Genomic DNA, 44008 nt, shown 5'->3' on the forward strand with positions numbered 1-44008 from the left:
AATACATAAATATAATTGCACGGAAAAAATTAATTAGGATTGCTCTAGGTCTAGAAAATCATTTAGGATTGCTATAGTTCTGGTAAGATTGAGGAAACATAATTAACAGATGGGGCCACTTAATAATTTCGACCCCATATTTTTTTACCTCAAGTTGGGTAAATCTGCCACCAGTGGGGGTTTTGACGGGGTTGTCACCCCGTCAGGATGAACGCTTCGCTTTAACAGCTCCAAAAATTTATCGCCATGCTGAACAGGAACGAAATAATTAGTGGATTAGCACTGGCTTTTGCAGGTTTTACTTATGCTTTAGTCTTTTTTGTTCTTCTTCCCTTCAGACAGTACGATTATGCAGCACCAATTGGGGCAATAGCAATGGCGATCGCCCTCACTATAGCAATGAATTGGCTGCTGTCTGCATCGTTGCTAACTGGGTGGAGTTGGGTGGCTGCATTATTTGGTTTTCAGGTAGCCCTCGTGTTTTTTGGTAGCGTGTTTCTGGAAGATGGGCTGTACCTGCCAAATTTGTTGTTTGTTGGAACTATGAGCGTAGGATATGTGAGCGTTTATACCAGTTTTTCACAACAAAAAACACTGGTAATTGTGGGTTTATGTACAGTATTTTTCCTAGCTTCAATGTACTTCTCTTTGATTGGCGGCTATGTACTCAAAGGCAAAAATCCTTTTCATGGTTCTTCTACCCAGGTGCTGCCGCTGTTGAATCAAAGGGTAGAAATTTGCACCGACAATCCCAAACAATTGTATTTGAATGGTAAAACTGGCGAACTCACGCATATTGACCGTTATGAGGTGACTGTGAAACTAGATTCTGGAGGAGACGAGAGATTGATGTGGCCTTATGTCGATGTTTGGTGGCAGGATATTAAGGCTGCTAGCGAACAGAAATCGCAGTAATTTATATCGTTTCCGGTTGCACCGTCTGTGACAGTTGACTGTTGAGAGTCAACTGTAAACAATCATTTCGCTCGTGCAACCGGAATTGATATCATTCACTATTTAAAGCTGGTGCTGTTCCTTCTACAGGTCGAATAATGGCCGGTTTATTAGTAGATTGTTGCTGAAAAAGTGCCTTGAGTACCAATTCAAGATTTTCTGCCATGACGATGCGGTTTTCGTAGACAGCAATAACTCTGACTAAAGTTGGCAAACTATTGCGATCTGCTTCTAAATAAAGGGGTTCTACGTACAGCAAAGATTGTTCAATTGGAATGACTAATAAATTTCCTTGAATTGCTTTGGAACCCTGGCGGTTCCAGAGAGAAATTTGTTCGGAAATAACCGGATCTTGGTTAATTAAAGCTTCTATTTGTTCCGGACCGTAAACTAATCGCTGTTTGGGAAACAGATACAGCAGCAATTTTCCGTAATGGCCGCCATCCGATCGCCCTGCAATCCAAGCAATTAAATTGTTGCGACTTACTGGTGTAAATGGGAGCAGCAAAATAAATTCTTCTGCTGTTTCTGTTGGCAGTTTCGTAATCAAATAATACGGTTCTACTGGCTGCTGTTCGCTGCCATAAATTTCGTTGGGAACTCGCCACAAATCCTCCCGATTGTAAAATACTTGCGGGTCTTCCATATGATAAGTTAGCAAGCGTTCGGATTGAATGCTCAACAAATCTACTGGATACCTAATATGTTTGCGGATAGCCAGAGGCATTTGGTCAAGGGGTTTAAAGAGTCCAGGAAAGATACGAATCCAACTTTCGATCATCGGATCTGACGGGTTAGCAACGTAGAAGTCCACAGATCCGTTGTAGGCGTCAATGACGACTTTTACGGAGTTGCGGATGTAGTTGAATTCATTTTTGCCTGGATCGGAATATGGGTAGCGATCGCTCGCTGTATAGGCATCCATAATCCAGTAAAGATAGTTGGAAGAATTAGTTTGTGAGGAGGAAGGCTGCTTTTTAACACTAATTGTATCCCCATCTTTTTCTATATCATCTTTACTAAGATTGGCGTTAGCTACTACCAAATACGGGTCAGAATCGTATCTTAAAAAAGGAGCGATCGCCCGGACTCTTTTCTTAATATTTCTGCGGTACAGCAATTTAGTTTCTGGCGTAAAATTGCGGGTCAGTGCCATTTGCCAATTTTTGAGATAATTAGCAAACAGCAAGCGCCGCCACATAGAACCGATCGCAATTCCTCCCCTACCGCTGTAAGTATTGTAAACATTGTCTTCGCCGCTGGGATAGTCGAATTCTTTGACTTTTGTCTGTGTCATCGCGTCGGTATTGGTTACTTCGCCGTAGTAAATTCGCGGATACGCCAGGGGAATACTGACTCGAATTTGATCGCTGGTTATTTCCAAAGCAGTCTCTCCTTTCAGGGCTGCCACTCCAATATCTTTGACAAAATAATCGGGTAAACCGCCTACACCGACTGTATTTACGGGAGAAAGAGTAAAACCGTAACCGTGAGTGTAAACTAAGTGTTCGTTCACCCAAGTTTGAGCTTCGGGGGCAACTGCTGTGTAATCTAATTCCCGCGCTGCCAGAAGCACTTGTTGGCTTTCAGAATCTCTCTTTTTAGCTTTTTCGTTTTTGATGGTGTAGCGATCGATATCGGCATCAGGAAAGGTATAATAGGGTCTAATTTGCTGTAACTGCCGGTTGGTTTTCAGTAGCGGTCGCTTGTCCCAGAGGCGGATGTTGCTAATAGTCAGTTGATTTTTTTCTAAGTCTTTATATGTAAGTTTTCCGGCTGGATCGAAAGTTTTTATTTCTATTTTTGTGAGGTCAAAGGCTTCTTGAGTAAAAGCAATACTGCGCTGGATGTACGGCTGTTCTCGTGCTAGTTCGTTGGGTTTAACTATGAGTTGCTGCACAATTTTTGGCAGCAGTAAACTCCCCAAAAAAATCAAAGTTAGCCACCCTAAAAGAATTTTTTTTATGAGTTCATTCTTAATTTTCAATTGGCAAACCTGGTACAGCATCAAAAGTGCGATCGCCCCTGCCAAAATACTCAAAAATCCATAGCAGGGCAGCCGCACCGTCACGTCAGCATAGTTTGCCCCGTAACTAACGTCTCCCCGGGAATACAGCAATGCGTAGCGCCTTAGCCAGTAGCTGAATGCCGTGGCTAGCATTAAAGCTGCACCTAACCCGTACAAGTGCCGCTGCTGCGATCGAGAAAACCCCAAAAATATCCCTTGAATCAGGCTATTTCCAGACAGCAAATATGTTAAAGCACAAGATACTAAACCGTACAAAAATACAACTGTCAGCCAGAATCCTAGCAACTCTAAGATTGGCAAAATAAATACATAAAAGCTAATATTTTGATTAAAAAGAGGGTCGGTTATGTTAAAATTAGTAGGGTGGAAATATTGCAAAACTTTTGTCCAGCGACTGACGGCAATCACCCCGATCGCCAAACTGAGAAAAAGGGCGATCGCCCGCAGCCAAAAATCAGGCTTAATTGCCACAGCTAACATTGTTCCCAGCAGCAAGCCCAACTCCCACCAGCGAGAAAATAGCTGCACCCCTATTTGCTGGATTGACTCAATTCCCAACTGCAGGGGCGGTGCAGGCAAATTGTCAGCTATACCGAAATAGGTGAGGCTGTTTGCAGCTAACAGCCCGCAGTGAATTGCGGTCAAAGTTGCGATCGAACTCAATCCGAATACCGCCAACAGCAGCCAGGGAAAGGTAATTTGGGATTTAGCAACAGGTAATTCGTAATTCTTCCCCGTTTTGTTTGCCCTCAGTGAAGCGAATAGTGCCGCCCCGACCGGCGATTTGATTTCCTCGGCGGGATGTTGCAGGCGGCGGGCTAAAGCCAAATTTCCGAACAAAAAGGCAGAAGAAACAGTAATTGCGATCGTCCCCAGCAACCCTTGAGTTTTCAACTTTAACAGAAAAACCTGAAGATATCCAACTTCTTGAAACCAGAAAATTTCTGCCGCAATGCGACACGCAAACTCAAAAACCAGCCACAGCCCTACAATCCATACAATTAATTGATAAATTCGCCTTCTTAAAGTCATAAGAACGAGCTAAAAGTAGGGACATGACATTGCCCATAGGTGTCAACTTAACCCGAAATACCGCTATTAGACTTAAGTCCTTGGCTAATAGCTCGAGTCCTCGCTATGAAGACTAATTACTAATCAGTTCTTCAGTTCTCTGCAAGAGTAATTGAGCTTTGAGGCACGGCTTAAAACCCTGCCGCACTGAGAGTTTAAGGCTAAGTTGACAGCAATAGACAAATGCCTGAGTCCCTACAAATATAATGTACAGTCAAGGGAATCTGAATCGAAATTTGAATCGAAGAAACTCCAGTTAGCTGTACTGTTGATTGACATCCACATCCAAATTAAACAGCGTCTGCAAAGTTTGCATCGCTTGCCGCCGCGCCTCAATATCCTGCTGAGCGCGCAACTGTACCATCGGATCGTGCAAAATTTTATTCACAATCCCCCTTGTTAAAGATTCAATCACATCTTGATGTTTCTCCGAAAATTCAGAACCCAGACGCGATAAAGCTTTTTCTAACTCTTGTTCGCGAATCAATTCTATTTTATCCCGCAAGCAGCTAATAGTAGGAACAGTTTCCAGACTGCGCCACCAGACATCAAAAGCCTCTACTTCCTGTTCCAAGAGGCCCTGAGCTTCCATTGCCATTTTGCGGCGGCTTTCGTGATTTTGAGCTACCACTGCTTTCAAGTCGTCCACATTAAACGACTTCACATTAGCGAGTTCGTTCGCATCAGCATCGACGTTGCGCGGCACCGAAATATCCACCAACATCAAAGGGCGATTCGGGTCTAAAACTGTTTCCAATTTAGCTTTATTTAACAGCGGATCGGTAGCGGCCGTACTGGTAAAAACCAAGTCAGAATCGGCAATTACCTGCATCATTTCCGAGAGCGGATATAGGTGCAATTGAGCATCTTTAAAAAGGCTCGCCAATTCTTCAGCACCTCGGGTCGATCGATTTACGATCGAAATATGGCTAGCTCCTTTTGAGAGCAAATGCTGCACCAAAAGCCGCGACATTTTGCCAGCACCGATAATAGCAATCCTGCTGCTTGCTAAATGCTGACCTTTCATTTGAGCCAATTCTGCAGCCGCCGAAGAAATCGAAACCGCACCGGTACCGATGCTAGTTTCCGTGCGAACTCGCTTCCCTGCTGTGAGAGCTTGTTTGAACAAGCGTTCTAAAATTCTGCCTACACCTTTGTACTGCTGGGCGAGTTTGTGAGTTTGTTTCACCTGAGCCAAAATTTGTCCTTCTCCGAGCACCAAACTGTCGAGACCAGAAGCCACTCGCATCAAGTGCATCACCGCATCTTCGTGCAGCAAAATAAACAGGTGAGGGCGCAAAGACTGCACATAAACTTTACTGCATTCCGAAAGGAACTGAATAACCTCTCGCACACCAGGCTCAGACTCGCTGGTAACAATATAAATTTCTAAGCGGTTGCAAGTGCTGAGGATGGCAACCTCTTGAATGTGGGGATAGCCGCGCAATTGGGCGATCGCTGCTTCAACTTTCTGTTCTGGAATGCTCAGTTTTTCGCGAACTTCAACCGGCGCTGTTTTGTGGCTGAGACCTACGACTGCAATATTCATATCTGTGATTTGTCACTATTTCTTTCTTAGTTGTTAACAGTCACCTGTTATTAGTTCTTAGTTTATCGCTAATTGCTAATCACCGGCGACTGTTAACCGTTAACTGTTAATTGTTAACATTTAACTGTTAACCGCTAACTAATCACTAATTCAATTGCAGATTTTTCGGCTGGTCAAACATATGGATTGTATCGACAAACCGAGCAGTTTTCGACTGAGAAGAAATTACCAAACTTTCAGTTCGAGCGCCGCCGCCAAAGAAGCGAACTCCATCCATCAGCGTGCCGGGAGTAATCCCGCAAGCTGCAAACAGAACTGTTTCTCCAGATGCCAACTCTTCAGCATTGTAAATCTTGTCCGGGTCTGTGATCCCCATCTCTTTCAGGCGAGCGATATTGCTCTCTTTGCTTTCACCGATCAAACCAGTTTTGACAACTGCTGGATCGTAAATTAACTGTCCTTGGAAGTGACCGCCCAAGCAGCGCATTGCTGCTGCGGAAATCACGCCTTCGGGTGCAGCGCCAATACCCATAAGTGCGTGGATGTTGGAACCAGAAAACGCGCAAGAAATCGCTGCCGAAACGTCGCCGTCGCTGATCAGCCGAACTCTTGCACCCGCTTGCCGAATTTCATTAATTAAATCTTTGTGCCGGGGGCGATCCATCACCACCACCACCAAATCTTCAATACTGCGGCCGAGGCAATCAGAGATAATTTTGAGGTTTTGGGTTGGCGTTTTGCGAATATCTACATGATTCTTAGCAGCCGCAGGAGCAGCCAATTTGTTCATATAGAAATCCGGTGCAGCAAACAAACCTCCTTTTTCAGAGATTGCCAAAACTGCCATCGAACCGTTTTGACCGTAAGCAACTAGGTTAGTTCCTTCGCAGGGGTCAACAGCGATGTCAATTTCGATCAATTCATCTAGGTTGCAGATTTCTTTGGCATCTTCGCGAGTACAAATACCTACTTGTTCGCCGATGTAAAGCATGGGTGCGTCATCGCGTTCGCCTTCGCCGATCACGATGCGACCGCGCATATGAATTTTGTTCATGCGCTCCCGCATGGCTTCTACAGCCACTCTGTCGGCTTCGTCTTTCTCGCCTTTGCCCATCAAGCGAGCGGAGGCGATGGCTGCCTGCTCAACTACTTCGATAATCTCTAAACCGATTACATTATCCACGAACTATATACTCCCAACTAAGTCCTGCGTGCCTTGTGCTTTTTGCACTACCAGCCATCAAGCTTATCAGAAAATTGAGTTTAAAACCCCGTCATAAGCTTGACGGCTTTTGTAAAGTTTTGAGAACTAATCAAAAATCCTATGCTAGACAGTGTAGCATAAGATGGGAGGTAGAGTCATGCTAGTTTTTGAGTTCAAAGCCTACGGAAAACCCAGTCAATTTGTCGCAGTAAGTGAAGCGATTCGTACCGCTCAATTTGTCCGAAATAGCTGTATTCGGCTATGGATGGACAACCACAAAGTGAATAAATACGACTTAAATAAATACTGTGCTGTGTTGGCAAAAGAATTTCCCTTTGCTTCGGAACTTAACTCAATGGCTAGACAAGCCAGCGCAGAGCGAGCATGGTCTTCTATCTCCCGATTCTATGACAACTGCAAAAAAGGAATTTTTGGAAAAAAAGGATATCCACAATTCCAGAAAGACTGCCGTTCTGTTGACTACAAAACGACTGGATGGAAACTTGGCGATCGCAGGAAAACCATAACTTTTACGGACAAAAAAGGGATTGGGAAATTAAAACTGAAAGGAACACGGGATCTACAATTCTACCAAATTAATCAAATAAAACGGGTGAGATTGGTGAAACGTGCAGATGGTGTATACGTTCAGTTTTGCATTGATGTTGACAAACAGGAAAATATAGAACCCTCTGGCAATAGTATTGGGTTAGACGTTGGAGTAAAAGAATACTACACCGACTCTAATGGAATGACGGTTGAAAATCCTAAGTTCCTCCGCCAAGGTGAAAAAGTTCTTAAAAGTTGTCAACGTCGTATCTCTCGAAAAGTTAAAGGTTCAAAAAATAGAGGCAAAGCTAGACAGATTTTAGGTAAGCGCCACCTCAAAATAAGTAGGCAACGTAAAGACCATGCAGTGAAACTTGCAAGGTGCGTAGTTCGGTCAAACGACTTGATAGCTTACGAAGATTTGAGAATTAAAAATATGGTAAAAAATCATTGTCTGGCTAAGTCTATTAACGATGCTTCTTGGTATCAGTTCCGTATCTGGATTGAATACTTTGGCAAAGTATTTCAGAAGGTGACGATTGCGGTTAATCCGCAATATACAAGCCAAGAATGCTCTAGTTGCGGTGAAATTGTGAAGAAAACGCTATCCACCCGAACACACGTTTGTGAATGTGGTTGTGTGATAGATAGAGATGAAAATGCAGCTAGAAATATCCTAAGTCGGGGATTGGGTACGGTAGGGCATACCGGAACCTTTGGTCTTGAGCCAAGGAACTCTTTAGGAGATGAGACCTCTACTTTGGTTGGAGAAATCCTGCCTGAGCAAGTCATGTCGTAGATTAAAGAATCCCCGTGCGTGAACGCTGGGGAGTGTCAACAGAGGCGGGGATCTGCGAGAGCGTTGGGAGTTGGTTAGTTTGTATTAACTTTTGCTTCTTTGAGTCGGGGACTGGAAAATTGAGTGAAAGGAGAGGGGAGTGGGAGATGGGGAGAGTCGCCATCCTTGATTTATCGTAACAGTTGCCTCAGTCCTGAAGTGTCAAGATGATAGCAAATCAAATTTCCGGGCCAAAATCCGGACGCACTAGACTTTATAAGCGAGAAGCAATAAAAAATGATGATGAAAGCCCAAGATATTATGACCACAGAAGTTGTTACCATTCGCGGTTCGGCAACTGTAGCTGAAGCGGTGGCGATGATGAACGAACTGTGTTTGCGCGCGTTAATTGTGGAACGCCGCCACGAACAAGACGCCTACGGGATTGTCACGGAAACGGATATTGTTTACAAAGTAACAGCCTACGGAGTAGACCCGCAGAAAGTCCGCGTCTTCGAGATCATGACCAAACCGTGCATCACGGTGAATCCCGACTTGGGCGTGGAATACGTGGCGAGGTTGTTCGCCAATACCCGAATCCGCCGAGCTCCGGTGATTAAAGACAAACTGCTGGGCATTATTTCGGTAACGGATATTTTGACAAAAAGCGATTTTGTCGAGAAGCCGAAAAGTGTTTTATTTGAGGAAGAAATCGAACGGGCGATCGCGGATGCCAGAACTATCTGTGCCGAGAAAGGCGCTACTTCTACAGAATGCGCGGTAGCGTGGGATATTGTAGAGGAAATGCAGGCTGAGGCTTCTCACCAGCGATCGATAAAGCTTGAAAAAACGGCTTTTGACGAGTATTGCGAGGAAAATCCCGAGGCGGCTGAAGCGCGGATGTACGAGAGTTAATTTAGTCATTAGTCATTAGTCATTAGTTATTAGTTATCAACTCTTATTTAGGGATTGATAACTAATAGCTAACGAGCCGAATAGCTGGTTTTGGGCGAGCTTCACGAAAAACAAAAATCTTAAGTGTTTGGCCCAATCATACAAAACACGTTCAGCTTGTTCCCATCAAGATCCCGAAAATATCCCGCGTAAAACCCCGGCAACACGCCTCTTGGCCCTGCGGCTCCTTCATCCTTAGCCCCAAGTTCGATCGCTTTGTTATAAACTAAGTTAACTTTTTCTGGACTGTCAACTTGAAGAGCGATCATTACTCCATTGCCAACAGTTGCTCTGTTACCATCAAAGGGTTTTGTAATAGCAAGTGCTGGTCGCTCTGGAGAAACGCTCCATGCGATAAATCCGTCGAATTCCATGAATCGTCGAGCGCCAATTTCAGCAAGCAAAGCATCATAAAACTTTGCTGCACGTTCAATATCGTTGGTACCCAATGTAACGTATCCTATCATATTTTTTGTCTTCTAACTGATGTTAAGATAAAAAAAGGTTTGAGCAAATAACAACTGAGTTAAACTGCGACTTAGAAAACCTAAGCTACAACTCAAACATCATTTTAGATCGTAACTCAAACTATCTCGGTTTTGTCCGCGGCAATGATTTATTGTTGATCGCTAATGCACTCGGGACTGTCTCTACTTGGACTGTTGACGATCGCACTTACGGCCTTTGCTTTCATGGCTTCGGAAGCATAGGGTTTTAACAGCGGCAAAACTTCCTGAGCATTTTTAACTGAAGGATCGAGCCACTGTTCCCAATCGCTGTCGGGGAGAATCACCGGCATTCGATCGTGCATCGGCTGCACTGTTTCGTTAGCCGCGGTAGTAATTATACTGCAAGATACAATGTTTTCTTTTTCAGGAGATTCCCAATTTTCCCACAAACCGGCAAAAGCAAAAGGTTCTCCGTCTGCCTTTTGAAAATAGTAAGGCTGTTTGTTCTTTCCCTGCTGTTGCCATTCGTAGAAACCGTCAGCGACTATCAAACACCGCCTGTGCTTGATGGCGCTGCGAAAAGCAGGTTTTTCGGCTACAGTTTCCGATCGCGCATTGATCATCTTGCTGCCTATTTTCATGTCTTTTGCCCAACTTGGAATCAAACCCCAGCGCATAAATTGAAACTGTCGCTGCATTTTTTCTTTTTCAACTGTTACTGTGGCAACTGATTGAGTTGGGGCGATATTGTATCGCGGTTTGATGTCGGGAACTGCCGACAGTTTGAATAATTCGGCGATGATTTGACCTGAAGTAGTTAAAGTGAATCTTCCGCACATAATTTATAGTTGGTATTAACGCGGTTTTCTCTTATTCCGGCAGTCCAGTATTGGTCGGGTTATCGACAGTCCGGCAGGGGTTTAAACCCCTGCCTCAAAGCTCAAGTCGGTTAAAACCGACTAAAGAGTCTGATGGAAAGCTCTATTTATTTTAGTCCTCTTTTAGAGGACTGTAGCTATGAGACAGGGGTTTTTAACCCCTGTCGGATTGTCGGACTAAACCGGGCGGGCGGGACACCCCACAATAAAATTCATTCTTTGTGGAACAGGTCGGAAAGCCTGTTCTTACGATTTACCGTTAAAAACCCTCTCGGACTGTCACAATAAACCGGGCGGGCGAGACGCCCACCCCACAATAAAATTCATTCTTTGTGGAACAGGCCCGAAAGCCTGTTCTTGCGATTTACCGTTGGGTGGGGGTGAATTTTCGAGATGATTGGTTTTAGGCAATTATTGTAGGTAAAACCCACCCCTACGAGACACTGCTAAATTGTGGAACATTCGCAGACAACCATTCGGCGCGCAACTTTTGAATTGCTAATTCTTTAAATTTAGCTTCTACTTCAATCCAAGGAGCCTGATAATAGCAATTAGGCATTTCTGTAATTACATCGCTGTGGCGCGGATCGGCAAAAAATTCTCTGCCATTCGATATGTGCACTAATTGCCATTCAGGAACCGACCAAGTTGTGCGGGCTGCTGCTAGCATTTCGGCTACACTGGGATCGTCATAAGTTTCTAAATGTTCGTGAATGACGTGGTGGTGGGCGTCAAAAACCATTGCTACGCCGGTATCGAGACACACTTCTAAAAGTTCTGAGGAACTGTAAGCGTATTCGTCATTTTCAAAGGTAAGGCGCGATCGAATTGATTCGGGTAAATCGCGGATGACAGACTTGAGTTGCGAAGTACGATCGCCCTTGCCGCCGTGAATGTTCATCAGTGCCCAGGGCGATCGGGGTTGTCCCAACATATCTAAAATTAAAGCATGAGTCGCGAGAATTTTAATGCTGTTTTCAACTACAGAAAGCTTGTCGGAACTGAGGACGACAAATTGATCCGGGTGGAGTACCAAGCGGATGCCCAAAGACAAAGCGCGATCGCCCGTCTTCCGCAATTCCTCAGTCATGGAGTGTAGCACTGCTTCCCCCAAATCTGTATCTGCAAAAGGGAACAGTGCAGAAGTCATGCGGTAGAGCTTAATCTGATTAGCTGAACAGAAGTCGATCGCTTTGTCAAGTCGTTTTAAGTTGTCTGCATAAAGCTCGCGCAATACTTTTTCTTGTTCAGTTTCCGAAAGCTGTAAAAGTCGCTTCCGCGTGACAGTGCGAAAGCGAACTGCATCGGATGTTGTAATGCAGACTAATCCTAATTCTGGCAATTTGTCCTTTTCCAATACTTGGTTAATATTGCTCATTCAAAATAACACCTAGCTCTATTTCGATCGCAAAATAGGTTTGTAATAAGGACTGAAGTCCTTAGTTATCAAGTTTTGAGAGACTTTAGTCCCTCAAAACTCGATCTAACTATAATTTCTAGCTTAGACTTAGCTGCTGCGGGCGATCGCCTATCTTAAGTCAGAGATCGGCTTAAGTACATCGCACAGCAGAAAGTTTGTATTACTCTGCCATAGATTCGAGCAGACGACCAACTACAGGGTCAATCTGCCAGTAATCCTTACCGTCTTGCTTCTGATTTCCTAAATGCGAGACAAGACTGAGGAGCTCCGCCCATCTGAGAGTCTGCTTGACAATTTCAGGCGATACATCATCAAGAACCTCAATTAATTCCTCAACCGCTGCTGCTTCTCGCCATTCGGCCAAAGTTCTCATCACCAGCTTTATTTGAGGTTCGCAACCGTCAAAGCCCATTGAATTAATTAATTTGTCAGAGTTATTAAATTGATTCTTCAGTTCTGCCAAGGAATCTTGCCAGCAATGCGGATTAGCTTGAGAAAATTGATAGAATTCTTGCAGCAGGTTTGACCAATTTCCTGTAACTGCCGCAATCTTTTTTCTCACTTCTAGTTCGCTGGGCAAATTAGTATCTTCCAACCAATGTCGCAGGGCGGCATCGTGCCACGGTTTGAGGCTGAAAAATCTCAGATCCTTAAATAAATCAAAACCTGTCCAATTATGAATAACTAACTGCCAAGCCTTCTGAGGGTTGGCGACAAAAACAAGCTGAATAAATGCTTCTTTCTTCAATCTTTTGATTTTCTGAATTGCCTCATCAACCCAATCCTTACTCCAAAGGGTGCTGGCAGACACAACAATAAGTGTCGTAGTATCTTTCTTGCGACGGTTACTAATTTCTGTCAAACGCTGGCTGAAATCCGATCGATCTGAGAGATTTTCTAAATAGTGAATTTTGCAATCCTTCTTACTAAATGCTGCTTCCATAAAAACTCTCAAATCGTCAATTCCTGCGGCTTGGCAGCCAAATATAATAGAGACACCATACTCCCGGCGCAGCAAATCTGATTCCTGTTGAACAGTTAAAGGACTGCGCCGGGAATCAGCTTTATTTTTGACAAGAGGAGACCGAAAAGTAGCAGGTTCGTATTCAGGTTGAGGTTCGCGGTGTCTCAGAAGTTCTGCTTCAATCTCTCGCTGCGTACCCATAAGCAAGGCTAAATTAGAACTTCTCAGAGTGAAGTAACCAGCATCGGTTTCTCGTAAAACTCCTAATCCGACCATTTCTTCTAGTAAAGCAAGAATTTCATCTTCCGATGACCTTCCCGCGAATCCCTCAGACCACCAATACAAGACTTGCTCGCGAATCCAAGATACAGAAAACCCATCCTCCATACCTGTTTCATTCTGCTGAGAACCATCAGCAATCGAGTAGGCAATTACTTCGTAGCGCGGATCGAGTCCGAGTGTCAACTTAAAGCGATCGCGAATATTATTGCGAAGGTCTTGACTTTGATAAGCTTCTTCTACATGGCGAGAAGCGATCGCGTAAGGCGGGCTAATTTTAGGATCGAAAGTAGGGACATCTGGGTTAGTGATGTGCTTGAGTAACTGCTCGCAATAAAGTTGAATCAAGCTCGGATAATAGTTAGTCTGCCACAGAATGCGCTGGATTAAATCTGGCGATTCAAAATGATAGCCAAGACTAGCCAGAGGACGTTTTACCAAAGCTGTTGCCGATCGCATTTCACCATTATTCAGCAGAGGTCCAATGCAGATCGGCGCGCCAAAGTGAGCCAGCGGATGGTTGGGTTGTCTAGTGGTTCTCAGAACGTTGTGCAATCCGGCAAAGACCACCTTAAAACGTCGGTTAGTTTCCGCCATTAATTTTCTGAACTCATCACAGCGCGGGAAATCCTCCTTACCATCAGCTTCCAGGAAATTATCGGCCTCATCCAACAACAGCAAAAAGCGCCGCTGCGTGTCGAATTCCAGCCAACTTTTAATCCGCTGCAAGCTGCTTTCGCGGACGGAATTGCGCCGGTTAGTATCGGGAACTTGCAATTTATCCAATTCTTCATTTAGTAGATGCCAAATTTTATCTAACAGTTGCTTGCGCCCAATTTCTTTAATATCTAAAAATAGGGCGTTCCTTCCTGCGTCGGTTGCATGAAAAGTCCGGTGTACATACTTAAGCAAAACCGTTTTACCTAACTGGCGGCCTCCATAAATTAAACAAGAACCTTTGGGATCGATTATAGATTCCCGTTCTCGTACTCGCCCGTAAAACATTTCAGGCGGAACTTCTCCTGCTGCGGTTTTATAAGGTTCTAGGAAAGTAAAGGGTAAGGTACAATCAAACAATACAGGTAAGCGTGTTTTTTGTTCTCCGCAAAGGTAGAGCATCAGCACATCATCTATCACAATGAAAGTGCTCCGACGCTGCCGGCACAAATCAGCCAAATCTCGACGTTTCTTGACGGTCATTCGCCCAAAATGAAAGACGAAGACCGGCCCTCCAAGAGCAGTTTCTCCAACGGCATTGAGGAGATCCTGTTCGTTCGGTCTATCCCATACGCAAAGAATGCGGTAATGACCCTTTGCCGCTGAACCATAGGCAGACACAGGACAGCGATTTTGGTCAAATATCGGCTCGGCATTAACGTCAATCCAGGTATTTTGTCCTGATTTTTTAAATGTCAGAGATGTTATGTTAAAACCGAGGTTGCTGAGAATTTGATGAGCATCTTTCTCTGTGGCTTGATTCCTTCCCTTAGCAGCAAACCAAGCGTCGAGCATTTCAGCGGCTTTTTTGGCTTGAGATCCTTGCGGTATCTGGATTTTGGCGATACTTTTCCCTTTGGAAATGTTGGGAATTAGCTCTTGCTTTTTTTGTCGATCGCGATCGCACTCCTCAAGCACTTTTTCGATCGCAGCATACTTATCCTCAAAGAAGTCTTTAAAAGCACCTCCCTTTTTTTCTTGTTCAGGAAGCGATCGCCGGTCTTGCAGCATAGATATATATTCCTTAGCCGTCAGGATATCGCCTTGCTCCAATACACTGCAAATTCTGGTACGATCGGCATCTGCTATACCTGTTTGCTTAAGACTCTCTAATTGCTCGGATACTCGATCGATCTTTTCCTGGCGCTTGGCGCTAATTCCTTGACCGATCGCGCGAAGCTGCTCAATTTTTTCGGAAAACCGCCTGGTTGTTACCAGAGCATTTTTAATGCTTTCAATCTGTGCTGCATAAGCAATGCTATCTGTTTCTATTAGTAAACCAAAAGCTACGGCACTTTCGAGCTGTTTGCTAGTAGTCTCGACCTGCTCCTGCAAAATTCCTTGACACTCTTCAATCCGATTATTTCGTAAGTTCTTTAGCTGAGCGATATCTATTTTTGGTTCGGGGTAGAGTTCGAGATATTCGATGATTTGCGCCGTAGCCTGGTGATTTCCCACAGCTTTTGAACTACAGAGATAACTGTGCCGATCGAATGCTTGTTGCCAATCCCAAATATCATTTTTGACTAACTCCAAAATTCCATCTATACCCGCTTCTGCATTAGCTATATCCAGTTCCCAGGAATCGTTAATAGGGATAGACGGCATTCTTAACAGATCCGCGTGCAGGATATGTTTTAGGTAAGGTTCTGCGGTTGGCAATTCGGTATCTGGATCGAAGATATTGCCGATGTCTTCCACAGCTTTTCGGCAACAGGCAATACCAGCTAAAATAAACACCGGAGGTTTTGTTTCCTCAAAGGCATCCAATTCTTTAATAACAGTATTTTGAAGCTTCTCAATATCTTCTTTTAACTGTTTGGCTTCTTTCTGAAGATAATTGTCTCTTTGATCTAAACGGGATTCCTGAATTTCAATCCAGTTTTCCACCAAATCAACAGGTTCACGAACGCGATCGCGCAACTGAATCACGGCTTTCCCCATCATGGAGTCACGGCGACTGCTGCGAATTTTACGATCGGTCTTCTCAATTTCAAAGTCGATCTGGGATTCCTCAGACAACCGATTGACTTTCTGCTTGAGTGCTGAAAGTTTACTCAAATCGTTTTCAAGTACAGGAAATAGTAAAGAGTGAATCAGTTGGTCAGGCTTCAACCAATCCTGCCACACCTTCTTCGCCGGCGGGTAAATCATATCTTTTTTCTGTGCTTGAAACCACCAAGCTTCGATGTTTTGATGCAGAGCGTCTAAAGATTTTTGTACGTCTGCTTGGTCTTTGGCTTTCTTGATGGCTTTGAGATCCAGCGCCCGCTGACCATCGCCGTGTTTGGCGATAATTTGGCAATAATCGTACAGTTTTGCAAGTCCAGCTTTACCGAAGTGAAGTTGCTGGAGAAGGTGCTTCGCACCAGTATTTGGCGCTAGTAAAGACGGTCGCAGTGTTGCTGCGGTCAAAAGCAAGCTTGCAGCTTGATTCCATTCACTTTTGTCTGGTAATGAATAGCTGGCGCTGTAACTGGTGAAGTCATCTTTAAGCAGATTGGCAAGTTTTCCATATCCTACGTCAGAGCGCAGGTTTTGTCCTAGCAATACTGCTCGAATTAACTGCGGTGGCAGGTGCGGTTCAAAGTTGGAGTATTGTTTTTCAAAGCAGCGAGCTAAATGAAATGCAAGGCTGAGTTTTTGTTCAAAAATCAGCCGCCAAACTAAGTCGCGCAAAACTGCTGGGCGTTCTCGATCGGGGTCGTCCAAGATGGATTGAGCGATTTGTTGAGCGGTATCATTGGGCGAGAAGCTGTAGAGAGACTGTTTTTCTTCTCTTTTTTTATTTCCCGGCTTGTCAACTTCTTTTCCTTGCTTATTTTCCGAATTTTGATGATTTATCTGAGTTGCGGTAGGCGCTTCTGTTGGTGGAATATCTGGGATATTTTCAGTGGTTGGCTGCGCGATAGCCTCCTCTATCAAGACCGCGTTCAACTCTGCTAATGGTGGTTGTTCTAGGATAGGAACAGTTTCAGGTTCCGGCTCATCAACTAAGAAAGTTTTCTCTAACTTATTGTTAGTAGAAACAGCAGGCAAATCTGGTATTGCTTCGGTCTGGATCGTCAATTCTCGTCTGACTGCTGCCATCGCCAAAGGAATTCCAAATGATGCAGCTACAGCATTCTGTAAGGAAAATAAACGCTCGTAATCTGCCGCGTCCAATTCTGCAATTAGTGTTAGAAGTTTGGAGAATGGATGATTGCCGTCAGCCAATAGTTGGGTGTCGGGATGCAAGTCAGACTCCTGGGATTCGGAGATGGCGCGTTGAAGTTCGCGGGCTTTGTCCTGACATTCCAGCAATGACTGAAAATTGCTCTCTACTAGATGGGCGATCGCTAAAATTCGTTCCAGAACCCTCAAAGCAGAGTCGCGGACAAGAGATCTCGCACTTTTTTGCTTCTCGGCCAAATTAACACGCTCAAGTACAGACTTGATATCTGCTAAAGAACCAATTTCCTCAACTTTCAGCGTTGTCGATACTGCCAAATATTCAGCCAATTCTAGCACATTGTCGCGAAGCTGAATAAAGTTTTTCCGGGACTCGTCAAGTTCTTGAATCAGCTTTTGAGATATAGGTATACCAGGGTCTAGCAACTTTCGACTCGCCTCTGACAGCCGTGCTTCCAGTTGGGAAAAAACATCTTCTAGTGCGGTGAGTTGTTTGAGTAAGTCTGCTGAATTGTGTTCCATCGGTTTAATCACTCCATTCAAGTCATTTTCTGTCAGTTCGGCAATGTGGAAATTATGCTCATTCAGATTTGCAGGATTCAGATTGTTTTGACTTCCATCGGTTCTCGACAAGTAAGTCTGATCCACTATAGTTTCTTCTATATTTGATTCTTCTATGAAGTTGTTAAAAGGAATTAATGGTTCGGTCATATTAACTGTATCAACTATTTTATCACCAACAGGCTCCTGTAAGAAAGTATCGCAATGGCTGCGAGACAAGTTTTCTGGAATGTTGGACTGTCTGGGCTGCATCGGTTGGGCGATCGGTCTTTTTGTCTCAGTTTGATAAATTGCTGTAGGGCGAATATAATCTTTTAAAATGCTGTTGCGGTTGGGATGGCGCAATCTTAGTAAAGCCTTACCCTCAATTTGCCGAATCCGCTCCCGGGTAAGATTAAATATATTGCCGATTTCCTGTAGACTTTTCTCGCGGCCGTCATCCAATCCGAATCGCATCCGAATAACGTCACGTTGTCGAGGGCTGAGAGTATCTAAAACGCTTTCTAAATCTTCGCAGAACAAATTTATAGATGCTTGTTCTTCTGGTGTTTTTCCATCGAATTCAATCAACTCTCCCAATGTATAGTCTTCATCATCACCCATTTTAGTATCTAAGGAAATGATAGATTTAGCAGATTTAATAGCCAATCGCAATTTGGCAATTGTCATCTCCATTTTAGTAGCGATTTCTTTTTCGGTAGGCTTGCGACTGATTTCTTCAGAAAGCTGTTTGGTAGTTTTCTTAATCTGCGAAATAGTTTCATAAACGTGAACTGGTAGGCGGATAGTCCGCGATCGATCGGCAATCGCCCGCGTAATTTCCTGACGAATCCACCAATATGCGTGGGTGGAAAACCTGTTGCCCTTCGTGCAATCAAACTTTTCTACAGCCCTGATTAAACCGAGATTTCCCTCCTGAATCAAGTCTAAGAAATCCAGCCCTCTATTTTGATATTTTTTAGCAATGGAGACTACCAGCCGCAAGTTAGACTCTACCATTTGGTTTTTAGCTTTTCGGCTGCCCTCTAATTCTAATTCAGCAATTTTACGAGCTAGCTCAATCTCTTCGTCAGCTTTGAGCATGGGAATTCTACCGATTTCTTGCAGGTAAACCCGAAGCGAATCTGGCGGTAGGCGCTCTTTTTTAAATTTGATGCTGTCAGGAATAGTTTTATGCCAAGCTTCATGAAATTCGTCAAAGTTGCTAAAGCCATGATTATCATGCAACTCTGTCAAAAAAATATTGAAGAGCATTTTTAAATGAGAGTTTGTCGGACTGGCGAATGGGATATCTTTAATGTGTTTGACTTTTCCTAATACATCTTCAGATTGATTGCGCTTGTGTTGGCGACGGTTGATAATGGATAAAGTCAGAGTTTCTCCATGCTGAAAGAGAACGATCGCCGGCATCCGTAAAATTTTATTAATCTCGCGGACAATCCCGTCAAGTTGTTCGATAGTGTACGCGCTCCTCCGCAGTGCGATCGCGAAAAACAAGTAGGAAGTAAAAAAGGCACTCTTACCACTGCTAGTATCAAATTCGACAAACTGGTCATTATCGGTAATTTCTGTCCCGGTAAATTGGAAGAGAAAATCTACCGACAGCCATTCCTCTAAGAGAGCTTTTTGGGAATTTAGCTTGTGATCTATGTCAAATTCTGCAATAAAATTCTCCGAACTATTAGGTTCGAGCGCATAAATTTTATCACTGCGGTAGCCAAGAGTAAAGAACAAATTCCGGGCATTATCGGCAATTTTTCCCTTGGCAAAACTACTTAAAGCTTGATTGATAGATGCTTTGGCTTGTTGTTCGCTGACACTCATTTAATCACCAGCCAGGTAATCAGTTCAAAATCCGTTGTTGCTTTAACCTGATGCGCTTGTTCAACCAACACCGCACTGCGGCTAGACAGCAGATTTCCGATGAGCCGCTTGTTGTAAATACCTGCAATTGAATCAACCGCGCGCTTAAGCAAATCGTTATACAAACTCATATCAAATCCATTATTAGTTTGTCTATCGAACAAGTTGCACAACTCTTCATAGGGAACAGTACGCCCCGCACACAGCAACTGGTATATTTCAAGTATTTGTTTGGGTTGAGCAAAAGTTAATCGCACTTCGTTATTTTCTCGAACGTAAACTAAAAAGTATGGTTGCAGCGGGTTGACGGTTTTATTATCAAGACAATCGCCTTTTTGTTTGAGGCAAAAAATTACGCCCGGAGCAATTATCGGGTACTCCGAGTTAGTTGGAACTACTGCATAGAGTCCTAAAGGGGCATCTTGGAGTAGTTTGCGGTTGCTCTCAATGTATTTGGCTAGTTCCATTCGGAAATCATCGAGAGTGAATTCCGTTAGGGCTACAGTCTCGGTGAAATCTTCGAGATCCAGCACCTCATCTTTCAATCGCAGCAACTGCTTGTCGCGGTATTTCAAATCACTCTCAATCAGTTCTTGAATCTCCTTTGCCTCCAGCAGGTTATCTTCAAATGTACCCGCCATGTCCGCTAAAGCCATCCGTGCTTCTACTCGATTTTTCAGATCGATGTATTGATCCAAGTCCTCTGTCGGCCAAAAATTGATTAATTGTACGGTGTGGTTGGGGCTGCCAATGCGATCGCACCTACCGAACCGCTGGATAATTCTGACTGGGTTCCAGTGGATGTCGTAGTTAATCAGATAATCACAATCTTGTAAATTTTGCCCTTCGGAAATACAATCTGTAGCAATTAATAAATCAATCTCGCCGTCTTGCTGCATAGATGGAATTTGGGCGCGTTTCTTGGCGAAAGGCGAAAAATTTGTCAGGATGTGATTGAACTCGTTTTTGCCAAAAGTAGTCTTATTTGCCGCCGAGCCCCCAGTCACCAAAGCTAAGTTAATTTTCAATTCTACTCTTGCCCATTCCCGCAATCCTTCGTAGAGATAAACTGCCGTATCTGCAAAGGCAGTAAAGACTAAAACCTTGCGATTTGGTTTGCCATGCTTGTTAGTTGTAGGATGCTTAACTTTCTCCGCGAGCAGTTTTTTTAGCTCAGCCAGCTTGGCATCGCGTTCAACAGAAATGCTTTGGGCAGAATTGTAAATTTTTTTAAGCTGTTCCTTGTCGTTTTTCAGGTCTTTTAACCAGGTTTCGACATCGAGGTGCGCCATTTTAAATATCAGCTTCTGACCTACTTGCATGGCATCTTGCAACTCTTCATCGTCCAAGTCTTCAATCATCCAATCGCTGAAAGTTACTGTCTGGTTAGCGTCGCGAGATTGCTGCAACTGAAAAATTTTAATTTTTTTCTCTAGATCTCCAGTTTTGTTAATCGTGCGCTCCATTGTCAGCGCAAAGGAACGGATGGAGCTTTCTAAGCGTTTAAGGAAATTGACTTTCATCATGCCGATCAAACAGCGTTCGCGATCGCTCTGTTTGAAATTTCGCACTCCTTTATTTTCATACACCGAACGGTATGGCAACAGGACATATTTTGAAGGGTTGAATAGCGAGAGTTGATATTTAGAAATTTCGCTGTTAAGCTGTTCGTAGGACATGAACTCACCCTTTAGGTCAATCTCAGGAAATACCGAGATGGGTTTGAGCCGTTCTGGAAAGCCGCCTAATTGGGCGATCGCATCTTTATAGTATTTTTGAATGTGCTTGCGCGATCGTGCGATAGTAAGTTCGTCAAGCAGTTTGAAGAAAGCAGAACTTAGTTCTTCCAGCAATTCGCTAGTTTTGCGATCGCGACTTTTCTTAGCCCACTTGGTAAATTTCCGTTGAGCATCAGCTAGTGTATCCCGCAGACTGGCAATTCCCAGCGATTCGCTAAAGGCAGCGTCCCCACCTTCTGTGATAAAATAAAGTTGATTCCGCAAATCCTTTAAATCATTGTTAACCGGAGTTGCTGATAAGAGTAACACCTGAGTTTTGACACCGCTCTTGATAATATCATCCATGAGCCTTTCGTAACGACTCTTTCTAATTAGATTGCCATATTCGTCCCGTTTACTCTTGATGTTGTTGCGGAAATTGTGAGATTCGTCAATAACTACCAAGTCATAGTTACCCCAATTAATCGTTTCTAAATTAATGTCGCCAGACCAACCAGAATCGCGACTCAAGTCGGTGTGAGATAGGACTGTATAGCTAAAGCGGTCTTTAACCAAAGGATTGATATCGCTATTGTTCTGTGCTAGATATACAGTCCAATTCTCGCGGAGTTTTTTGGGACACAGAACCAAAACTTTTTCATTGCGAAGTTCAAAATATTTAATAACCGCTAGAGCTTCAAATGTTTTACCTAAACCAACGCTGTCAGCAATAATACACCCGTTATATCGTCGAATTTTATTGATGGCTGCCTTAACTCCGTCTTTTTGAAATTCAAATAGAGCTTTCCAGATTTCTGTATCAAATAGGTGTAGCTGTTCGCTGAGAATATCGCTTTTTTCTAGGTCATCTAGAAAAGTCTCGAAGATATGAAACAGAGTTTTGTAGTAGATAAACTCAGGAGTATTATTCTGGTAAAGTTGCTCTAGGTACAGCAGCACGTCTTGTTTGACATCTTCGATGAGTTCGGCATCATTCCAGAGTTCATCAAACCAGGCTTTAAGGTCGCGGGTATCGCGTTTACTATCTACTTCTAGATTGAGTTCAATATTGTTATATTTCGTACCTAATCCCAGTCCCCGCACGGTAAAATTAGAACTGCCCATAATAGCATTTTCAGTTCCCTTATGAGCAATGTGATACATTTTTCCGTGCAGTAAATTAGATTGCTTTACCGACCGTATCTGTACTTTTTTTTCAATCCATTCTGCACATTCTTTCGCAACCCGCTTTTGCTCCAACCGATTCTGTAGCTGCAAGCCCTCATCCTCAATTTGGAATGCCTTTTTATCAGTTTTACTGGGGTCAAGGGACTTGATGAAGCGCGGTTCGCCAAACAGAAATTTCAAGCTTTTAATACTTAGAAGTTGTTCCTTTAAAGCATCAAAAGCATAAATTGTAAAGTAAGCAGAAACAATTGACAAGGTTGAGTTTTCCTCGACCTTGGCTTTCAAAAAATCGCCCACAGTGCCGCGGTGGCGGTTGTCTCTAATTGCCGACTTTGGGAGAGAAGCATCATGCTGTGACATAGCCTACCTTTATGCGGTTGTTGCACTAGGCTATATTCTACATCTTCCACCATTCTCAAGAACAGGCAAGATGCCTGTTCCACAACACATACCGATATTGTACAATCAACTCCGCAAACGGCCCGATCGCAGAATGCTAATAATCAACCAAAAACCCAAAAAACTCGCCGCCCCAAACAAACCGTTGCTCAGAAAAGATAGCTGAGAAGTTTGTGCGTTAGAAGAAATAATTGCCGCCCCTATAATCAGCGAACCCACCACAATACTAAAAGAAAGTCGGTTCGCAGAATCCCCCAGAGTGCGGCGCAGCGGATCGAGTTCTTTTAGTGTCAAGTTCCACTTCAAAGTTTCCGAAGTAACCCGGTCTAAAAGCACTTCCACTTGTCGCGGAGATTGCAAAGATAAGCTTTTGAGATCCAGGGCTGTTCTCAATAAAGCTTGCACCGGGTCATCTCCTAATAACTGACGCCGAAACATATCGGTCATCAGCGGTTTCACCTGCTCTACAATATTAAACCGGGGATTAAAAGAGCGGGCCAGTCCTTCCAAATTAGCTAGAGTTTTTGCATACAAACCGAGATTGCTGGGCAGTCTAATTTTATTTTTGCGGGTGATTTCCAGCACCTCATAAAAAATTTCCGACAAGTTCATTTGCGACAAGCTGACATTGTAATACTTGCGCAGCATTCTCGCCAAATCGTTCTCGAGAACAGCTAAACTTTTCGGCTGAGCAAATTCTGCCATTTCCAATGTTAATTGAGTGCAGCGCTGAGCGTCTAAATCGACAATTGCCAGCAACATTTCTGTCAAATTCTGCTGAGTGCGCGGGTCTAATCTGCCGACCATGCCGCAGTCCAGCAAAGCTATCCGGCCGTCTTTGAGATAAAATAAATTGCCGGGATGCGGGTCTGCGTGAAAAAATCCGTCGATGTACAACTGCTGGAAGAAAACGCGGCAAAGCAGCGTAGTAATTTCTTCGCGTTCGGCATTTACATCTCCTTTGTGGCGAATTCCTTGCAAATCGCCTAACAAAATCGGGACTCCGTTCAGCCACTCCATTACTAAGAGTTTTTTTGTAGTCAACTCCCAGTTAATTTCTGGTAGGACAACTTGTGTGGGGTCAAACCAGCGGCTTTTAGATAAATTGCGGCGCAGTTCGTCGGTGTAGCTGGCTTCTTGAATGAAGTCTAGTTCTGCACGCAGGGCGATCGCAAATTCTTCTGCTAAGGCGACAATATCGTATTGTTGACCGAAGTCTGTGAGCATGACAAGTTCTGCCAAACCTCGGAGCACGGCGATGTCTTGTTCGATGACAATCTCAATACCGGGGCGCTGAACTTTGAGGGCGACTTCGCGACCGTCTTTTAAAGTAGCTTTGTGGGTTTGGGCGATCGAACCTGCGGCGACAGCTTCAGTGTTAAATTTGGCGAAGGTATTTTCGAGAGATTGTGTGAGTTCCTGGCGGACGATTGCTTCTACTTGCGACCACGGTACGGGCGGCACTTCCGCTTGCAGCGTGGAGAGGGTTTCGATGTAGGTGGCGGGTAAAAGGTCAGGACGGGTGCTCAGCAATTGTCCCAATTTGACAAATACTGGGCCTAACTCGACGAGGATGTTGCGGAGAACTGCTGGAGTTGGGAGACTGGGTGCGTCGGTTTTGCTGCCGGTTAGGAGGCGTTTCATGTAGTCCCAACCGTTGCGGAAGACGACCTCTAGAATTTCTCCTTTGCGAGAAGTGTTTTGAACTAGGCTGAACAAGGGGCCTCCGGGTCGATCGGGTTTAAGGGCTATATAACTACTAGGATAGCGCTGTTAACCAAGCTGACCAGTGTCTTGAGGAATAACTTGGGGGAAAGGGTGCGATTCCCTACGGGATAGCTTCGCTTGACGAATTTTAGGATGTGGGGGCGGTTTTTGGCTTTGGCATTACTCCCGATCGTAATATACACAGGAATTACGCACGCACACTACATATTCTGTGCCGAAAAAGAGCGAGCGCGTTTTCTCTCCGACAAGCGCGATCGTCCGTACAATGAACAATTTAATCATCAAAAAATTACCAGATATCCTATTAAACAACGGCTCACCGTCTCACTGGATATTTAAGTTCATTTTAAATGTATTCTGACAGTAATTTACTCTTTAACTGGGAGATAATTTTCCCCATTAAATGCGCTGTTTTTATGAATTAAACTTCCGAGTAAAATAGCACAGGCAAGGTAATTTTTTTGAATCCTGGCTTGACGACGACATTGACAATGTTCAATAGCTGACCGTAGGGACACGGCAGTGCCCTGTCCCTACCTCTGCTATGTACCTCACTTACCTGAAAAGTGCTGTAATAATAAATTTTTTCCAAATTATCAATCATTGCCATTAGTTTTTGGGTGGCATACCAGCTATCCACGTCTGACTTTCTGGAGCGTCGCTGCCAATTTCAGATTAGATGTTCCTCCAAATAGCCAACTTATTTAGGATCGCGAATTAAATAATTTACACATATTTGTGGGATGGGCGTCCCGCCCATCCCACAAGAACAATAAATTGTAAGTTATTTAATTCTCATTCCTTAGCTTGTAGCCGCGCTGTCTTCGCTCTCTTTCGCCAAGACAGTGCAACCACAAACCTTAGGATCGTCAATTAAATAATTTCCCTTTTTTCTTGTGGGATGGGCTCTCGTAGCCCGTCCCCGATAGACGGGCTACGAGAGCCCATCCCACAACAGTCATGAAAAGTGGATTTTATTTAATTCTCATCCCTTAGTTAAATCGGTCAGCCCTTGTAAATCCTGACCACATAAAATCTGTCTTTGCCTTTAGCGATCGCTAATGCTGCCAACTAATCCTCTACCCAATTGAGTAAACCAAGAGAAGTAACAGCTCCAAAAAAGTGAGCCCCAATCAGATTGACGTTTGCCATTGTCACAAAAATATCTAGGGAACGAATCACATTTTCTGGCGCATAAGCTGCCATCGCTTGCGGTTGACTGAGAGTTTTCGCTAGGACTACGGCAACAGTTTCTTCAGAAGCGACAAACGCGATTAATACCCCCACCAAACTAGAAATTAATCCAATCCGTAAGGTGTGAGTAATATGTTCTTTGCTGGGATATACCTGGGAATTTTCGGCGTGCAAAAGTCTGCCTAAAAGCCGATAGCGAAAATCCCAAAATATTCTAAAGCACAGCAATAAAAGACCAATAATCGCTAAAAATACCCCGAAACCAATACCTGCATTATTGGTTTGTTCGCTCATGTTGCGACCCAACATAGCAAATACTAAAACAATGCCGGAAACAGCACCCAAAAATAACTGTATCCAGAAGCTAACTCGACTGAACAAGCGAAAAGTTGCGACGAATTCGGTGTTCGTCAGCTCTTGCGACAAGGATTCTGGTTGATTCACTTGATTCATTATATACACCTTATTGCTGAATTTATCGTCAAAACAAACGAGGCAAGAAAGAGATTCTGCTTGTCTTCCTGGCGCAAGCGCCCACCTTGTGGTTAGCTATTAGACTTCTCCTGAAAACTCAGTTCAGCAGAGGCAGGATGCCTGATGTTTGAGAACTGATTTGAGCAATTTCCCGTAAATAAAAGGTTGAACTCAACACAGCCACTGCCGTTGTGGTTGATTCCATTTTCCTAATATCCTCCAGGTTCTGAACCATCAACTTCTTGCGACAGTGGCAATTTAGAATCTTAAAAATAGACGTAGGTAAAAGGTCTATTGTCCCTGTTCAACATCTAAAAATGTTGCTTGTATCTCCATTTAATCTAACTAGCTAAACTTTGCCATCTGTCTAATGCCATAAAAAAATATCCACCTGATGGAAGATGATTGAGGAAAAACTTATGATATTGCTTTGAGTTAAGTGCGATCGCTCGGACGGTTGGCGATAGATGCTTGTTCTAATTGTTATTCAATTTGGGTTAAAGAAGTTTTAATCAAAGATATATAGCAATCCTAAATGATTCAGATAAATTTGTAGGGGTAGTGCCTTTCTTTGCCTACCCCCTATCTATCGGGCAATCACGGGGGGATTGCCCCTACAATAATTATGCAAATGATTTAGGATTGCTATACTAGATTGCTGGCAGACGGGTGCATCAGTGAAGGTATCTTCTGTTAGCCCATAAAGCTATATTTGTCAAGCCCAAAAAAGGTGAAACTTATCAATTAATCAACCGTTGACACTCCCGCTCAAGACAGATAAGTTTTTTTTTTAAACAAGCTAATCTTTAAGTAATAAATAATAACATAGATTATTTGTTTAAGAACTCTGTTAACTGGAAAGGAATGCACCATTGCTTATGGCAGCAGTCGTTAACAACTAAATTGTCAAAAAAAATGAAACGGCGCAACTCACCCACCGACAGCATTGAACAGTCAATTCGACGGACAGCTTCTCATCCCTGGTTTGAGCGACTGGCAAGATTGGGATATGCTTCCAAAGGCATAGTTTACTTTATTGTCGGTTTTCTGGCAGCACAAGCAGTCTTTAGTACGGGCGGCGGCAGAACAACCGATACTAGCGGTGCATTATCAGCAATTGTTAACCAACCGTTCGGTAAATTTCTGCTATTTCTTGTAACGATTGGCATTATTGGTTATTTCCTTTGGCGTATGGTTCAGACAATTCTCGACCCAGAACACCAAGGACAAAAAATGGATGCCAAGCGTATTGCCCAACGCATTGGCTACGCCTTCAGTGCTTTAGCTTACGCAGGTTTGGCTTTAACGGCTGTAAAACTGATAATGGGTTCGGGCGGTGGTAAAAAGGATACAACCGAAGATTTGACAGCCCAACTTTTAGCGCAACCATTTGGACAATGGCTGGTAGGATTGGTGGGATCAATTGTTATTGGTGTAGGTTTTTCTTATTTCTACCAAGCATATAAAGCAAAATTTCGCCGCCATTTCAAGCTAGAGGAAATGAGCCAAAACGAGCTAACTTGGGCGACACGGTTGGGTCGATTTGGAATTGCTGCCCGCGGGATTGTTTTCGTTATAATCGGTCTTTTCTTTATTCAAGCAGCAAGGCTATCAGATGCCAGTCAAGCGAAGGGATTGGGCGATGTGTTGGCAATTCTGGGACAACAGCCTTTTAGTCCAGTGATTTTGGGTATAGTACCTTTGGGTTTAATTGCCTATGGCATCTACTCGGTAATTGAAGCTCGCTATCGGAAAATTTTGCGCTCATAAGCTGGCCCGTTATACAGAGAGTTATGAATTTTGAGTACAACAATTTTTTTGAATTACAGGACTTCCTCCGGCACACTACATATAGTGTGCCAAAAAAGGGTGATGGGGTTGGGCCCTCGCCCGCGATCGCGTTTTTTCTGCGACAAGCACAGGTTTCATGTAGTCCCAACCGTTGCGGAAGAGGACCTCTAGAATTTCTCCTTTGCCAGAAGTGTTTTGAACTAGGCTAAACAAGAGGCCTCCGGGTCGATCGGGTTTAAGGACAATATAACTCTAGGATAGGGCTGTTAACCAAGCTGACCAGTGTCTTGAGGAATAACTTGGGGGAAAGAGTGCGATTCCCTACGGGATAGCTTCGCTTCACGAATTTTGGGATGTTGGCTTTGGCATTACTCCTCATAGTCATATACATTTTAAGCAGACATAATATTTTTATAATTAAAATTTTTACGTCAATAATTTTAATTATACAAGTAAAGTAAATATTCAGATTTAGGAAGGAATCAAAAAGATTAGTGCAGTTGATGTAACATTTACAATTCCTGACTGGACTAATCAAGGTTTAGAAAGTGGGAAGTATGTACGAGTTGGCGATGTGATTCGGGATGCACACAAGCAGCCGCCTGAAATAGTTGCTATGTTGCGTGAAGTAAACTCTAATCTTTCTCAATTATCAACCCTACTATCTCTGTGTGGTTCAGTTGCCAGTATCCTCACTTTAGCTGTCTCATGTATAGGATTTATTGTCGTACTACAGCGGTTAGAAGAAATTTAACAACGCTTGAAGGGAATTGAGCATAAAATAGACCTGAGTTTGTATGCTGATTTCCGTGCGGCTCTCAAATCTGCACAAAATGCCTTTACAATCAAAAATTATGATAACCGCAGAGCGTTTGCAATCCAGTCCAGGCTGTTTTGGGGTTTAACAAAAGTCAAGAGATTTACAAAGATTACACTCTTACAGCATTTGATAATCTGATACAGGTTGCTGATGAATATCTTTCTTCTTTGTTTTTAGCTTATGTAGCTGAAATCCTTTGCGACTTAAACTTAGAAGAAATCGAAGTAGCCCAGGATTGTCTACAGAACTGAAGGGAAAATTTTTTTTGCATCCCCTAGTGATAAAATATTTTGAAAAGATGTTGCCTTATGTCTATTCCGCAGAGTCGAATAAGTTTATTGAGACACAGCCTAAAGTATTTTTACCAGAAAAGGACTGGCGATTAAATAAAATCCCAATCAAATGGGAACAATTGCGATCTCCCATTTAGGCAGGATGGAGGAGCGAGGCCAGAAGCGGAGGTACTGTTCTAGTTCCTGAGATGGAACCTTAATCCCCTTTTCATAGGTCGTTTCTAGCAAATGTACAATTGGTTTGAGTCCCTTCCACGTCATATTTGCAGCCGAGTTGACCGAGTAAGGCAACTGAATATAGCAAAGTACCGTTCGGCTGGACGGGCTGACCCTGCCAAGTAGTCTGGGGCGACTTTCGCCATCAAGTCTCGTTTGCGACTTCCCGTTAAGTTTTGGGCTGCATCAAGGAATGTCGCGAATGATTGCATCACTGAGCATCTTCTGGCTTTTTTCTGAGCTTTAGAGGATAGGCAATGCAACCATTGGCGATTGCCTATCCTCTATTAGACCTGGGACTTTATTTTTTCCCAAGTCCTTAACTATTAACCGTTCCTAAAGAAGCATTAATCAATTAGTTGCGGCGTAGGAACTTGTGCATTAATCTGGGCCTGAGAAAACGAGGGCAGGGCCCAAGTTGTCTCACCCGCTTTAAAAACTTTAGCAGGGGCAACATTCAATTGAATACCACCCGTTGCGGCACTCGTTGTAGCAACTAGCTGCGTACCATCTACAACCTTAATAGCAACCGGTTCAGCCAAAGAAAGTGGCTGAGTCGCCGGGCCTAAAGTAGCTTGAGCCCCTGCTGGCAAGTAAATACCATCGCAATCCCAATCATCATCTGTAATCTCACCGGCTGCCAGGAAATAAAGTTGCGTCGGCGATTTTTTCGGCTTATTCGCATAAACTGCCAGCGTTTGTCCGGTTTCATTACGACACTGAGCCCGCTTTTTAGCAGTTTCGATCACGTACTTCTGCATTTGCAATTCTGCCAATCGCTGTTGGTACTGTTCAGGCGTATAACCCGCAGTCGAAGGATCGCTCTGAGCTGACAAAAGTTGATTCAATTCCTGTGTGACTTCCGCATAGTCAGCCCCTTTTGTGAAATCCTTGCCGGCCCAAGAAGGCTGAGCTACAGCTAAGTTTACGAAAAGCACTAAAGCCACTAGAATTACTTTGAAAAACTTGCTCATTTTTGTTGTCCTTTGTGTAAGAAATCAGAGTTTGTTCTTAGAAAAACCCTCGACTTTGCTGAAGTTATAAAATATTTTCCACCTTCAGCAAAGTCGAGGAAACTTGAACCCTAGCTTGCCTAAAATTTTTCGACTTTAGGTGCAGTCTCTAACGATTGGTAACTGTCTTTAAGCAATATCAGCAGCCACAAGCAACTGATAGCTACAGTAACTACCGTTAAACTGCGATTCTCTAGAGTATGGCTATCGAGCAGGATCAGCGTACCCAGACCCATTAGAACGAAGGGAACAAGGGAATTACCGTAGCGGACAAGTAGGGTCGCGATCGCGCTCGTGCGAGTTAGTTGATAGGCTACATAACACCAGACACCCACTAGCAAGAAAAAGACGCTCAGAATCACTAGCAGGCTATCCCAAGTGCAGTTGGCAAACAACGGGACATAAATGCCCACATTATCACCTCCATTAGCAAATGTCACCGCAGCTACGCTATAAGTTTGTGGCGATAAAAGACTAGCAAAGATAGTGGATTGAGGTGAATCTGTAGCTGTATTTTCATCATCTGCCTCTGTATCTCGATTTAGCAGGCGGCTGACTCCAATGGCAATTGGTACTAACCCCAACATCCCTACCCAAGGGCGCGGCACCATCATACAGCCAAAGAAGCTAGGAAGACTGAGCAGCACCAGTGCTGCGAACCCAAGATATTGTCCTGTAACAATGTGTTGCCGTCGAAAAACAGCATTGACTTGGGAGAAAAACAGCAGCAAGATGACAATATCATCTAAATTTGTGGCGGTGAAAGCTGTAAGACCTGTGGAAATAGCGGTAATGAAGGGGTTCATATCTAACTGCCTAGATTCTGATGCTAGTATCGCTGGAAGAGTGCCGGAGATTAATTGATGTTGAGGTATTTTTTTGGTTAAAATGTTAGTGAACAGATTGGCTAGACCGATCCTCTCATTCACTGATTAGTAACGTCGATTGTCACAGCTTGAAATAGGTTAACGCAGATAGCGAATGTGTTGAGGGCTTTTGAGTGGGAAGTAAAATTGGTATCACTTCTGCATATTTAGATGAGTCAAATTTTGAGTTAAATACTTGGGGAAGTAGTATGGAAAACTCTGGCTTCTGCTTCCGATCGGAAGCAGAAGGGTTAGCTGCTTCATTAACTTCGGTAATTGCCTTAACGGGGGCTGGCATCACCATCACTTTGATGGGACTGACAGATGGCTGTTGCTGATTGAGCTTTTCCATTAAGTCAGGAATGTGGTCGCTTAATCGATCGAGCTTTTCGTGCAGTAGTACCACATCGTGAGCGGCTTTGAGATTAACTTGATGATTGTAGAGATTTTGTTCGCGTTCGGCATCCGACTGGCGGTTTTGACTCATTAACACAATCGGTGCAGTGTAAGCAGAGGCAAAGGAGAATACTAAGTTGAGCAGGATGAAGGGCTGCTGATCCCAGTGAGGAAGGCCCGGTGTCAGGTTCGCGCCCACCCACCCGGCGAGGACTACTGTCTGCCCAATCAAAAAGGGCCACGAACCCACTTTCGCTGCTAGGGTATCTGCTAAATGCTGTCCGCGAGTTAAGGCTTTTTGCTCTGGTTTTTGAGGGGTAAGCTGTAAAGGCATTTGATGGCTGGCGGTTTTCATTTTTGCGTTAACGCTTTTGGATTGAGTGGATTTCATGGCAAACCTCACGGGTGAATGTCTAGTTGAAGCTGACTGGTTAATGTTCGCTGGCGTTTTTCTTTGATGGCTTTACTTTACTCAAGCTCCACTCATAAGAGCAAATGTTCTTTTTTATGAAATCAATCACTTCAATTTATAGACTTGTTGGGAAATAGGAGAGAATAGCAAGAACGAGACAGGGTGAGGGGAATGCTCAACATCGAACGTACACGCTCACCTTGACCGATTCCTACGGGTGATGACCGAATTAAACCAGAAAGCCTTTGATGCCCTCTTGCGGCGCCTTGAGCGCGGTGTATGAGCCGGCGCTTGTTCCAGCAACCCCGTCAGCCTGCCAGGGGAGGTGGACGTAAAGCGCGTTTACGCAGTTGGGGACTTGGCAAAAAATAAAGTCCCAGGCACAATAGACCAGAGGCAATGCCACCATTGGCGATTGTCTCTCCTCTTTAGATAGATCGCAAAAAAGCCAGAAGATGCTAAGTGATGCAATGATTCGCGACATTCCTCGATGCAGCCCAAAACTTAACGGGAAGCCGCAAACGAGACTTCTATGAAAAGGGGATTAAGGTTCCATCTCAGGAACTAGAAAAGTACCTCCGGTTCTGCCATCGCTCCTCCATCCTGCCTAATCGGATATCACAATTGTTCCCACTTGATTGGGATTTTATTTAATCGCCAGTCTCAAACAATACTATTCACTGTAGCTAACGGGAACATTACTGGGATACTAAATAGTAGTTTGTTAAAATAAATACCCAGGGTAAGAGCATCTCAATTAGGGTTGACATAAGGAATCCAAGGAATCTAATGTAGAGTCTATGAAACAAGAACTGAGAACTTGAATCATATAATCGTTGTCCATAGATGTCCGTTTCATTTTTTGTCGGAGACTACGTTTATAAGTCTGTTCGCGATTGAGAGCATTGAGTCCAATACGTCGTAGAATAGCAAAATTGCGCGGACTGTGGAAAGAGCGAATCCGGCAAGCATCCGAGCGCAAAAGTACAATCCAAAGTCCAATGAGCTTGGTTTTCAATCCCCCAATGTTTACGGATAGCTTGACCAATAAGTTGAGCATTACTATGTAAAGAAGTTAAATAAAACTGAACTTCACGAGTAGTTTTGTTCCAAAGGTGACGTACAGGGACAACCATTACCAGGCTTTGTAACCCTGTCCAGATTTTAGGTTGATCAAGTTGAGGAATAGCAGTAACTGGTACAGTCCAAACTTCCCGAATTTCCCTGCGGTGATGTCCTGTTTCAATATGTTTGGCATAGCTAACATCAACGCAATGAAAATTCTGCGCTTGCGCGGTTTCAAACCATTGCTGAACTTGATTGTATAAAGTTGGGTGATTGGCTTTAAGTGCTAGGACATAATCACCTTTCTTCTCGATAATCTTATTGGCAATCTCTGTTTGTGTCCCCATAGCATCAATGGTGATAATCGAGCCTGTGATATCCAGCAACTCTAGTAATGCGGGAATGGCTGTAATCTCATTAGATTTATCTTCTACTTTCATCTGTGCTAACACCAGACGTTGCGTACTCGACCAGGCACTAATTAGATGCAGGGCTGACTTGCCTTGATTTCGGTCGTATGAACCCCTAATTGTCTTGCCATCTATAGGTATAATCTCTCCTGCCATCTTCGTGACCAAGGTTTCTACCCAATTGAGAAAACACTGATTTAAGGCTTCTGGATCTATGCACTCAAATACCCGACGAAACGTATCATCTGAAGGAATACCGTTTGGTAATGCCAAAAAATCTTTTAACCAGGTTTGTTTACTGATGCCGTAGTTCTCGATGTCTTCCCATCCCGCTCGCGCCGCCAATTATGGCTAAGATTGCAATTACTAAGATGTCGGTGAGTTGATGTTTCTTAGTTCGCTCTACTCTGGGGTCTTTGAGTCCTCCAAAGTGCTTGACTAAACTCTCTTGAATAAGTCCAATTTCTACCACAGCTTTGGGATTTTTCGCAGTGCCATAATTTTTTTTAGCATCAACAGATTTAATTTTAAAGCCCTGAGACATAATTCTGTTTCCTAGAGATTAAAAAAAATATGTTTCACTGCTTTACCATACTCGCTTCTGATCTGTCAAGTACAATTGTTACCAAATTTGATGAGCTTACCCTGAATAAATACCCGTAATTGAGAGATCTTTTTTTAGAAGAAGACAGCCATTTGCAGGAAGCCCCTCATTTGAGGAAGTGGAAGTATGTATACCGACGATTTTGATTGGGATTAGCATTAGTTTTAGGGCTAGTTGGACTAATAGCAACAGTAGAATATGGAGCATCTTTAATAGCAGGATAGATTGATATAAAGTGCTAAATAAAAAGAAACGACAAGAGAAAACTGATTTCCCAGAATAAAATTGTTTATCAAAAAATAATAGAAATTTCTTATAGTTTTGAAGCTTACCAGTTACAATAGAAGTGCGAGCTATTCAGCAACTAGGTATCAGTTGCCGTGAATGGCTAGAGCTGAAACCATCTACAGGATTGGATCGGGAGAAAGCCGAACTGATGTACATCATTCCATCCAACTCCTTACAGTTAGTCTGGCACAATAGAGTCATTTATAAAGTTGTATTTCCTTAAAAATTACGATTAGGAGGTTTTTTCAATGAAATGGCTAGTTTTACTAGAAGTTAAAAAGTGTGATTTTGACAATTTGTCGAACTTGCTGCGTTCATCAGATGAATTTAGCTTAATCACAGAGAATAGTAAATATTATCTAACTTCTTCGCGCTGGGAATCACTAACGAATGAGTCTGCTGTATATGGGGAAGCTACTAAAGGTCTTAAACATATAAGTGCTGTTGCAAGGATTCAATTTACAGATTTTCCACTTCTTAAGCCTGATATCATCTGCGAAGTTGACGAAGAAGGTAAGCTTCATAGGCGGGTTGCGGGTTCAGCCACAATTATGCTGCCTCCAGCTTCTTTTTCTATCCAACTAGAAGGCGGTCAAGATATAATCCATAATTTAGAGTTTGAATCCTGGATGAAGCTGGCAGAAGAAGACGAGATAGTTAAAAATGTTTTCAGACAAATTACGGACTTTGAACATAACTGGATTAATCTTTACAAAGTTTATGAAATTGTCAATAAAGATCCTGGTAAAAAAAAGATTGAACAGTGGACTAAAGATAAGATTAGGCAATTCAAGCATACTGCTAATAGTCAAAGCGCAATTGGTGATGATGCACGGCACGGTGTCGATCAGAACGATCGACCAAAAGAACCTATGTCACTATCAGAAGCAGATGCTTTAATTATGACTCTGCTACAAAAATGGCTTCAGTGGAAGTGCGAACAACAAAAGTATAATAGTAAACTACGACACAGATTAAGAAACGAAAGTCTGGATAAAGAGTGATTAATCCTTTGTATTCGCCTGCCCAATCTGTGCCGTACTTACATCACAACAAATCTTTCAATTTTTCATCTTCTCCCAACACTTTAATCACCTGTTTAATCTCCTGCGTCCTGTCCTTTTTCACAATCAAAGTTACGTTGCCATCTCTGACAACTACCACATCTTCTAAACCAATGGTGACAATGACCTCCTTCTCATCCGCTGCATAGAAAATGCCGCCTTTGGTGTCAATTCCGACGTGTTTTGCTAACTCCACATTCGGTTTGTCTCCTTGCAGCAAACGACCGATCGCATTCCAATCTCCCAAATCGTCCCAGCTAAAGCCTACGGGCAGAACACAAGCCTTTTGCGTCTTCTCCATCAGCGCGTAATCGATGCTAATTTTGGGTAATTCCGAGTAAGCCTGCGCGCCTTTTGCTTCTAAAGCTGCCATCATTTCCGGTACATAACTTCGCAATTCTGTCAAGACTGTTCCGACTCGAAAGACAAAAATTCCGCCGTTCCAACTAAACTTGCCGCTGGCTACAAATTCTTCAGCAGTTGTGCGATCGGGCTTTTCCGTAAACCTTGCCACCCGATAGGCCGGAAAACCCCCAAAATTGCCGATTTCCTCGCCTTGTTCGATGTAGCCGTAACCGGTGGAAGCATAACTCGGTTTTACTCCCAAAGTGGCGATCGCATCCTGATTTTTCGCCAACTCGGCCGCCGCCTCCAAAGTCTTGACAAACTCCTCCGGTTCCCCAATCCAGTGATCCGCCGGGAAAAACCCGACAACCGCATCCTCACCGTAACGCTTCGCAGTTTCTATAGCCGTCCAGGCCACCGCCGGCGCAGTATCCCGGCCCTCCGGTTCCGCCAGCAAATTCTCAGGAGGCAGCAGCGGCAACTGTTCGCGGACTCCCGCCGCCAACATTTCCGACGTTACCACCCACAAATCGTCCCAACCGTTACCTAATGTTAATAGTCGATCGGCTGTAGCTTGCAGCAAACTCTTGCCGCTACCGTCGAGACTCAAAAACTGCTTGGGCCGCTGCTTGCGACTCAGCGGCCAGAAACGTTCGCCTTTACCGCCGGCCAGAATCACAGGAATTAAGGTTCTACTCATTGTTTAAAGTTTAAACTGTTCACATCTATTTTGCCTTTAATCCGTAGGATACGGCATTGCCCTGTCCTTATCCGCAGCATAATTTTTAATTCTACCTTCTATCTTCTGCTGTCACTTTGTCAATTCAATTAGTGTCACGATAAATGTAAGGTGCGCAATGCGCACCTTACAAAATATAAGACAAAAAACTCTGTTAAGGCATCTTTGAAAATTGCTATAGCGACTAGCAATTAGCCATCACCTATTACTTCGATAATTCCACGTTAAGTTCGTTCACGACGCGGCGTTTGAGGGGGATTGATTTTTCTCTAGGCAGCAAGTCAAATACTTTCCGAAAGGCATCGTCTACCTGTTCAAACGGTATTTGTCCTTTTTCGTTAAAAACTACTTTTCCCGATTGGTCGAGGATGACAGTTTGAGGTACGAAACCTTCGTAATAATGGCTTGGTTCGGTGATTTTTGGTGACGGTTGCGGAGGCAAAGAGTCAATTGTTATCGGCATAAAATCGGCTTCGCGGCCGTAAAATTCTTGGAGTTGAGAGACGACGATCGCGTATTGCTTGGAGTCGCTGCTGTCATCAGTGTAAAAAACTAACAATACGGGTTTATGGCGTTTGAAAGAATCTGCAATCTTGACTTTAGGAGGAACTAGGGAACCGTTGCCGGCGTAGAGGGCAAATATTGTACCGTCAAAGCGATCGTCGGTGAGAGTTGCCAAGGCTGGCGCAGTGCCGCTTAGCAGTATTAAGCTAAGTGCGATCGCCACTGTTAAAAGACTGGCTGACAAGATTCGCCTCAGCCAGCGGATGCCAGAAGCAGCAGTAACAATTGAATTTTTGTTCTCAGGAAATATCATAGGTTGTGGGCAGTTGCTGTAACAAAAGCGAAATCAGATGCAAAAACTTTCCTAAGTTTATCAGCAAAATGTAGGCAAATGTTGTTGAGTAGGTTAAAGTAGTTTCGGCTCGACGATCGTAAATTGCTGATAGTGGCGATCGACAAGGCGATTCTACAGGCCGAAGATCGCTATTTGCGATCGGCTTTTCAGGGGCGGACTGGAACTGTCCGCGCCACAATAAAATTTATTTGTGGTGGGGTGGGCTTCTAGCTTCCCAGAAGGGTGCAAGATATTAAATTCAACTGATTACTAGAAACTGACAACTGGGAATTTACAACTAATGATAGCTTTGCTTGACGCACTCCTCGCCCAAACGCCCCCTGCTGATGTTTCCGGGCCCGCTCAAATCAATCTGGCGCAGGCCCTTGTTTTAGGAATTGTACAAGGATTAACAGAGTTTTTGCCCATCAGCAGCACCGCTCATTTGAAGGTAGTGCCCATCGCCCTGGGATGGGGCGATCCGGGGGTTGCTTATACTGCTGTAATTCAGTTAGGCAGTATTGTGGCAGTGCTTTGGTATTTCTGGAAAGACTTGACAACTATAACTTTGGGTGCTGTAGATGCCGTGGTGCGCCGCGACTACAAATCGCAAGATTTTCAAATAGCGCTGGGAATTGTTTTGGGAACAATACCTATAGTCTTTTTTGGGCTGCTAATCAAGGTATTGGTTCCAGATTTTGATCGCTCGCCGCTCAGGAGTTTGACCAGCATCGCCATTGCTTCGATCGTCATGTCGCTGCTGTTAGCAACAGCAGAAAAAATTGGCAAGCGCAATCGCACTTATGAAAAGTTAACTGTTCAAGACGGTATTTTGATGGGATTAGCTCAAGCAATCGCATTGATTCCGGGGTGTTCGCGATCGGGTTCTACCCTAACAGCAGGATTGTTTATGGGATTGGAAAGATCCGCCGCCGCGCGGTTTTCTTTTTTATTGGGAATCCCGGCAATTACTATCGCTGGATTAGTGGAATTGAAGGGTGCTTTAGGAGAAGGAATCGGCGATGCTGGAGTTGCAGCTTTGATAGTTGGAACGATTTCGGCATTTGTGTTTTCTTATTTGTCGATCGCGTGGCTGATGAAGTTCCTGCAAACTCAAAATACGTGGGTGTTTGTGTGGTACAGGCTGGCATTTGGCGTAGCGATTTTAACCGCGCTCGCAGGTGGGGCAGTGAACAATATTTAAAAAGTATATCCGAGAGCAGTAGGAGCGACTTATGTCGCTCTGAACTCGGTAGAATTAAGAACTAGAACGCCGAATTACAAAATTATTATGAATGAAAGAAAGTCGGAAACCTCAACAGCCAGAAAATCTATTCATGCAGTTTAAAATAAATTTAGATCGGACGATTTAGAGAAAATGCGCGCGCGTGCCGTTAAGGAGGAAGGCGAACGATTTGTCTCACCCCTTTTTTTCTTGAATTTGAGCTTACCAGTTGTCTTTTATTTACACAAGTCATTCAGACGGGCTAGAGTAACGAAAAATTTAAAAAAATTCAACTATCTGATGCTGATAATGTTTAATTAGATCCTCGAATCCTTAAAGAAGCCGGGACTCTGGGTATGCTATTTTTTAGCGATTAGTAGTGCGATCGACCTTTGGGGAGTTTTTGCAGTTTATTGAAGTTTCCTCAGATTGTTCATGGCTTTTTCATAGTTATTCTTATCACCTTGCTGCTGAAATAAATCTGCTGCTTTCTGAAAGTCTTGAATCGCCCCGGGTTTGTCTCCCTCTTTAGCCCGGGCAAGTCCCCGGCTCAAGTAGGCACCGGCTAAGTTAGGATCGATTCGCAAAGCTGCGTTGTAATCGGCTAAAGCACTTTGCGTGTCTCCTAAACGAAAGCGCGTAACGCCCCGGTTTAAGTAGGCACCGGCAAAGTTAGGATTAATTTGCAAAGCTCGATCGTAATCGGCTACAGCACCCTGGCTGTCTCCTAAATCATCGCGGGCATTCCCCCGGTTGATGTACGCTTGGGCATATTTAGGATTGATTCGCACAGCTTCGTTAAAATCGGCTACAGCACCCTGGTTGTCTCCTGAAACATAACGGATATTCCCCCGGTGGTAATAAGCAAGAGCATCGTTAGGATTAATTTGTAAAACTTGGTTGAAATCCGCGATCGCACCTTCCTTGTCTCCTAAACTATAGCGGACAAGTCCCCGGTTGCCGTAGGCTTGGGATAAGTTAGGATTAATTCGCAAAGCTTCGTTGAAATCCGCGAGTGCACCCTGGCTGTCTCCTAATTGAGAGCGCACCATTCCCCGGTTGTTGTAGGCTGAGGCATAGTTAGGATTAATTCGCAAAGCTTCGGTGTAATCGGCTACAGCACCCTTGTTGTCTCCCAAACGATAGCGGGTAACTCCCCGGTTGTAGTAGGCTGAGGAATCGTCGGGATTAATTCGTAAAGCTGCGTTGTAATCGGCGAGTGCACCTTGGCTGTCTCCTGAGTCATCGCGGGCATTGCCCCGGCTGATGTAGGCTTCTACATAGTTAGGATTAATTCGCAAAGCTTCGTTGAAATCGGTTACAGCACTCTTATTGTCTCCTAAAATATAGCGGGCATTTCCCCGGCTGTTGTAGGCTTCTGCATAATTAGGATTAAGCACGATGGCTTGAGTGTAAGCGGCTATAGCGCCTTGATAATCTCCTTTTTCATATTTTTCCTCACCCTGAATAAAGAAATCCTCAGCTTTGGGCGCAGCCGCCGCAGACGCACTGGGAATCTTTACCCCTACATCCACTTGAGCTGATGCTAATAATCTCAAACTGGTATTAATCGGAATCCCCTGATTGAAAACTGGTTCTCCGTTCAGAATCCCAGTGCTAATATATTTGAGAGTACCGTTGCACAAAAAGCTATGATTTCCCGCACGGCTGGGTTGACAAAAAAGCGCTGTTGTGCTGGCAGAAACAACTAACCCTGTCAGGAGTCCCGTCAAAATTTTGAGTTTCATAAATACATATTTTTGATACATCCTCTCACAGCCAAGCTAAATTCACAACCCAGAACCGATCCTGATTGTAAAGGCGATCGACTTTAGCAAACTATGTCAATACCAAAAAAAGGAACAAGAAAAATAATTGTTGATGGGGAGCCTTTCATCTGGCTCATCCGAAGACAAGCTACTAATACGCAAGCAGACTACGCTGGCGGAAATATTCATGTTGGTGTCGAACACGCTGAAAAACAGGGTTCGGTGTTAGTTATCCTCACCGATCGACCTCATCCTAAAGGTTTGACTCCAACTAACGAAGTGAAACCAGTAACACCCTCTGATACAGCACAATGGATACGGCAAGCGGTGCAACTCGGATGGCAGCCTCGGCGATCCGGAATCACTTTTAATGTGCAGATTGCAGGAGGACGTGCAGAAAAAATATATTAGAGCGGGGAGTGTCGATCGGGTATGCTGAAGACAGAAAATTAACACCACGCTCAAACTCAAAATGCTAGTCGTTCCCAGCAGTTGATATTGATATAGCACAAAAATATATATCCTACACCAACCACCACGATTCGGCTTTCGCCGACGCTAAGCGATGTCTACCGAAACATTAGTTAACTGGCTCGAAAAGAGTACCGAATTAGGCATATTATCTCGCGAGATTTTACAGGCGATCGCGGGTGAAATGGAGATGACAACTTTTCCCCCTGGATTTCGAGTGGTAATCGAAGATACGCCCGTCACGCATCTCTATATCCTAGAACGAGGACAAGCCGATCGCTATCGCCGCAAACAACCGGGATTAATGTGGGCGAGTAGTTTGTTGCCGGGGGCGATCGTCAATTTATCTGCCCTCCAGCGATCGCAACCTGCCGATAGTCGAATTATAACTCGGACAGAGTGTCAATTTTGGGTAATTAGTGCCGATCGCTGGCGCAATTTGCTAGAAAGATATCCACGCATTACCGAAGCCTACGCTCAACGCTTGGCAGCGAAATTAGAACAGTTAGAAGCAGAAATTGCCTACGAACGCGAGCGGCAAAATGCCCTCCGCAGCTATCTAGTACCTAGGGCGAGACGGGGAGTCATTGGCAATAGTCGTTATGCAGTGAAATTGCGCCAACAAATTCGCACGGCATCGAGTGACAGCCGATCGGTATTAATCTCTGGCGAACCTGGTTTAGAAAAGGATAATTTAGCTGCTTTAATTCATTTCGGTTCCCATCGCCGCAACGAGCCAATTATTCAGATTAAAAGTGCTTTACTTCAGGCTAATGGAGCGGAATTATTCGGGCGGTTGGGCGGCAAACCGGGGCTGTTGGAATGGTTGGGAGATGGAACGTTAATTTTAAATGACGTGCAAGAATTACCCGCTGAATTATGCCCCCAAATTCAGCAATTATTAACCGAGGGAACCTATACGCCAGTTGTCAAGGAAGGACAAATACCGCGGCCACCGCGTTCTAGTAATGCTCGGATAATTTTAATCTCAGAAATTGTGCAGCCCAAGCTAGATAAGCTGACACAACACAAGATTAAAGTCCCATCCTTGCGGGTGCGAAAAGCAGATTTAGAGGCACAAGTCAACTATTATCTCAATATCATTGGTCGCAAAAAGAAATTAGTCAAGCCCCAAGTTACACCGGAAGCAATTCGCCGCTTACAAGCCTACGATTTTCCAGGTAATTTGCAGGAATTGCAGGGAATGGTCGATCGCGCTTTAGTTCAAGCCCAGGGGAGTCAGGTATTAACCGAAGAAGTATTTTGGGCGCAGGCGGCGAAGCAACAAAAATTTCGGCTTAATTTATTGAAGATATATCCCAAATTCCGGCAATTTTTACGGAGCGATTGGTATCCCGATCGCGTGAATTATTGGTTTACCACCTGGGTGTTTGCATTGGTGGTAATTATCCTGTTTGTTGCTCCCCAAGATCGACAACATAATTTTGCCCTAAATATCTTTTGGGCGTGGTGGTGGCCGTTAATTTTATTATTATTCCCCATCATCGGGCGATTGTGGTGTGCTTTTTGCCCTTTTATGATTTATGGGGAAATAGTCCAAAAATTATCGCTGAAAATTTTCCCTCGCACTCTCAATAAATGGCCGCGCCAACAAGCAGAAAAATGGGGCGGCTGGTTTCTCTTCGGACTATTTACTCTGATATTTCTGTGGGAAGAATTGTGGGATTTAGAAAATACCGCCTATTTATCCAGTTGTTTGTTATTGCTAATTACGGCTGGCGCGGTAATTTTTTCCCTCATCTTCGAGCGGCGATTTTGGTGTCGTTATTTATGCCCGATCGGGGGAATGAATGGATTATTTGCTAAACTCTCAATTATCGAACTTCGCGCCCAACAAGGAACCTGCGGGGCGGAATGCAGCACCTACCAATGTTACAAAGGCGGCCCCGGCTTGGGGGAAGGATTAACTACTAATGGCTGTCCGATTTATTCCCATCCCGCCCAATTAACCGATAATAAAGATTGCGTGTTGTGCATGACTTGCTTGAAAGCTTGTCCGCATAGATCGGTAGAATTAAATCTGCGCCCTCCCGGCATCGAATTATGGACTACCCACGTTCCTCACAGTTATGAAATCGCGCTGTTATTTCTATTGTTGGGCGGTATTTATCTGCATCGCTTGCCGGAGATAAATAGTTTGTTGGGGCTGGGCATTAATTTAGAGGAATTTTTACCTCATTTAGGACTGTCGATCGCAGTGTTAATTATCCCCCCAATGATTCCCCTAATTGCCTACGCAATCATACAGGCAATTTATCGATTGGGACAAGCAGAAACCATGCCATTTACAACCTACAAACCCCTCTCATTTGTCTCTCTCGCCTACGGTTATTTACCCTTAGTCTGGGGCGGTAATTTGGCTCACTATTGGCGATTGGGTTTGCAGGAAGGCGGGCGAGTGATTCCTGTAACTTTTGCCACTTTCGGACAAATTAGAGACGATTTACCCAGTTTTATCGGCGATCCAGCGGTGATTAGCTTCTTGCAAGGTTTAACTTTGATTGTATCATTATTAGTCACAATATTTGTGACTCAAAAAATTGCCAAGCGCTCGATTAAATCTTTGATTCCACAGCATTTAGCGAGTTTGTGCCTGATGGTGAGTTTGTGGTATGCGATCGTGGGTAGCTAAAAGGGACATTTACCTGTTCCCCGAAGGCGATTAAACATTAACTATCAACTATCAACTTTGTACAGATCGTAAAATCCAATTGGTAGCATCTGGCACGCCATCTTCTTCCATTATCTTCCTTCTTCGATCGACCACCTATAAAGTGTCGAATTTCTTCCAGCCGTTATAACTCGGAGTTTTTGACCGTCGGCTGCGCTAAAAATAAAGCTACAAAATCCCAAACCCGTACCGCTACAAGCTTGCAATTCTGGATACCCAGATCGCTCGGCACGATCGCGATCGGAGGGCGAGAAATAAGAGTCGGAAACTGGTTGCCACCCGGCATTTATTAAAGCTTGTCTCGCCTCGGCATAGGGGCTATCCTGACGCAACATTGGTATGGGTTGAGAGAGTTTAATTTTTGCCGGTTTTACCTCCCAAGAGACGATCGAGGGTTGTTTTCCGGCGCTATTATTAGTGGTTGTAATGGTTAAAGTTTTCCCATCTGCCGTGACAAACTGAAAATGACACAATCCCCATGCCGTTTCCGGACAAGCGACCAGTTCTGCAAACCAAAATTTGCTGATAAGCTGCTACGCAGCTAAACCGGATAAAATAGCATTGCCTTTATTTTTGATTTTTCGCTCCCATTTAATAACC

26 protein-coding genes and 2 pseudogenes are annotated in these 44008 nt (G+C 43.9%); 8 read left to right on the plus strand and 20 right to left on the minus strand.

Annotated features, from left to right (window positions below):
* Positions 1–246 precede the first annotated feature (246 nt).
* Positions 247–915, plus strand: coding sequence for a hypothetical protein (locus QUA99_RS22730; protein WP_333241167.1), 669 nt, complete (start codon positions 247–249; stop codon positions 913–915).
* A 91-nt stretch (positions 916–1006) separates the two neighbouring features.
* On the opposite strand, the gene QUA99_RS22735 is transcribed toward QUA99_RS22730, so the two are convergent.
* The 3 genes from QUA99_RS22735 to glpX form a co-directional block, all read right to left on the minus strand.
* On the minus strand, positions 1007–4015 hold the full coding sequence (locus QUA99_RS22735; RefSeq protein WP_333241168.1) for a UPF0182 family protein: 3009 nt from the start codon (positions 4013–4015) through the stop codon (positions 1007–1009).
* 295 nt (positions 4016–4310) lie between these two features.
* Complete coding sequence (locus tag QUA99_RS22740; protein ID WP_333241170.1) at positions 4311–5603, minus strand: glutamyl-tRNA reductase; 1293 nt, start codon at positions 5601–5603, stop codon at positions 4311–4313.
* Between the two features lie 145 nt (positions 5604–5748).
* Entirely contained in the window at positions 5749–6786 is a 1038-nt protein-coding gene (gene glpX, locus QUA99_RS22745; protein ID WP_333241171.1) for a class II fructose-bisphosphatase, read from the minus strand.
* Positions 6787–6964: 178 nt separating this feature from the next.
* Here glpX and QUA99_RS22750 point away from each other — a divergent pair, with 178 nt between their 5' ends.
* Entirely contained in the window at positions 6965–8155 is a 1191-nt protein-coding gene (locus QUA99_RS22750) for a transposase (RefSeq protein WP_333241173.1), read from the plus strand.
* A gap of 276 nt (positions 8156–8431) precedes the next feature.
* The gene (locus QUA99_RS22755) at positions 8432–9049 is read left to right on the plus strand and encodes a CP12 domain-containing protein (protein ID WP_333241174.1); all 618 of its coding nucleotides are present in this window, start codon (positions 8432–8434) and stop codon (positions 9047–9049) included.
* Between the two features lie 119 nt (positions 9050–9168).
* Here the strand turns inward: QUA99_RS22755 and QUA99_RS22760 are convergent, their stop codons facing one another.
* The 9 genes and pseudogenes from QUA99_RS22760 to QUA99_RS22800 all read right to left on the minus strand — a co-directional run bounded on the left by QUA99_RS22760 (position 9169) and on the right by QUA99_RS22800 (position 26070).
* Entirely contained in the window at positions 9169–9555 is a 387-nt protein-coding gene (locus QUA99_RS22760) for a VOC family protein (RefSeq protein ID WP_333241175.1), read from the minus strand.
* Positions 9556–9704: 149 nt separating this feature from the next.
* A complete protein-coding gene (locus tag QUA99_RS22765; protein WP_333241177.1) occupies positions 9705–10376 on the minus strand; it encodes an SOS response-associated peptidase in 672 nt (223 codons plus the stop codon).
* 472 nt (positions 10377–10848) lie between these two features.
* Entirely contained in the window at positions 10849–11793 is a 945-nt protein-coding gene (gene uvsE, locus QUA99_RS22770; protein ID WP_333241178.1) for a UV DNA damage repair endonuclease UvsE, read from the minus strand.
* A gap of 202 nt (positions 11794–11995) precedes the next feature.
* On the minus strand, positions 11996–17779 hold the full coding sequence (locus tag QUA99_RS22775) for an AAA family ATPase (RefSeq protein WP_333241201.1): 5784 nt from the start codon (positions 17777–17779) through the stop codon (positions 11996–11998).
* A 48-nt stretch (positions 17780–17827) separates the two neighbouring features.
* Positions 17828–18673: pseudogene (locus QUA99_RS22780) on the minus strand (sigma-70 family RNA polymerase sigma factor); the annotation flags it as partial.
* Between the two features lie 674 nt (positions 18674–19347).
* Positions 19348–22656 (minus strand): helicase-related protein, encoded by a 3309-nt coding sequence (locus QUA99_RS22785; RefSeq protein ID WP_333241180.1) that lies wholly within the window; start codon positions 22654–22656, stop codon positions 19348–19350.
* 105 nt (positions 22657–22761) lie between these two features.
* A complete protein-coding gene (locus QUA99_RS22790) occupies positions 22762–24414 on the minus strand; it encodes an AarF/ABC1/UbiB kinase family protein (RefSeq protein ID WP_333241181.1) in 1653 nt (550 codons plus the stop codon).
* A gap of 430 nt (positions 24415–24844) precedes the next feature.
* The gene (locus tag QUA99_RS22795; RefSeq protein ID WP_333241182.1) at positions 24845–25063 is read right to left on the minus strand and encodes a hypothetical protein; all 219 of its coding nucleotides are present in this window, start codon (positions 25061–25063) and stop codon (positions 24845–24847) included.
* A gap of 431 nt (positions 25064–25494) precedes the next feature.
* Positions 25495–26070 carry a DUF3611 family protein gene (locus QUA99_RS22800; RefSeq protein ID WP_333241183.1) on the minus strand — a complete coding sequence of 192 codons (576 nt, stop codon included), beginning with the start codon at positions 26068–26070 and terminating at the stop codon, positions 25495–25497.
* A gap of 936 nt (positions 26071–27006) precedes the next feature.
* On the opposite strand from QUA99_RS22800, the gene QUA99_RS22805 reads away from it, so the two are divergent.
* Positions 27007–27861: a DUF1206 domain-containing protein gene (locus QUA99_RS22805; RefSeq protein ID WP_333241184.1), complete on the plus strand. Its 855-nt coding sequence runs from the start codon at positions 27007–27009 to the stop codon at positions 27859–27861.
* A 1697-nt stretch (positions 27862–29558) separates the two neighbouring features.
* Here QUA99_RS22805 and QUA99_RS22810 read toward each other — a convergent pair.
* The 4 genes and pseudogenes from QUA99_RS22810 to QUA99_RS22825 form a co-directional block, all read right to left on the minus strand.
* A complete protein-coding gene (locus QUA99_RS22810) occupies positions 29559–30185 on the minus strand; it encodes a hypothetical protein (protein ID WP_333241185.1) in 627 nt (208 codons plus the stop codon).
* A 119-nt stretch (positions 30186–30304) separates the two neighbouring features.
* The gene (locus QUA99_RS22815) at positions 30305–31030 is read right to left on the minus strand and encodes a cadmium resistance transporter (RefSeq protein ID WP_333241186.1); all 726 of its coding nucleotides are present in this window, start codon (positions 31028–31030) and stop codon (positions 30305–30307) included.
* 142 nt (positions 31031–31172) lie between these two features.
* On the minus strand, positions 31173–31877 hold the full coding sequence (locus QUA99_RS22820; protein WP_333241187.1) for a DUF1003 domain-containing protein: 705 nt from the start codon (positions 31875–31877) through the stop codon (positions 31173–31175).
* 778 nt (positions 31878–32655) lie between these two features.
* Positions 32656–33917 (minus strand): annotated as a pseudogene (locus QUA99_RS22825) (ISAs1 family transposase).
* Between the two features lie 596 nt (positions 33918–34513).
* On the opposite strand from QUA99_RS22825, the gene QUA99_RS22830 reads away from it, so the two are divergent.
* A complete protein-coding gene (locus QUA99_RS22830) occupies positions 34514–35269 on the plus strand; it encodes a hypothetical protein (RefSeq protein WP_333241188.1) in 756 nt (251 codons plus the stop codon).
* Positions 35270–35312: 43 nt separating this feature from the next.
* Here the strand turns inward: QUA99_RS22830 and QUA99_RS22835 are convergent, their stop codons facing one another.
* Together QUA99_RS22835 and QUA99_RS22840 are read right to left on the minus strand one after the other, a co-directional pair.
* The gene (locus QUA99_RS22835) at positions 35313–36374 is read right to left on the minus strand and encodes a mannose-1-phosphate guanylyltransferase (protein WP_333241189.1); all 1062 of its coding nucleotides are present in this window, start codon (positions 36372–36374) and stop codon (positions 35313–35315) included.
* Between the two features lie 244 nt (positions 36375–36618).
* Complete coding sequence (locus QUA99_RS22840; RefSeq protein WP_333241191.1) at positions 36619–37230, minus strand: thylakoid membrane photosystem I accumulation factor; 612 nt, start codon at positions 37228–37230, stop codon at positions 36619–36621.
* A 322-nt stretch (positions 37231–37552) separates the two neighbouring features.
* On the opposite strand from QUA99_RS22840, the gene QUA99_RS22845 reads away from it, so the two are divergent.
* A complete protein-coding gene (locus QUA99_RS22845) occupies positions 37553–38455 on the plus strand; it encodes an undecaprenyl-diphosphate phosphatase (RefSeq protein WP_333241192.1) in 903 nt (300 codons plus the stop codon).
* Between the two features lie 431 nt (positions 38456–38886).
* Here QUA99_RS22845 and QUA99_RS22850 read toward each other — a convergent pair whose 3' ends face one another.
* The gene (locus tag QUA99_RS22850; RefSeq protein WP_333241194.1) at positions 38887–40224 is read right to left on the minus strand and encodes a tetratricopeptide repeat protein; all 1338 of its coding nucleotides are present in this window, start codon (positions 40222–40224) and stop codon (positions 38887–38889) included.
* A 93-nt stretch (positions 40225–40317) separates the two neighbouring features.
* Here QUA99_RS22850 and QUA99_RS22855 point away from each other — a divergent pair, with 93 nt between their 5' ends.
* Together QUA99_RS22855 and QUA99_RS22860 are read left to right on the plus strand one after the other, a co-directional pair.
* Entirely contained in the window at positions 40318–40656 is a 339-nt protein-coding gene (locus QUA99_RS22855; protein ID WP_333241196.1) for a hypothetical protein, read from the plus strand.
* Between the two features lie 154 nt (positions 40657–40810).
* Positions 40811–43369 carry a sigma 54-interacting transcriptional regulator gene (locus QUA99_RS22860; protein WP_333241197.1) on the plus strand — a complete coding sequence of 853 codons (2559 nt, stop codon included), beginning with the start codon at positions 40811–40813 and terminating at the stop codon, positions 43367–43369.
* A gap of 110 nt (positions 43370–43479) precedes the next feature.
* Here QUA99_RS22860 and QUA99_RS22865 read toward each other — a convergent pair whose 3' ends face one another.
* On the minus strand, positions 43480–43881 hold the full coding sequence (locus QUA99_RS22865; protein ID WP_333241199.1) for a hypothetical protein: 402 nt from the start codon (positions 43879–43881) through the stop codon (positions 43480–43482).
* Positions 43882–44008: the final 127 nt, after the last annotated feature.

Source organism: Microcoleus sp. F10-B2, from assembly GCF_036704965.1.
Classification (GTDB): domain Bacteria; phylum Cyanobacteriota; class Cyanobacteriia; order Cyanobacteriales; family Microcoleaceae; genus Microcoleus.

Bases quoted from the DNA above. Each gene is read 5' to 3' on its own strand.
- QUA99_RS22730 (WP_333241167.1), top strand. From the start codon at position 247: ATGCTGAACAGGAACGAAATAATTAGTGGATTAGCACTGGCTTTTGCA.
- QUA99_RS22735 (WP_333241168.1), bottom strand. From the start codon at position 4,015: ATGACTTTAAGAAGGCGAATTTATCAATTAATTGTATGGATTGTAGGG.
- QUA99_RS22740 (WP_333241170.1), bottom strand. From the start codon at position 5,603: ATGAATATTGCAGTCGTAGGTCTCAGCCACAAAACAGCGCCGGTTGAA.
- QUA99_RS22750 (WP_333241173.1), top strand. From the start codon at position 6,965: ATGCTAGTTTTTGAGTTCAAAGCCTACGGAAAACCCAGTCAATTTGTC.
- QUA99_RS22755 (WP_333241174.1), top strand. From the start codon at position 8,432: ATGATGATGAAAGCCCAAGATATTATGACCACAGAAGTTGTTACCATT.
- QUA99_RS22760 (WP_333241175.1), bottom strand. From the start codon at position 9,555: ATGATAGGATACGTTACATTGGGTACCAACGATATTGAACGTGCAGCA.
- QUA99_RS22765 (WP_333241177.1), bottom strand. From the start codon at position 10,376: ATGTGCGGAAGATTCACTTTAACTACTTCAGGTCAAATCATCGCCGAA.
- uvsE (WP_333241178.1), bottom strand. From the start codon at position 11,793: ATGAGCAATATTAACCAAGTATTGGAAAAGGACAAATTGCCAGAATTA.
- QUA99_RS22775 (WP_333241201.1), bottom strand. From the start codon at position 17,779: ATGCAGCCCAGACAGTCCAACATTCCAGAAAACTTGTCTCGCAGCCAT.
- QUA99_RS22785 (WP_333241180.1), bottom strand. From the start codon at position 22,656: ATGTCACAGCATGATGCTTCTCTCCCAAAGTCGGCAATTAGAGACAAC.
- QUA99_RS22800 (WP_333241183.1), bottom strand. From the start codon at position 26,070: ATGAATCAAGTGAATCAACCAGAATCCTTGTCGCAAGAGCTGACGAAC.
- QUA99_RS22805 (WP_333241184.1), top strand. From the start codon at position 27,007: ATGAAACGGCGCAACTCACCCACCGACAGCATTGAACAGTCAATTCGA.
- QUA99_RS22810 (WP_333241185.1), bottom strand. From the start codon at position 30,185: ATGAGCAAGTTTTTCAAAGTAATTCTAGTGGCTTTAGTGCTTTTCGTA.
- QUA99_RS22815 (WP_333241186.1), bottom strand. From the start codon at position 31,030: ATGAACCCCTTCATTACCGCTATTTCCACAGGTCTTACAGCTTTCACC.
- QUA99_RS22820 (WP_333241187.1), bottom strand. From the start codon at position 31,877: ATGAAATCCACTCAATCCAAAAGCGTTAACGCAAAAATGAAAACCGCC.
- QUA99_RS22830 (WP_333241188.1), top strand. From the start codon at position 34,514: ATGAAATGGCTAGTTTTACTAGAAGTTAAAAAGTGTGATTTTGACAAT.
- QUA99_RS22835 (WP_333241189.1), bottom strand. From the start codon at position 36,374: ATGAGTAGAACCTTAATTCCTGTGATTCTGGCCGGCGGTAAAGGCGAA.
- QUA99_RS22840 (WP_333241191.1), bottom strand. From the start codon at position 37,230: ATGATATTTCCTGAGAACAAAAATTCAATTGTTACTGCTGCTTCTGGC.
- QUA99_RS22845 (WP_333241192.1), top strand. From the start codon at position 37,553: ATGATAGCTTTGCTTGACGCACTCCTCGCCCAAACGCCCCCTGCTGAT.
- QUA99_RS22850 (WP_333241194.1), bottom strand. From the start codon at position 40,224: ATGAAACTCAAAATTTTGACGGGACTCCTGACAGGGTTAGTTGTTTCT.
- QUA99_RS22855 (WP_333241196.1), top strand. From the start codon at position 40,318: ATGTCAATACCAAAAAAAGGAACAAGAAAAATAATTGTTGATGGGGAG.
- QUA99_RS22860 (WP_333241197.1), top strand. From the start codon at position 40,811: ATGTCTACCGAAACATTAGTTAACTGGCTCGAAAAGAGTACCGAATTA.